This window comes from Haloarcula salinisoli, assembly GCF_019599405.1.
Taxonomy (GTDB): domain Archaea; phylum Halobacteriota; class Halobacteria; order Halobacteriales; family Haloarculaceae; genus Haloarcula; species Haloarcula salinisoli.
Map to the genome: position 1 here is coordinate 881,750 of NZ_RKLQ01000001.1, position 54,258 is coordinate 936,007.

At 66.2% G+C, this 54,258-nt stretch carries 61 protein-coding genes and 2 tRNA genes (2 of these 63 only partly in view); 22 read left to right on the plus strand and 41 right to left on the minus strand.

From position 1 onward, the window contains the following. A protein-coding gene (locus tag EGD98_RS04580; RefSeq protein WP_220587172.1) for an acyl-CoA dehydrogenase family protein crosses the window boundary here: on the plus strand, window positions 1-980 show its 3' portion. Its footprint begins 160 nt before the window's first position; the window shows 980 of its 1,140 coding nt (coding positions 161-1,140); its start codon lies beyond the left edge, outside the window; it ends in the stop codon at window positions 978-980. Here the strand turns inward: EGD98_RS04580 and EGD98_RS04585 are convergent, their stop codons facing one another. The 4 genes from EGD98_RS04585 to EGD98_RS04600 form a co-directional block, all read right to left on the minus strand. Further along, complete coding sequence (locus tag EGD98_RS04585) at window positions 981-1,391, minus strand: universal stress protein (protein ID WP_220587173.1); 411 nt, start codon at window positions 1,389-1,391, stop codon at window positions 981-983. It lies immediately after the preceding gene. Between the two features lie 42 nt (window positions 1,392-1,433). After that, window positions 1,434-1,640: a helix-turn-helix transcriptional regulator gene (locus EGD98_RS04590; RefSeq protein ID WP_220587174.1), complete on the minus strand. Its 207-nt coding sequence runs from the start codon at window positions 1,638-1,640 to the stop codon at window positions 1,434-1,436. Continuing rightward, the gene (locus tag EGD98_RS04595) at window positions 1,637-2,065 is read right to left on the minus strand and encodes a DUF2178 domain-containing protein (protein ID WP_236039226.1); all 429 of its coding nucleotides are present in this window, start codon (window positions 2,063-2,065) and stop codon (window positions 1,637-1,639) included. The genes EGD98_RS04590 and EGD98_RS04595 overlap by 4 nt, the downstream gene beginning before the upstream one ends. A 106-nt stretch (window positions 2,066-2,171) precedes the next feature. Next, complete coding sequence (locus EGD98_RS04600; RefSeq protein ID WP_220587175.1) at window positions 2,172-3,638, minus strand: RtcB family protein; 1,467 nt, start codon at window positions 3,636-3,638, stop codon at window positions 2,172-2,174. A gap of 164 nt (window positions 3,639-3,802) precedes the next feature. On the opposite strand from EGD98_RS04600, the gene EGD98_RS04605 reads away from it, so the two are divergent. Genes EGD98_RS04605 through EGD98_RS04620 form a run of 4 tightly spaced genes read left to right on the plus strand, consistent with a single transcriptional unit; the run spans window position 3,803 to window position 5,813 of the window. Then, a complete protein-coding gene (locus EGD98_RS04605) occupies window positions 3,803-4,324 on the plus strand; it encodes a DoxX family protein (protein WP_220587176.1) in 522 nt (173 codons plus the stop codon). A gap of 5 nt (window positions 4,325-4,329) precedes the next feature. Beyond that, a complete protein-coding gene (locus EGD98_RS04610; protein WP_220587177.1) occupies window positions 4,330-4,617 on the plus strand; it encodes a hypothetical protein in 288 nt (95 codons plus the stop codon). A 37-nt stretch (window positions 4,618-4,654) separates the two neighbouring features. Beyond that, entirely contained in the window at window positions 4,655-5,140 is a 486-nt protein-coding gene (locus EGD98_RS04615; protein WP_220587178.1) for a redoxin domain-containing protein, read from the plus strand. A gap of 25 nt (window positions 5,141-5,165) precedes the next feature. Next, a complete protein-coding gene (locus tag EGD98_RS04620; RefSeq protein WP_220587179.1) occupies window positions 5,166-5,813 on the plus strand; it encodes a class I SAM-dependent methyltransferase in 648 nt (215 codons plus the stop codon). Between the two features lie 70 nt (window positions 5,814-5,883). Here EGD98_RS04620 and EGD98_RS04625 read toward each other — a convergent pair whose 3' ends face one another. Then, window positions 5,884-8,175 carry a M36 family metallopeptidase gene (locus EGD98_RS04625; RefSeq protein WP_220587180.1) on the minus strand — a complete coding sequence of 764 codons (2,292 nt, stop codon included), beginning with the start codon at window positions 8,173-8,175 and terminating at the stop codon, window positions 5,884-5,886. 43 nt (window positions 8,176-8,218) lie between these two features. Continuing rightward, window positions 8,219-9,478, minus strand: coding sequence for an extracellular catalytic domain type 1 short-chain-length polyhydroxyalkanoate depolymerase (locus tag EGD98_RS04630; protein WP_220587181.1), 1,260 nt, complete (start codon window positions 9,476-9,478; stop codon window positions 8,219-8,221). Between the two features lie 385 nt (window positions 9,479-9,863). Between EGD98_RS04630 and EGD98_RS04635 the strand changes: the two genes are divergently transcribed. Further along, window positions 9,864-9,934 (plus strand) — tRNA-Gly (locus tag EGD98_RS04635). Window positions 9,935-10,200: 266 nt separating this feature from the next. On the opposite strand, the gene EGD98_RS04640 is transcribed toward EGD98_RS04635, so the two are convergent. From EGD98_RS04640 to EGD98_RS04650, 3 genes are read right to left on the minus strand one after another with little or no spacing between them, the layout of a single operon-like run. Beyond that, window positions 10,201-10,560, minus strand: a complete 360-nt coding sequence (locus EGD98_RS04640) for a hypothetical protein (protein WP_220587182.1) — start codon at window positions 10,558-10,560, stop codon at window positions 10,201-10,203. Window positions 10,561-10,617: 57 nt separating this feature from the next. Next, window positions 10,618-11,430 carry an HD domain-containing protein gene (locus EGD98_RS04645; protein WP_220587183.1) on the minus strand — a complete coding sequence of 271 codons (813 nt, stop codon included), beginning with the start codon at window positions 11,428-11,430 and terminating at the stop codon, window positions 10,618-10,620. 39 nt (window positions 11,431-11,469) lie between these two features. Then, the gene (locus EGD98_RS04650) at window positions 11,470-11,943 is read right to left on the minus strand and encodes a redoxin domain-containing protein (protein WP_220587184.1); all 474 of its coding nucleotides are present in this window, start codon (window positions 11,941-11,943) and stop codon (window positions 11,470-11,472) included. 91 nt (window positions 11,944-12,034) lie between these two features. On the opposite strand from EGD98_RS04650, the gene EGD98_RS04655 reads away from it, so the two are divergent. From EGD98_RS04655 to EGD98_RS04665, 3 genes are all read left to right on the plus strand, one after another. Further along, on the plus strand, window positions 12,035-12,271 hold the full coding sequence (locus EGD98_RS04655) for a hypothetical protein (RefSeq protein ID WP_220587185.1): 237 nt from the start codon (window positions 12,035-12,037) through the stop codon (window positions 12,269-12,271). Between the two features lie 160 nt (window positions 12,272-12,431). Further along, complete coding sequence (tatA, locus tag EGD98_RS04660; protein WP_220587186.1) at window positions 12,432-12,740, plus strand: twin-arginine translocase TatA/TatE family subunit; 309 nt, start codon at window positions 12,432-12,434, stop codon at window positions 12,738-12,740. 30 nt (window positions 12,741-12,770) lie between these two features. Further along, window positions 12,771-12,844: transfer RNA gene (locus EGD98_RS04665), tRNA-Arg, on the plus strand. Between the two features lie 185 nt (window positions 12,845-13,029). Here the strand turns inward: EGD98_RS04665 and EGD98_RS04670 are convergent. Further along, window positions 13,030-13,497, minus strand: coding sequence for a halocyanin domain-containing protein (locus tag EGD98_RS04670; protein WP_220587187.1), 468 nt, complete (start codon window positions 13,495-13,497; stop codon window positions 13,030-13,032). A gap of 128 nt (window positions 13,498-13,625) precedes the next feature. On the opposite strand from EGD98_RS04670, the gene EGD98_RS04675 reads away from it, so the two are divergent. After that, window positions 13,626-15,152 (plus strand): cryptochrome/photolyase family protein, encoded by a 1,527-nt coding sequence (locus EGD98_RS04675; protein ID WP_220587188.1) that lies wholly within the window; start codon window positions 13,626-13,628, stop codon window positions 15,150-15,152. A gap of 1 nt (window position 15,153) precedes the next feature. Here EGD98_RS04675 and EGD98_RS04680 read toward each other — a convergent pair whose 3' ends face one another. The 5 genes from EGD98_RS04680 to EGD98_RS04700 form a co-directional block, all read right to left on the minus strand. Then, a complete protein-coding gene (locus tag EGD98_RS04680; protein ID WP_220587189.1) occupies window positions 15,154-16,884 on the minus strand; it encodes an ABC1 kinase family protein in 1,731 nt (576 codons plus the stop codon). A 43-nt stretch (window positions 16,885-16,927) separates the two neighbouring features. Further along, window positions 16,928-19,546, minus strand: a complete 2,619-nt coding sequence (locus EGD98_RS04685; protein WP_220587190.1) for a heavy metal translocating P-type ATPase — start codon at window positions 19,544-19,546, stop codon at window positions 16,928-16,930. Window positions 19,547-19,663: 117 nt separating this feature from the next. After that, the gene (locus EGD98_RS04690) at window positions 19,664-20,371 is read right to left on the minus strand and encodes a TMEM165/GDT1 family protein (RefSeq protein ID WP_220587191.1); all 708 of its coding nucleotides are present in this window, start codon (window positions 20,369-20,371) and stop codon (window positions 19,664-19,666) included. Further along, complete coding sequence (locus EGD98_RS04695; RefSeq protein WP_220587192.1) at window positions 20,368-21,057, minus strand: metal-dependent transcriptional regulator; 690 nt, start codon at window positions 21,055-21,057, stop codon at window positions 20,368-20,370. The genes EGD98_RS04690 and EGD98_RS04695 overlap by 4 nt, the downstream gene beginning before the upstream one ends. Before the next feature lie 100 nt (window positions 21,058-21,157). Next, entirely contained in the window at window positions 21,158-21,310 is a 153-nt protein-coding gene (locus EGD98_RS04700; RefSeq protein ID WP_220587193.1) for a hypothetical protein, read from the minus strand. Window positions 21,311-21,395: 85 nt separating this feature from the next. On the opposite strand from EGD98_RS04700, the gene EGD98_RS04705 reads away from it, so the two are divergent. After that, the gene (locus EGD98_RS04705) at window positions 21,396-21,881 is read left to right on the plus strand and encodes a metal-dependent hydrolase (RefSeq protein ID WP_220587194.1); all 486 of its coding nucleotides are present in this window, start codon (window positions 21,396-21,398) and stop codon (window positions 21,879-21,881) included. Here EGD98_RS04705 and EGD98_RS04710 read toward each other — a convergent pair. From EGD98_RS04710 to EGD98_RS04750, 9 genes are all read right to left on the minus strand, one after another. Further along, window positions 21,874-22,122 (minus strand): MTH865 family protein, encoded by a 249-nt coding sequence (locus EGD98_RS04710; protein WP_220587195.1) that lies wholly within the window; start codon window positions 22,120-22,122, stop codon window positions 21,874-21,876. The genes EGD98_RS04705 and EGD98_RS04710 overlap by 8 nt on opposite strands. A gap of 101 nt (window positions 22,123-22,223) precedes the next feature. Continuing rightward, window positions 22,224-23,006 carry an HAD-IIA family hydrolase gene (locus tag EGD98_RS04715; RefSeq protein WP_220587196.1) on the minus strand — a complete coding sequence of 261 codons (783 nt, stop codon included), beginning with the start codon at window positions 23,004-23,006 and terminating at the stop codon, window positions 22,224-22,226. A 34-nt stretch (window positions 23,007-23,040) separates the two neighbouring features. Then, a complete protein-coding gene (locus EGD98_RS04720) occupies window positions 23,041-24,405 on the minus strand; it encodes an ATP-binding response regulator (protein WP_220587197.1) in 1,365 nt (454 codons plus the stop codon). A gap of 73 nt (window positions 24,406-24,478) precedes the next feature. Further along, window positions 24,479-25,873, minus strand: a complete 1,395-nt coding sequence (locus tag EGD98_RS04725) for a hypothetical protein (RefSeq protein ID WP_328762031.1) — start codon at window positions 25,871-25,873, stop codon at window positions 24,479-24,481. A 42-nt stretch (window positions 25,874-25,915) separates the two neighbouring features. After that, entirely contained in the window at window positions 25,916-26,701 is a 786-nt protein-coding gene (locus EGD98_RS04730) for an ABC transporter ATP-binding protein (RefSeq protein ID WP_220587198.1), read from the minus strand. A 65-nt stretch (window positions 26,702-26,766) separates the two neighbouring features. Beyond that, window positions 26,767-27,363, minus strand: a complete 597-nt coding sequence (locus tag EGD98_RS04735) for a DUF998 domain-containing protein (protein WP_220587199.1) — start codon at window positions 27,361-27,363, stop codon at window positions 26,767-26,769. A 57-nt stretch (window positions 27,364-27,420) separates the two neighbouring features. Further along, on the minus strand, window positions 27,421-28,110 hold the full coding sequence (locus EGD98_RS04740) for a DUF2071 domain-containing protein (RefSeq protein ID WP_220587200.1): 690 nt from the start codon (window positions 28,108-28,110) through the stop codon (window positions 27,421-27,423). Window positions 28,111-28,239: 129 nt separating this feature from the next. Next, window positions 28,240-28,557: an RPA12/RPB9/RPC11 RNA polymerase family protein gene (locus EGD98_RS04745; RefSeq protein WP_220587201.1), complete on the minus strand. Its 318-nt coding sequence runs from the start codon at window positions 28,555-28,557 to the stop codon at window positions 28,240-28,242. 71 nt (window positions 28,558-28,628) lie between these two features. Further along, window positions 28,629-29,315: a YqjF family protein gene (locus EGD98_RS04750; RefSeq protein WP_220587202.1), complete on the minus strand. Its 687-nt coding sequence runs from the start codon at window positions 29,313-29,315 to the stop codon at window positions 28,629-28,631. 93 nt (window positions 29,316-29,408) lie between these two features. Here EGD98_RS04750 and EGD98_RS04755 point away from each other — a divergent pair, with 93 nt between their 5' ends. Genes EGD98_RS04755 through EGD98_RS04765 form a run of 3 tightly spaced genes read left to right on the plus strand, consistent with a single transcriptional unit; the run spans window position 29,409 to window position 30,495 of the window. Continuing rightward, entirely contained in the window at window positions 29,409-29,909 is a 501-nt protein-coding gene (locus tag EGD98_RS04755; RefSeq protein ID WP_220587203.1) for a macro domain-containing protein, read from the plus strand. Further along, entirely contained in the window at window positions 29,906-30,184 is a 279-nt protein-coding gene (locus EGD98_RS04760) for a DUF2225 domain-containing protein (RefSeq protein WP_236039227.1), read from the plus strand. The genes EGD98_RS04755 and EGD98_RS04760 overlap by 4 nt, the downstream gene beginning before the upstream one ends. Next, the gene (locus tag EGD98_RS04765; protein ID WP_220587204.1) at window positions 30,181-30,495 is read left to right on the plus strand and encodes a hypothetical protein; all 315 of its coding nucleotides are present in this window, start codon (window positions 30,181-30,183) and stop codon (window positions 30,493-30,495) included. The genes EGD98_RS04760 and EGD98_RS04765 overlap by 4 nt, the downstream gene beginning before the upstream one ends. On the opposite strand, the gene EGD98_RS04770 is transcribed toward EGD98_RS04765, so the two are convergent. The 5 genes from EGD98_RS04770 to EGD98_RS04790 form a co-directional block, all read right to left on the minus strand. Then, on the minus strand, window positions 30,496-30,921 hold the full coding sequence (locus EGD98_RS04770) for a DUF7522 family protein (RefSeq protein WP_220587205.1): 426 nt from the start codon (window positions 30,919-30,921) through the stop codon (window positions 30,496-30,498). Window positions 30,922-31,026: 105 nt separating this feature from the next. Then, window positions 31,027-31,596 (minus strand): DUF8121 family protein, encoded by a 570-nt coding sequence (locus EGD98_RS20740; protein ID WP_236039228.1) that lies wholly within the window; start codon window positions 31,594-31,596, stop codon window positions 31,027-31,029. Between the two features lie 64 nt (window positions 31,597-31,660). Further along, on the minus strand, window positions 31,661-32,749 hold the full coding sequence (locus tag EGD98_RS04780; protein WP_220587206.1) for an ABC transporter permease: 1,089 nt from the start codon (window positions 32,747-32,749) through the stop codon (window positions 31,661-31,663). Further along, a complete protein-coding gene (locus EGD98_RS04785; RefSeq protein WP_220587207.1) occupies window positions 32,742-34,664 on the minus strand; it encodes an ABC transporter permease family protein in 1,923 nt (640 codons plus the stop codon). The genes EGD98_RS04780 and EGD98_RS04785 overlap by 8 nt, the downstream gene beginning before the upstream one ends. Continuing rightward, a complete protein-coding gene (locus EGD98_RS04790; RefSeq protein ID WP_220587208.1) occupies window positions 34,665-35,567 on the minus strand; it encodes an ABC transporter ATP-binding protein in 903 nt (300 codons plus the stop codon). It abuts the gene before it with no gap. A 60-nt stretch (window positions 35,568-35,627) separates the two neighbouring features. Here EGD98_RS04790 and EGD98_RS04795 point away from each other — a divergent pair, with 60 nt between their 5' ends. Continuing rightward, window positions 35,628-36,101, plus strand: a complete 474-nt coding sequence (locus EGD98_RS04795) for an SRPBCC family protein (protein ID WP_220587209.1) — start codon at window positions 35,628-35,630, stop codon at window positions 36,099-36,101. Window positions 36,102-36,164: 63 nt separating this feature from the next. Here the strand turns inward: EGD98_RS04795 and EGD98_RS04800 are convergent, their stop codons facing one another. The 6 genes from EGD98_RS04800 to EGD98_RS04825 form a co-directional block, all read right to left on the minus strand. Then, complete coding sequence (locus tag EGD98_RS04800; protein ID WP_220587210.1) at window positions 36,165-36,401, minus strand: transcriptional regulator; 237 nt, start codon at window positions 36,399-36,401, stop codon at window positions 36,165-36,167. Window positions 36,402-36,628: 227 nt separating this feature from the next. After that, window positions 36,629-37,621 carry a sensor histidine kinase gene (locus EGD98_RS04805; RefSeq protein ID WP_220587211.1) on the minus strand — a complete coding sequence of 331 codons (993 nt, stop codon included), beginning with the start codon at window positions 37,619-37,621 and terminating at the stop codon, window positions 36,629-36,631. Between the two features lie 390 nt (window positions 37,622-38,011). Beyond that, window positions 38,012-38,884 (minus strand): succinate--CoA ligase subunit alpha, encoded by an 873-nt coding sequence (gene sucD / locus EGD98_RS04810; RefSeq protein WP_220587212.1) that lies wholly within the window; start codon window positions 38,882-38,884, stop codon window positions 38,012-38,014. After that, window positions 38,881-40,029, minus strand: coding sequence for an ADP-forming succinate--CoA ligase subunit beta (gene sucC, locus EGD98_RS04815; protein ID WP_220587213.1), 1,149 nt, complete (start codon window positions 40,027-40,029; stop codon window positions 38,881-38,883). The genes sucD and sucC overlap by 4 nt, the downstream gene beginning before the upstream one ends. Window positions 40,030-40,177: 148 nt before the next feature. Then, window positions 40,178-40,459 (minus strand): hypothetical protein, encoded by a 282-nt coding sequence (locus EGD98_RS04820; RefSeq protein ID WP_220587214.1) that lies wholly within the window; start codon window positions 40,457-40,459, stop codon window positions 40,178-40,180. 52 nt (window positions 40,460-40,511) lie between these two features. Continuing rightward, window positions 40,512-40,679 carry a hypothetical protein gene (locus tag EGD98_RS04825; protein WP_220587215.1) on the minus strand — a complete coding sequence of 56 codons (168 nt, stop codon included), beginning with the start codon at window positions 40,677-40,679 and terminating at the stop codon, window positions 40,512-40,514. Between the two features lie 129 nt (window positions 40,680-40,808). Here EGD98_RS04825 and EGD98_RS04830 point away from each other — a divergent pair, with 129 nt between their 5' ends. After that, on the plus strand, window positions 40,809-41,579 hold the full coding sequence (locus tag EGD98_RS04830; RefSeq protein WP_220587216.1) for an NAD-dependent protein deacylase: 771 nt from the start codon (window positions 40,809-40,811) through the stop codon (window positions 41,577-41,579). On the opposite strand, the gene EGD98_RS04835 is transcribed toward EGD98_RS04830, so the two are convergent. Beyond that, the gene (locus EGD98_RS04835; RefSeq protein ID WP_220587217.1) at window positions 41,576-42,007 is read right to left on the minus strand and encodes a DUF5793 family protein; all 432 of its coding nucleotides are present in this window, start codon (window positions 42,005-42,007) and stop codon (window positions 41,576-41,578) included. The two genes, EGD98_RS04830 and EGD98_RS04835, sit on opposite strands and share 4 nt — an antisense overlap. Before the next feature lie 138 nt (window positions 42,008-42,145). On the opposite strand from EGD98_RS04835, the gene EGD98_RS04840 reads away from it, so the two are divergent. From EGD98_RS04840 to EGD98_RS04850, 3 genes are all read left to right on the plus strand, one after another. Next, entirely contained in the window at window positions 42,146-42,691 is a 546-nt protein-coding gene (locus tag EGD98_RS04840; RefSeq protein ID WP_236039229.1) for a DUF7549 family protein, read from the plus strand. A gap of 109 nt (window positions 42,692-42,800) precedes the next feature. Continuing rightward, complete coding sequence (locus tag EGD98_RS04845; protein ID WP_220587218.1) at window positions 42,801-44,423, plus strand: type II/IV secretion system ATPase subunit; 1,623 nt, start codon at window positions 42,801-42,803, stop codon at window positions 44,421-44,423. Window position 44,424: 1 nt separating this feature from the next. Further along, window positions 44,425-46,878, plus strand: a complete 2,454-nt coding sequence (locus EGD98_RS04850; RefSeq protein WP_220587219.1) for a type II secretion system F family protein — start codon at window positions 44,425-44,427, stop codon at window positions 46,876-46,878. Between the two features lie 39 nt (window positions 46,879-46,917). On the opposite strand, the gene EGD98_RS04855 is transcribed toward EGD98_RS04850, so the two are convergent. Further along, window positions 46,918-47,673, minus strand: a complete 756-nt coding sequence (locus EGD98_RS04855; protein ID WP_220587220.1) for an alpha/beta fold hydrolase — start codon at window positions 47,671-47,673, stop codon at window positions 46,918-46,920. Window positions 47,674-47,732: 59 nt separating this feature from the next. After that, window positions 47,733-48,431 (minus strand): helix-turn-helix domain-containing protein, encoded by a 699-nt coding sequence (locus tag EGD98_RS04860; protein WP_220587221.1) that lies wholly within the window; start codon window positions 48,429-48,431, stop codon window positions 47,733-47,735. A 134-nt stretch (window positions 48,432-48,565) separates the two neighbouring features. Here EGD98_RS04860 and EGD98_RS04865 point away from each other — a divergent pair, with 134 nt between their 5' ends. Beyond that, window positions 48,566-49,312, plus strand: a complete 747-nt coding sequence (locus tag EGD98_RS04865) for an MBL fold metallo-hydrolase (protein ID WP_220587222.1) — start codon at window positions 48,566-48,568, stop codon at window positions 49,310-49,312. A 241-nt stretch (window positions 49,313-49,553) separates the two neighbouring features. Next, complete coding sequence (locus tag EGD98_RS04870; RefSeq protein ID WP_220587223.1) at window positions 49,554-49,913, plus strand: DUF7344 domain-containing protein; 360 nt, start codon at window positions 49,554-49,556, stop codon at window positions 49,911-49,913. A 40-nt stretch (window positions 49,914-49,953) separates the two neighbouring features. Here EGD98_RS04870 and EGD98_RS04875 read toward each other — a convergent pair whose 3' ends face one another. The 3 genes from EGD98_RS04875 to EGD98_RS04885 all read right to left on the minus strand — a co-directional run bounded on the left by EGD98_RS04875 (window position 49,954) and on the right by EGD98_RS04885 (window position 53,698). Continuing rightward, complete coding sequence (locus tag EGD98_RS04875) at window positions 49,954-50,115, minus strand: hypothetical protein (protein ID WP_220587224.1); 162 nt, start codon at window positions 50,113-50,115, stop codon at window positions 49,954-49,956. 62 nt (window positions 50,116-50,177) lie between these two features. Further along, a complete protein-coding gene (locus EGD98_RS04880) occupies window positions 50,178-51,281 on the minus strand; it encodes a DNA topoisomerase IV subunit A (protein WP_220587225.1) in 1,104 nt (367 codons plus the stop codon). Window positions 51,282-51,283: 2 nt separating this feature from the next. Next, window positions 51,284-53,698, minus strand: coding sequence for a DNA topoisomerase VI subunit B (locus EGD98_RS04885; RefSeq protein ID WP_220587226.1), 2,415 nt, complete (start codon window positions 53,696-53,698; stop codon window positions 51,284-51,286). A gap of 242 nt (window positions 53,699-53,940) precedes the next feature. Between EGD98_RS04885 and gyrB the strand changes: the two genes are divergently transcribed. Then, window positions 53,941-54,258 carry the beginning of a DNA topoisomerase (ATP-hydrolyzing) subunit B gene (gene gyrB / locus EGD98_RS04890; RefSeq protein ID WP_220587227.1) on the plus strand. 1,611 nt of this gene lie beyond the right edge of the window, so 318 of the gene's 1,929 nt are visible here — the first part of the coding sequence; its start codon is at window positions 53,941-53,943; its stop codon lies beyond the right edge, outside the window.

The following is a 54,258-nucleotide window of genomic DNA, read 5'->3' on the forward strand; positions in this document are numbered from 1 at the left end:
CCGTCGACGAGCGCTGGGGCGGGCTGGGCGGCGATACGCTCATGTACGCCGTCGTCTGTGAAGAACTGGGTCGGGTCTCCGGAGCAGTCGGACTCTCCTACGCAGCGCACACCTCGCTGGGAAGCAAGCCAATCGAAACGTTCGGCACGGACGCCCAACGAGAGCGCTGGCTGGAACCACTTGTGACCGGCGAGCACCTGGGCGCGTGGGCGCTAACAGAACCCGGTAGCGGGAGCGACGCCAGCGACATGGACACGACCGCCACTCGCGACGGCGACGAGTACGTCATCGACGGCATCAAGCAGTTCATCACGAACGCGTCGGTCGCCGGGAGCGTGCTCGTGAAGGCCGTCACCGACCCCGATGCCGGCTACGACGGCATCTCGACGTTCATCGTCTCGCCCGAGGACGACGGCTGGACGGTGACGACAGAGTGGGATAAGATGGGGCTGAACGCCTCACCGACGTGTGAACTGCAGTTCGACGAGTGCCGGGTGCCGGCCGACCGGTTGCTGGGCGAGGAAGGCGACGGCTGGACACAGACGAAACAGACACTCGACGGCGGGCGCATCTCCATCGCGGCGCTGTCGGTGGGACTGGCACAGGGAGCCTTCGAGGCGGCGAAGTCATACGCCACCGAGCGCGAGCAGTTCGACCGGCCCATCTCGAAAATTGATGCAGTCCGGGACAAGCTAGTCGAGATGGACCGCAAGATAGAGCGCTCACGCTTGCTGACCCAGAAGGCGGCGACGATGTACGACGACGGCGCCGACGTGACGCGAATCGCTTCCCTCGCCAAGCTCGACGCAAGCGAGACGGCCCGCGAGGTCGGCGAGGCGGCCGTGCAGGTCCTCGGTGGCTATGGCTACCTCACCGACTACGCCCCACAGCGGTTCTACCGCGACGCGAAGCTGATGGAAATCGGCGAGGGGACCAGCGAGATTCAGCGGCTGGTACTGGGCCGGGAACTGGGGCTGTAGCTACTCCTCGAGCCGTGGGACGACGGTGACCGGCACCGTCGTCTCGTTGAGCACGGCGACGGCGGCGTCACCGCTCCTGATGCGGCCGCGCAGCCCCTTCGGCTCGTGGCCCATCACGATGTGGGTGATGTCTACGTCTTCGGCGATTTCGAGCAGCTCGTGTGCGATGCGAGCGCCGGGTCGCCGGCTGTGACGGCCTACGTACTCCAGTGCGACCCGCGCCTCGACGGGCTCGTCGGCGAGTCGGTCTTTCAGCGCGTCACGCATCTTTTCGGCCGTCCGGTCCGCGTCGGCGTCGTCGACCAGATGGACGACGTACAGGCGCGTGGAAAGCGCCGCGCCCAGCCGTACGGCCGTCTCGATGACGCGCTCCGAGGTCTCGTCGTCGGCGACTGCGACCAGGATGGTCATACACTGCCTACGTGCCGGCAACAAATATCGTTTATCTAACAACTACGCGGAGCCGTCGATGGCCGGGTCGAACAGCTCCTCGACCGTGCAGTCGAACTGCGCCGCGAGTTTGAAGGCGAGTTCCAGCGAGGGGTCGTAGCGCTCGCGCTCGATGGCGTTGATGGTCTGGCGGCTGACGCCGACGGCCTCGGCGAGCTCGCCCTGGCTCAGCCCGTCACGGCTGCGGTACGTGTCGAGTTCGTTTTTCATAGACGGGAGCGGTGATAGAGGTAGGAGACGCCGAAGGCGACGACGAATCCGACGAGGCCATAGAATGCCCCCTGGAGCATCGCCTGAACCATCGGGGCGAACGTGTAGTCGGTGAGCCAGGTCAGCAGGCGGGCGGCTGAGAAACCCACCACGGCCACGGCACCGATTATCTGGAACGCCGTCAGACTCGCCCGCCGCTCGAGTTCCCAGTCACGCTCGTCGACCAGCTGGATATCTGTCCCTTTCCAGATGGCGAAAAATGCCAGTATACCGAGCCAGTAGACCGCTTCGCCGACTACCGGGTAGCCGAGGTTTCGGAGGACGAGCGCCACCGCGACGCCGACGAGTATCGACCCGAACATCAGCCGTCTGTACGTCTGCCGCCTGGAGAGCCAGTCAGTCGTGGAAGTGTCAGTGGTTGTCATGGTCTGTCAGCGGGTGTAAAGTGCACTTTACAGTAAAGCGTACTTTACACACCCACTTAGTTCTGGTGGACGACACGAACGCCACGAGAAAACCGTCTAGAACTGCTCAGTCTGTCGATTTCAGATTGTGGACCGGGTCGAGCCACTCGATACGTTCGGCCGTGGGTTCGAGCGCCGCGGCGATGCGGTCGGCGTCCTTGTAGGCCATCGGGGCCTCGTCGCGGACACCCTCGACGACGGATTCGGAGTAGACGCCGGCCATCGCCGCGGCGAAGTGGTCCATCTCTACCACGTCGTGGGCCCGCCGACGGCTCATTACCCGCCCCGCGCCGTGGGGCGCGGTCTGGTGCCACTCGTCGTTGCCCTTCCCCCGAGCGATGACCGACCCTTCGGCCATGTTGAACGGGACGATAAGCTGCTGGCCCTCGCGGGCCGGCGTGGCGCCCTTCCGGATGGTCATATCCCTGAAGTCGATGTAGTTGTGCACACTCTGCCAGCGTTCGCCCGGCTCGACGCCCAGCGCCTCACAGATGGCCTCGCTCATCAGCTCGCGGTTCCAGCGAGCGTACTGCTGGGCGAACAGCATATCCACATAGTAGCCGTGGGCCTCTCGCCCCTCCAGCCAGTCGAGGTCGGTGTTCCGGTCGTCCTCCCCGAGGTCGTCCCGGACCGCCTCCTGGAGCTGGCCCAGCGTGTCGAAGGCGTCCTCGATGTCGCTGCCCGAAAGCTCCCGGCGCAGGCGCTCCTTGTCGATGTAGGACTCGCCCATCCCGCCGGTGACCCAGGTGTACAGGTCCCGAGACTCGACGGTGTCGGGGTCGAATTTCAGGTACTCGGTGTACTCGTCGGGAATCTCCGCCCGGATATCGCCGATGGCCCGGCGGTCCGTCGCCGTCGACTGCCAGTACTGGGCGATGGACATCCCCAGGTATCGGGAGCCGCTGTGGACGACGAGCCAGTAGTCGCCCGACTCGCGTCCCGTCGCGAACTCCACGAAGTGGTTGCCCCCGCCAAGCGTCCCCGCGCTCTTGATAACGTGGTCGACACCCTGGCGCTGGTCGGCCAGGACGCGGTCACAGAGCGCCTCGAAGTAGTCGGCGTCGTAGCCGTCGAAATCGAACTCGATGGGGTCGATGTGTTCGCCGAAGCGCTCGGCGAAGGCCTCGTCGAACTGGTCGAAGACGCGGTTCGCGCGCTCGAAGGGGAACTCAGAGACGAGATGTGGGGCGTCGCCGTAGTCGTGGACCGACCGGCCCATCGGGACGGCCTCGCGGACTCGTCGCTCCCGTTCGGCGTCTTCGAGCGGGAGTTCGTCACCGAGGTTCGTCACCGCCATCCCACAGCCCACGTCCACGCCGACGATGTTCGGGACGACGCGGTCGGCCAGTGGCATCGTGAAGCCGATGGGCGCGCCCGCGCCCCAGTGCGTGTCGGGCATGATACGAACCGGCTCGGTGAAGGCGGGGTGGTCGATGAGGGTCTGTATCTGCTCCATACAGCCCTCCTCCACCAGCGACTCCTCGTCGACCATCACGCGTGCCGTGGTGTGGGCACCCTCCAGCTCGATAGGCATCTTGTCGGAGGTAGTCCGGACGGCGGTTTGAACTTCACGGTGGGGCGCCACCGGCCAGTAGTCAGGTCGTGGTGTGAGCGGACCCGCCTCCCTTTTCTCAGCCGCTGGGAACATGTTCCCGATTATATGTAGATTCCCACCGCATATTCACCTGTGAGGCACCGATGAACTACCAAACTGCTCCCCTGACCGACACCGTCGAATTCGAACTGGACGGACCGTGGACCGCCTACTGGCTGGCGTTCCTCCGGTTCGTGACCGGCTGGTGGTTCTTCCACGCCGGCGTGACCAAACTCATCGAGGACGGGCTGGCCTTCACGTACGGGCCGATGTACATGAAGGGGATGACCGGGACGGCACTGGGCCCCATCCCGGTCTGGATGGGCGAGAACCTGGCCTGGCTCATAGAGCCCGGCGTCCCCCTCTTCGAGACGCTCATCGGGCTGGCGCTGATAGTCGGCGCCCTGACCCGGCTGGCCGCTGTGGGCGGGGTCATCTTCATGACCCTGTTCTGGCTCGGCAACGCCGAGTTCGGCAACGGCCTGGTCAACGGTGACCTGATGGGCCTGCTGCTGTTCGCGACGGTGCTGGTCGTCGGCGCCGGCCGGTACTACGGCCTCGACGGCATCCTCGAACAGACGGCGTTCGTGAAAGCGCACCCGAAACTCCGGTACATCATGGGGTGACAACAATGACTGACACTATCCAGAAGGCGGCGATGGCACTGGGCGGCGGACTGATGGTCCTGGGCACTGCTGGCCTGGGCATCGTAGAGATGCTGGCGGGCGAGCCCTACGGCGCGGCGCCACTGACGAACGAGGCCGGCGCGGTCATCGCGACCCCGGCGGTCGACCCGGTGCTCCGGACCGGGCTCGTGCTGGCTGGACTGGCCGTGCTGGGACTCTACGCGGCCTACGCGGCGGTGACGGCAGACGAAGCGGCCGAGCAGGCGACCGCCGCCGAGACGATGGCCGATTAGGCGACCACTTTTCTCACTGCCGCTGTTTCGTCCGGATATGCTCGACGCCGGCGACCCTGCACCCGATTTCGACCTGGACGGCACTGACGGCGAGCGGACTGGGGCCTACCGCCTCTCTGCGGCGGCCCAGCGGGCGCCCGTGCTCGTCGCGTTCTACACGGCGGATTTCGAGCCCCGATGCCGGGCGTTTCTCGAAGCGCTCCGGGACACGGACTGGGCCGACCTGACCGACGCCATCGCCGTCTTGGGCGTCGCGCCCGGCACGATAGACGACCATCGGCAGTTCGCCACAGACCTCGAGTTGCCGTTCCCGCTGCTGGTCGACCACCCCGGCGTCGACGGGCAGTTCGGCGTCCAGCGACCCGACGGCTCGACGCGACGGGCTGCTTTCCTCGTCGACCGGCGCTGCCGGGTGACGTTCTCGTGGGCCGACCCCGAGCCCGGCAGTGAGACTGCCGTCGCGCCCGACATCGCTCCTATCCGGTCGGCGGTCGCGGGGCTCAGAGAGAGTGGAAAGGAGTAAGCGGCCGCCGCCACCACCACCCCGCATGGAGGACCGTTCACGGGCCGGCGTCCGTCGCACCTACGAGCGCATCGGCACCCACTTCTCGAAGACCCGAGAGTACGCTTGGCCCGAGGTCGAGTCGTTCGTCGACGAGGCCGACGCCTGTGAGACAGCACTCGATATCGGCTGTGGCAACGGCCGCCACGCCGCCTTGCTCGCCGACGTGGCCGACCGCGTCGTCGGGCTGGACGCCAGCCGCTCACTGCTCGACGCTGCCACAGAACGTGTCGGGAGCCGTGTGTCGCTGCTGCTCGGCGACGCTTCTCGCCTGCCGTTGGCCGACGATTGTGTCGACCTGGCGGTCTACGTCGCCACGCTGCATCACCTCCCCTCGGCCGCCGATCGGCGCGCGAGCCTGGACGAACTCGCCCGCGTGCTCGGGCCCGAGGGCCGCGCTCTCGTCAGTGTCTGGAGCACGGCCCACGACCGCTTCGACGCGCCCGAAGACGCCGAGACGGGCTTTGACACCACCGTCGACTGGACACTGCCCGGCGGCGAGACGGTGCCGCGGTTCTACCACATCTACGCCCCGGCCGAGTTCGAGCGGGAACTGGACGACAGCGGGCTCGAAACAGTGTCGTTCGAGATATCCAGCGGGAACTGCTACGCCGTGGTCGTGGCGGAGACCTGACGCGGCGAGCAGGTGGATAGTCGTGGTGGCATCGTCGCCGCCGGTCGGGCTGTCACCACGACAGTCCGTCTCAGTCGCTCACCCCGGCCGGCGTCGGCGCCTCGAAGTCAGGTGCGTCCCCGAAGGCCCGGACTCCCCCGTCGCCGAGGACGAGCCAGTACCCCTCGCCGCTGGTGGTGGCCTCGATATCGACGACCGGACTGTCGACCTGTTCGTCGAGCGAGCCGTGGAACTGGGCGTCACCGAAGGCGTACACCGTGCCGTCGCTGTCGACCAGGTAGAAGCCGCCGCCAGACGGTGTCGGTGTCATCCCGACGACGTTCTGTGGTACGTTCGCGCCGGTCGCGACGGGCCCGCCGGTGGGCTCGTCCGTGGCCGTCTCGCTTTCGGCCGGTTCGGCCTCGGGGGTCGGCTGTCGCCCCGGCTCTACCGAGTAGTCGGCCTCGATACCTTCGAGCGACGGGCCGAGGCAGGTGGCATCGGGACCCATCCCGTAGGTAGCGAAGGACCGCCAGACGGCGACCTCGACAGCGTCGGCCCGTTTTTGGTCGTACTGCCCGCTCTGGCGCTTGTTCGCCACCTCCGAGAGGATGGCGTCCCGTGAGTCGAGCATGCTCGGGTTCGACGGGGTGAGCTTCAGCGCGTCCACGACGAGTTGCATGGCGTCCGCGACCCCGATTTCGCGGTTCAGCTTCATCAGCGCCGCACACCAGACGGTGCCGATGGCGTGTGGGCCGGTGTAGGGCTCCGTTCCAAGGTCGTCGAACCCGTCGGGGAACGACTCGTCGTAGGGGTGTCGACGGATACCGCTCGGGTCGTCGACGACCCAGTCTCCGACGACGACGCTGTCGTTTATCGAGCAGGCCACGTAGTCGCTCCACCCCTCGCCCTGGCCGCGGCTCTGGGGTTCCAGGAGGGCTCGGGAATTCATCGGCCCCCCGACCAGCCTGTTCGTGACGCCGTGAGCGTACTCGTGGTAGACGACGCTGGAATCCAGCGCAGTGTGGCGACCAGTGCGTCGGACGAGCCCGAGGTTCATCCGTGGCTGCTGTCCGTCCACCGGTGTCCCCATCGTCGCGACACCCTGGACCGCCCCCGGGACGTACCGGACGTCGACGGCGTCGGAGGGGTTGCCGCCGCGGTCGAAGTTCCGCCGCTGGAAGTTGCCGTCGTCCTCCTGGAACCCCAGCAGGTAGAACACGTCGTGCATCACGTTCGTGAAGTAGAAGGCGTTGAGCAGCCCCTGTTCCTCGCCGCGCTCGGCGACCGGGTCGAAGACGACGGTGTCGCCGTCGAACTCCCCTTCGTAGGGGCTGCCCAGCGCGCCGAAGACCCACTCCGGGTTGCGCTGGGGGCGTACGACCGCGTTGATTCCTTCGGTGGCGTCGTCATCGACCCACTCCGGGAACGTCAGCTCGTCCGACCCGTCGGTGGCGCCGACCGGGTAGGCGTCGGCCGACTGTGGGAACGGCCGCATCTCACGCTGGTCGCTGCCGTCCTCCGGACAGACGTTCCCCCGGGCCGCGGTGTGTTGCGTGAGCGGTCTGACGTACAGTACCGACCCGTCGGCGGCGTCCACCATGACGAGGTACCGCTGGAAGCCGTCGGGCATCGTGAGCTCTATGTCCCACGCGAGACGGACGTCCTCGGGCGAGAGCGGGAACCAGATCTGTCGGGCCTTGAACGGTGCCCCGAAAGGGCCGGCCGCGAGGACGGTCGGCCGCTCGTGGATGTCGGGAAAAGTCGCGAGGACCGTCGGTTCGAACCCCTCGAGATCTATCGGTACCTGCTCCAGGGGTTCGCCGAACTGGTCGGTCATCTCCTCCGTCTCTGGCTGTTGCGTGGCCGCGTACTCGGCGGCCTGCATGACCGCCTCCTCGGCCCGTATCGTCGGTTCGCTATCGTCGAGCTTCGGGAGCGGGACGCCCCGGTTCACCACCTTCTGAATCCGGCCGTCGGGGGCGAACTGCACCGTCTGGTTCGCCTCGAATATCTTGCGGCCCCTGTACGCGGGCTGGAGTTTGACCGCGACGCCGTTTGACGTGGTCCGCTGGTACCCCGAGTCGGCGAGGTACTCCACCGGCTGCTGGTCGGGCTCGTCGACGAGCCCTAGTGCCGGGCTAATCTGCTTGATGTGGGCCACGGCCCGGTCGACGTAGTCGCCGTCCGCCGAGGGGGCGTCGCTCGACGTGACCTCGGCCGCGGTTCCGCTGGTACTGTCGAACCGGTCTATCTCTATCCGGTGGTCCTCCGGGAGGCTGTCGTCGGACACCGCCGTTGCTCGCTCCTGGAGTCGCTGTTCGCGTGTCTCGGTCTCGGTTACTTCCCGTTGCTTTCGCTGGTCGAGTTCTCTGAGTATCATGGCTAAATCGTTCGGATTGCAGGGCCGCTCGACCCGTGCTGGGTCACGACTGGCCCTCGATGTGGACGGTCCGGGTATCCGTCGCGGTCGCGCCGCTGTCGTCGTGGACAGTCAGCGTGACGGTGTACTCGCCCGGTTCCCCGTAGGCGTGTGACACCGTGTGGCCGGTGGCCGTCTCGCCGTCGCCGAACTCCCACTCGTAACGGACGACGCTCCCGTCGGGGTCGTAGGACCCGCGCCCGTAGAACGGGATGGACTCGCCCACGTCAGTGACGACGCTCGTCGCGTCGGCGACCGGCCGACGGGCCGTTCCGTGACTGGCGAAGAAGGCCCAGAAGAGTTCGCTCGCGTTCGGGCCGAACGCGTCCACGAACGAGCCGCCCGGGTTCCCGCCCGACCAGGCGTGGCCCATCCCCTCGACGACGTATTCGACGACGACCGGCCGTTCGTGGCCGTCGTGGAACTCTGCGCGGGTGAACTGGCGGCTCAACGCGCCGCCCTCGGACGTCCCGCGGACGAGACGGTCCGGAACGTACTCGATGCTGTCGTCGTCGGTGCCGTTGTCCGCAAGGTCGTTCATCTGGGTCGCCTGTTCGGCGGCGTGGCTGCCGTGTTCGGGGTCCACGATTCGGTCGGCGGAGCCGTGGACGACGATGGTCGGAACGACGCGTGACAGGTCGCCCATGGCCTCGTGTGCCGCGGTCCCCTTCGCCTGCGGGTCGTACTGTGACGGGTCGTCCATCACCGCGGTCGCCTCGTCGACGGACTCCGCGGCGTCGTACCCCAGCCCCGAGTGGATACCCGCGGCCGCGAACGTGTCGGGGTAGGCCACGACCAGGTTCGACGCCATCGACGCTCCGGCCGAGAGCCCGGCGACGAAGACGCGCTCGTCGTCGATGGCGAACTCCGTCGTGAGCTGCTCGGTGAGGTCGGCGAGGATGGCGGCCTCGCCTTCGCCGCGGGACGTGTCGTCGTCCTCGAACCAGGTCCAGCACAGCTGGAAGTTCCGACGCCGCGACTGGGCCGGATAGACGACGATGAACGTCTCGCGTTCGGCTATCTCGTTCATCCGTGTTCCCCTGGCGAAGTCCGCCGGCGTCTGGAGGCAGCCGTGTAGCATCACGACGAGTGGCACCGCTTCGCTCTCGTCGTAGCCCGTCGGCACGAACGTCTTGTACTCCAGTTCCTCGCCGGCCGTCGTCCGATGGACGCTGTGTTCTTCGGGCAGGGCGCTGACGAGCGGTTCGACGGCGGGCGTACCGTCGTGCTCTCCGGGCAGTTCTGTCGTTGACTCGGTTCTCATTCGTGGTCACCTGCTGGCGTCTCGGTGGCCGCTCCGCCGTCTGCCGTAGCATTTAATGTCATAAACACAATAACTAAGTTATAGCTCTCCTAGCGGTGGGGCGGGAAAACCGCGCGTCCGTTGGCCGCTCTTACCACCGCTCCGACCGGCACCACACTCCGGACATCGGCGGTGGCTCGATGAAAGGAAAAGCCCTTATTTGCCCCGCGGGAACATCCGTGTACAGTCCCTGTCGGGCGGTAAGACGGGACAACAGACGCGGCGGTGGTGAACAAATCGACGGGTTTGTGAGTCAGGCCGCGCGAACGTAACGATGTGCGGCGGTGGTGAGCAAATCCAACGGATTTGCGAACGACGCCGCACGAGCGAACGAAGTGAGCGACGTGCGGCGGTGGTCTAGTGGTAGGACCTGAGCCTTCCAAGCTCATGGCCCGGGTTCAAATCCCGGCCGCCGCATCCTGCGACGAACGAACGTGAGGAGCGGATGCTGAATTGAGGGATTTGAAGTAGAGAAGACGAGCGAAGCGAGTCTCGCCATCGGGTTCAAATCCATTGAGACGCAGTCGGCGTCTCACGATGTTCGTAAACGCGGAGCGGTTGCTCACTTCCGGAAGACGCAGTCTGTCTTCTGTCGCTCACCTCGCTCTGCTCGGTGAACTCCCGACCGCCGCAATTTGTGCGAGCAATCCGCGCCCAGCGAACGCTGTCGGTGAGAAAGCCGGCTACCGCTCGACGGGCTCCCAGGTGTCCGAACTGATGGTCGCGTCGGGGTTGTCGACGGCTTCGACGGTGAGGGTGTCGTCGGTCTCGGTGCTGACCACCTCGACCTGGCCACCTACTGGCCCGCCTGGGAGCGCGGCCGGTGTGTCCCGCTCGGGCGAGGTGTCGTCCTCGGTGGTGTCGACGGCCGCCTCGCTCCGGGCGCTGGCCTGAGGGCTCGTCAGCGCCGAGACGCCGGGCAGTGCGAGCAGGACCGCCCTCACGCCGGACAGGAAGCGGTCGACGAGAGAAGGGTCTGTCGGGCTGTCTCCGCCAGCGTCTGGCCCGTCACCCCGCGGCTCGTCGAGGGGTATGAGACTCATGCACAAAGATTGGGTTCGCCGGTACTAAACAGTTATGTCGCTCACAGGTTGTCCGTCTCAGAGCTCGATTCGCTCGACGATTCGGTCCCCGTTCTCGTGGCTGTTGAGCGCCACGATACGGATGCTCTCTTCGAGGCCGGAGTCGGTCAGCTTCGCCTTCAAGAGGTTGTCGACCTGATAGACGCCGGCGGCGTTGTTCATCTCTATCTCGACCAGGACGGGGTAGTCGTCGCCGTTCGTGAGCGTCACGGTCTCGATGGCCTGACTGGAGACCGTGTTGATGCCACGGCCGCCCCGCTCGTAGGGGATGCGCGAGCGGCCCCGCTCCATGTCCAGGGCGTCGGCAATCCGGACCACGCCAGCCTCCAGCGTCAGGGGCTCTTCCTCGGTGTGGTGACAGAGGATAGCGTGTAACACCTCGCCTTTCATACGGACGCGCTCGCCCACGTCGTAGTACGGTTCGAGCAGTCGGTCCAGCAGGTCGGCGGCGAGGGGAATCGAGTAGTAGGGGTGTTCGTCGCGGTGGACGACGTGGCCGATGTCGTGCAGCGTCGCCGCGAGCGCGATGACGACCGCCTCGTCTGCCTCTTCGAGGCCCTGCTCGGCCGCGCCGTTGAACTCGACGCCGCCCTGCTTGAGCAGGTCGTAGAGACAGAGCGCACGGTTCCGGACGATGCTGATGTGTTTGGTCCCGTGGTCGTTGTAGCGTTTGCGAGCCACTGGGTTGACGTTCTGGGCTTCGAGATACGCCTGCACTTCCTCGTCGGCGGCCAGCATGGCGAGGACGTCGTTGACCCGTTCGTCGGGGAACGCGTGGTCGGCGTCGGGGTCGTATATGCGGCCGCCCGCCTCGTCGTCGCTCTCACTCATGGGTCTAGCAACTGCAGCCAGCGAGAAAAAGCCGGGCGTTCAGTCGTCCTGGACCGCCGCGACTACCTCGTCGTAGTCGGGTTCGACCCCGGGGTCGTCGCTGACCCACGCGTACGTGACGGTGCGGTCCTCGTCGACGACGAACACCGCTCGCTTGGCGAGGTTGTGGACACCCAGCGCAGTGAAATCCATCGCGATGTCGTAGGCGTCGACGATGTCACGGTTGCTGTCGCTGACGAGGCCGAAGCCCAGCCCCAGCTCCTCGCGGAAGGCGTTCTGGGCGAAAGGTGTGTCGATGCTGACGCCGTAGACGGTGACGCCCGCGTCGGCGAACTCCTCGAGACGCTCGTCGAACGTTTCCATCTCGTGGCTGCAGACGCTCGTGAACGCGCCCGGGAAGAAGGCGAGTACGACCGGCCCGTCCGCGACGGCGTCTGAGAGGGTAACTTCGGCTACGTCACCGTTCGCGAGCGGGGCGGTGAAATCGGGCGCTTCGTCGCCGACTGAGATCATATCGCTGGCTCGGGGTGCAAGACAGATGAGTCCCGTGGTCCAGCCCACTCTGCGGGGTTGTTTAAATACCAGCCGGCACATAGGGTGAGGTATGCCCGACACGATGGAGGTCTACACCGGTATCGAGGTGACGGTCGAACACGTCTCGACGCTGGCCAACGGCGGCGCCCGGTTCAACATCACCGCCGAGGACGGTCGCAAGTGGCAGATAGACCTCACGCGCGGCGGCGAGACCGAGGTCGTCACGACCTGGCGCGACGGCACGCTCGCCGACCTCGACGTGCCCGACTGGCTCGACGACGTCACTGCGCGGCTCGTCCAGCAGTAAGCGCTGTCGCCGTGCCAGTACCAGCAAAAGGTTGATATCGGTGTCCCTTACTGCCGACCGAAATGCCGATATTAGTGATTTCACCCCTGTTAAAAGGCCGTTCAGGAATCCGAGGACAGACAAAAAGACTATAATAGCAACCGCGTAATTTCCCATCACAATGTCAGGGACCATCGTACCACTGTTCCCAGGTGTGCCCGGTGGGGTGGAGCTGCTCGTTATCCTCCTCATCGCCGTGCTCCTGTTCGGCGCCAACAAGATTCCGAAGCTCGCTCGCTCGACCGGCGAGGCCATGGGCGAGTTCCAGAAAGGCCGCGAAGAAGTCGAGCAAGAACTCGAAGAGATGCGCGAGGGCGCGACCCCCAGCGACTCGACGACCGAGGCTGCGAGTGACTCCAAGACCGAGGCTGCGGGCGACTCCGCGACCGAGACGACTGAAGAGAAAACCACCGAATCCAGCAGCAACTAATCGGTTTTCGGACCTTTTTCATTTCCAAGAGGGCGTGTGGCCTAGTGGACGAGGGTGAGGGGTTCCTAACCCCTAGAGCGCGGGTTCGAATCCCGCCACGCCCGTTCTGCTCCGAACGAACGTGAGGAGCGAACGGGCTCGGGATTCGAATCACGCGAGACGAGCGCAGCGAGTCTCGCCTCGGGTTCGAATCCCGAGAGACGCCGCCGGCGTCTCTCGATGTTCGCAAACGCTTCGCGTTTGCTCACTCCCGCCACGCCCGCTCTCCAGCGATGCCGTTCGAGCGACGCTATTCCACGACCACGGCGCCGCGCATATTGAACCCGAGATGCGGGGCGCAGTAGTAGAGATACGTTCCGGTCGACTCGAAGGTGTGTTCGAACTCGTTGTCTGCCTCGGCGGTCGTCTCGCTCTCGAACTCGCCCTGTTCGTGGACGACGTTGTGGCCGCTCCCGTTGCCCGTCCAGACCCACGTGACGGTCGTTCCCGAGTCGATGCGGACGGCCGGCGGCGCGAATGCGTAGGCGCCGCCGTTGCCCTCGGCGCCGACGTCGACGGTGACGCTGTCGCTGCCGGTCTCGTCCTGTATCGTGCCGTCGTAGTTGTCGGTCTCGTTGAGGTACTGGTCGACGGTCTGCTGTGGGCTGCCGGTCTCGGAGGGGACGCCGCCGTCCGAGCTACTACACCCGGCCAGGAGCCCCGCTGCCGTGGCCGCCGTGATTCCGAGGAACGCCCGCCGGTCCGGATTTGCTGTCATACGCGCACTTGACGGGTGCAGTGTGAAAACGCCACTCATTCCCGACGAGCACCTCCGGATACCTACGTGGTTCGGAGGGGGGTTCATGACGGTCCCGCGGGTAGTGAAACGTATGCGAGGTGCCAGCCGTGACGGTGTGGCTCCGGGGTGACCATCTGGTCCGCCATCGGGGTCCAGTGGCCCGACGGCCCGACGAGCGTGTGCTGCTCGTCGAGGCCGAATCGTTCGCCCGCAAACTGCCCTACCATCCGCACAAGCTGACGCTGGTCTTTGGCGCGATGCGGCGGCTCCGGGACGAGCTGCGCGAGGCGGGCCGAACCGTCCACTACCGTCAAGTCGGGACGTTCGAAGACGGGCTGACCGCCCACTTCGAGACCCATCCCGACGACCGGCTGGTGACGACGGCGCCACAGGCCGACGGCGCGCGCGAACGCATCGAGTCTCTCGTCTCGGATGCCGGCGGCACCGTCGAGTTCGTCCCCGACGAACGGTTCTGCTGCTCGCCCGAGCAGTTCGACGAGTGGGCGGGCGACGGCCGGTATCGCCACGAGAATTTCTATCGGTTCATGCGCCGTGAGACCGGCTATCTCATGGACGGTGGCGACCCCGTCGGCGGCGAGTGGAACTACGACGACCAGAACCGCGAGACGCCGCCAGCGGACTGGTCACCGGCCGACCCGCCCAGCTTCGACTACGACGATATCGTCCACGAGACAGCGGCGTGGGTCGAGCAGACCTTCGCTGGCGGCTACGAGGACCCGCCCTACGGCGGCGACTGGGCCGACCCCGAACCCTTCCGCTGGCCGGTGACGCGCCGTCAGGCGGTGCGAGCCCTGGACCACTTCGTCACCCACCGGCTCGCCGACTTCGGCCCGTACCAGGACGCGATGCGGGGCGGGGAGTGGGCGATGAGCCACAGTCTGCTGTCGACGTCGCTGAATCTCGGCTTGCTCCTGCCCGACGAGGTCATCGAGCGTGCTATCGAGGCCTACGAGGACGGTTCGGTCCCGCTCAACAGCGTCGAGGGGTTCGTCAGGCAGGTGCTTGGCTGGCGGGAGTTCATGCGCCACGTCTACCGCCGGGAGATGCCCGACCTGGCGACGGCCAATCAGCTGGGGGCCGACGAGCCGTTGCCGGAGCTGTACTGGACCGGCGACACCGACATGGCCTGTCTCTCGGACGTGGTCGACGGTGTCAGAGAGCGGGGATACTCACACCACATCGAGCGGCTGATGATTCTGGCGAACTTCGGGCTCGTCTACGGTGTCGAGCCCGCACAGCTGAACCGGTGGTTCCACGCGGGCTACGTCGACGCCTTCCACTGGGTGACGACGCCCAACGTCGTCGAGATGGGGCTGTACGGCGCCGGCGTCTTCGCGACGAAACCGTACGCCGCCTCGGCCAACTACGTCGACAAGATGAGCGACTACTGTTCGGGCTGTCCCTACTACAAGACCAAGACCACCGGCGAGGGGGCCTGTCCGTTCAATGCGCTGTACTGGGACTTTCTGGACCGCAACGAAGACCAACTCAGGTCGAACCACCGTATGGGGCTGATGTACAGCCACGTGGACAACAAGGACGAGGAGGAGTGGAACGACATTCGCGAGCGGGCCGACGAGATACGGACGCTGGCCGAGCGAGGGGACCTGTGAGCTACCTCTGGTCCTCGCGGCGACGCATCTCGTGGCGCGTGAACTGCGGCGAGCCGAGACTGCTGCCACGCGACCGGCGGAACGACCACACGAGAGCGGCGAGTGAGAACCCCGTGACCCCCAGTGCCAGCGTCATCGACGGGAGCGTCGCGTCGACGTAGAAGAGAGCCGCAACTGGAATCCCGGCGGCCGCGACGAAGCCAAGCAACAGCCGCTTTGCCATCTGTCGGGCGAGGCCGTCGCCGTCTTTGAGGACAGTCGCCAGTGTCAGCTCCCCGCGCTCGGCGATATCGAGGGCCCGCTCGGCCCGTGGCGCCGTCGTCACGAGCGACCGGGCGCCCCGGGTGACGGTCTCCTGAATCTCCTCGCGAATCGCCTCGCCGGCGTCGGCCTGCCCCTGTTCCATCACGTAGTCAGTGATTATCTCGATGAAGTCGAACTCGGGGTCCAGTGTGCGACAGACCCCCTCAAGTACCGTGGTCACGCGGACCACGAGCGCCAGGTCCTGTGGCAGGCGCATCGGGAACTCGTAGAGCTGGCTCTCGAACTGGCCCACGAGCTGCTCGACGCGATACTCGCTGATGTCCTCGCCCCGGAACTGCTCGATGACGATTTCGAACGCTTCGGCCATTACGTCGCGGTTCGCCGCCGGGTCCAGTGCGCCCATCGCGACGAAGGCGTCCATCACCCGCTCGACGTCGTCGGCCGCCAGCCCGACGTAGAACTCCATCAGCTGCTCGCGGGTACGGGGGCCCAGCTGTCCGGTCATCCCGAAGTCGTAGAATACCAGCGTCCCGTCGGCCTGCACCGCCAGGTTCCCGGGGTGGGGGTCGGCGTGGAATCGGCCGTCCTCGACTATCATCTGGATGTACACCTCCTCCAGTCGCTGGACCAGCTCACCACGGTCGACGCCCAGCTCGTCGATTCGTTCGACGGCGTCTATCTTCACGCCGTCGAGATACGTCATCGTCACCACGCGGTCCGTCGAGTGGCTCGCGACGACCTCGGGGATAGCCACGTCGTCGCGGTCGGCGAAGCTCGCACCGATATCCCGCAACATCCGCGCCTCGTGGGCGTAGTCCATCTCCTCACGGATGGTGGCCGCGAACTCCTCGCTCAGGTTCTCGAGGGTGTAGGCCTGGGCCGGCTCCGCCCCTCTGGCAAGCACCGGTGTCAGCGTCTCCAGGACGCGCAGGTCGGACTCGACGCGCTCGCGGATATCTGGCCGGAGGACTTTGACCGCGACGCGCTGGCCGTCGATGCTCGCCTCGTACACCTGTCCCAGCGACGCGCCGCTGATGGGGTCGGTGTCGAACTCGTCGAAGCGCTCGTCGACGGGCGCGCCCAGTTCCGACGCTAACAGCGGTTCGATTTCCGCCCACGGTTCGGGCGGCACCTTGTCCTGTAGCTCCGAGAGTACCTCGATGTACTCCGCCGGGAGGGCGTCGGGCCGCGTCGACAGCATCTGCCCGAGCTTGATAAAGGCCGGCCCGAGCTCGACGAAGGTCGTCTTGAGTCGCCGCGCCCGCTGGACGCGCTGCTCGCTCGTAACGTCTCTCGACCGGCCGAAAAACAGGAACCGCTTGCGGTCTCTGGCCCACGCCCAGAGGAAGGGGACGAACTGCCAGGCGACCACCAGCGCACGCCACAGGGCCCGCAGCCGAACCCCGAGACCTGACGGCTGTCGGCGCTGGGACGACTGGCTCCGCTCGGCCGGCTGCGACTCACTCACTGGGCGTGGCTCGGGGCTCTGTTCGTATGAACGTACTGGATGCTCAGGGCCGCAGTCGACCCAGCAGCTCGTAGTCCTCGTCGGGCGTGTAGCGGCGGAAGGCCAGACTGTTTGCCAGGACCGACACCGACGAGGCGGCCATCGCTCCGGCGGCCAGCGCGGGCTGGAGCAGCCCCAGCGAGGCCAGCGGAATCATCACCGTGTTGTACCCCAGCGCCCAGAAGAGGTTCTGTTTTATCTTCCGGAGGCTGGCCTCGGAGATGCGGATGGTCTTCAACACGTCGGCGGGGTCGTCCCGCAGCAGCGTCACGTCGGCGGCCTCGATGGCCACGTCGGTCCCCGAACCGATAGCACACCCCACGGTGGCCGTCGCCAGCGCCGGCGCGTCGTTGACGCCGTCGCCGACCATCATCGCCCGACTCCCATCGCGCTGAATCTCCTCGACCGCGGCAGCCTTCTCCTCGGGGAGGACCTCGGCCTGGACGTTGTCGGGGTCGATACCGACCTGCTCGGCGACCGCGCGGGCGGTCCGGCCGTTGTCGCCCGTAATCATCCATACGTCGAGCCCGCGCTCGCGGAGGTCCGAGACGGCCCGGGTCGCGCTGTCCTTGACTGTGTCCGCGTCGGCGACGACGCCGACCAGTCTGTAATCGCCGTCGCCGTCGTCCGCCAGCGCAACTAACATCGCCGTCTTCCCCTCCCGCTCCAGGGCGTCCATGCGCTCCTCGGCGGGGGCGGTGTCGACGCCGTTGTCCTCGAGGAGCTTGCGGTTCCCGACCAGTACCTCGCCGTGCTCGGTCGTCGCGCGGACCCCCTGGCCGGGGACGTTCTCGAACTCCTCGGCGTCGGCGAAGTCGACGCCGCGCTCGCGGGCCCCCTCGACGATGGCTTCCGCGAGGGGGTGTTCGCTCCCGCTCTCGGCGCTGGCGGCGAGTTCGAGGACGAACGCCTCGGTGAGTTCGGGTCGTTCTTCGAGGGTCCCCCCGTCCGCGGCAGCATCGGGGCCGCTCCCGTCGGTGGCCGGCCCGACGACCTCGACGTCAGTCAGCTCCATCGCCCCCTCGGTCAGCGTCCCGGTCTTGTCGAAGACGACGGTGTCGATGTCCCGGACCGTCTCCAGTACGTCGCCGCCCTTGAAGAGGACGCCGTTGCGGGCGCCGATTGTGGTCCCGACCATCGTCGCGGCGGGCGTCGCCAGCCCAAGCGCGCAGGGACAGGCGATGAGGACGGCGGAGGCGAAGACGACGACGGCGAACTCGGTGACGCCGACGGCGGCGGGGCCGCCCGCTGCGAGCCCCCAGATGGGCAGCGCCGCGACGAAGCCCGAGAGCGCGTCGGGGAACAGTGCCCAGACGACCGCCCAGAGGACGGCGTTGGCGATGACAGCCGGGACGAAGTACGCGGAGATGCGGTCGGCGACGTTCTGGATGTCGGGCTGGCGGGACTGGGCGGCTTTGACACGCTCGACAATCTGCTGGAGCGCGGTCTCCGAGCCGACCCTCGTCGCCTCGACTTCGAGGACGCCGTTCTGGTTGACCGTCGCGCCGATGACCTCGTCGCCCTCGCTCTTCTCGACGGGGACCGACTCCCCCGTGACCATCGACTCGTCGACTGCGCTGCCGCCGTCCCGGACGATACCGTCCGTCGGAATCTTCTCGCCGGGGCGGACCTTCAGCCGGTCGCCGACGGCGACCTCGTCGAGGGGAATCTCCGCTTCGCTCCCATCTTCGCGGACGACCGTCGCGGTGTCGGCCTCCATCTCCAGCAGCTCCCGGATTGCCGCGCCGGCCTGGGACTTCGAGCGGGCTTCGAGGTAGTTGCCAAGCGTGATGAACACGAGGATGAACGCGGCCGTGTCGAAGTACAGCCCCGTGCTCGCGATGATATCGAGCAGGGCGACGACCGAGTAGCCGTAGGCCGTCGTCGAGCCCAGCGCGATGAGCACGTCCATGTTCGCCCGGCGGTTCTTCACCAGCGCTTTGTACGCGTTCTCGTAGAACGGCTTGCCCAGCGCTATCTGGACCGGCGTCGCGAGCGCGAACTGCACCCAGCCAAGCGGCACGCCCAGCAGGGTCGCCTCGAAGAGGCCCAGCGAGAGGAGGTGATTGGCCATGAACACGGCCAGCGGCAGCGAGAGCGCCGCGCCGAAGAGGGTCAGCCGGCGCTGTTTTCGGACCTCCTCGTTCCGGGCGGCGTCGCGGCGGTCCGCCGACGACTGGCCGTCGTCACTGTCGCCGCCCTCTTGACGGACCGGCGAGTAACCGGCCGCTTCGATGGCGTCGTAGAGGTCCGCGAGTGACACGACAGACGGGAGATAGGTGACCTGTGCCTCGTCGGTGGCGTAGTTGACGTCCGCGGAGACGACGCCCGCCACCTCTTCGAGGGCCTCGGTGTTGGTCTGGGCGCAGTTCGAACAGGTCATGTCCGTGATACCGATCGTCGCCGTCTCGGTGTCGACGCCGTAGCCGGCGTCGTGGACGGCGTCGACGATATCGGCCACCGACACCTGTTCGGGGTCGTAGGTGACGCTCCCCTCGTCGGTCGCGTAGTTCGCGTCGACCGACGAGACGCCGTCGAGGCCGCCGACCCGGTCCTCGATGGTCCCCGAGCAGTTCGCACAGCTCATCCCCGTCAGTTCCAGGCGTATGGTGCGGTCCGTCATCCTGGGTACTAGTAGGGCCTACCCGTTGATGCGGTTTGTCACTGGGATTGTTAGGTGATATCGGAATGAAATTTTCGAATCGAAAGTAAAGTACCGCGAGTACCTTGGGTCAGAAATTCAGAACGGCAGCGCGTTCGCCATCGCGGTGACGGCGGTCTCCCACAGCGAGAAGCCAAAGGCGACCTTCACCGCGAAGTCGGCGGCGAAAAACAGGAACAGCCCGGCGCCGACGAAGTGGGCCTTCCGGAGGTCGAACCGGTGTGAGAACTTGTGGAAGAACAGGGCGTTGGCGATGCTGACGGGGATGATGGCGAGCATCTCACCGGTCCAGATGGCGGTTCCGAACGCGGGGTACTGGGCGGCCAGCGAGATGGTGATGAGCTGGGTCTTGTCGCCGAACTCGCCGAAGGCCATCATCGCGAAGATGGGCAGGAAGCCCCCCAGCTTGTTCGGGACCTGCCGGTCGACGACGGGGACGGTCACGTCCAGTTCGCCGCCGTCGGTCAGGACGCCCGTCGCGGCCTCTTTGTCCGGTGCGTCTTTCGCTGGTGCCGTGCGCACGAGCAGGTAAGCAAAGAGGACAAAGAGCGCAGCCGTCATCGCGTCGAGGTAGATGCCCGGCAGAAGTTCCGTGACCGCGCTGCCGAGCCAGACTTCCAGCGCCGTCCAGCCGGCGAAGGCGGTCCCCGCCGCAGCGACGACCATCGCCGGGTGGAATCGCGTCGAGAGCCCCGCGATGATGAACTGGACCTTCTCGCCGGGGAGGACGGCCAGTTGTGCGCCGGCGGCGATAGCGACGACGCCGAGCCAGGTGACCTCGCTCACACCTCGCTCACCTCTTCGGCGGCCTCGTCGGGGTTGCGGACCTGAATCGCGTCGGCGATGTGGTCGGGCAGCGCCACCGTCTCACCGCTGTCCAGCCGTACCGTCACCATCCCGATAGGGGCGACCTCCTCGACGACGAGTTCGACGCCCGGCCGGATGCCAGCGCCGTCGAGGTACGTCAGCTCCTCCGGGTCGCGGTCTCGCACGCGAGCGACCAGCAGCCGGGTTCCCTCGCCATGGTCGGCCAGCGCCGAGGCCGGAATGTCGTCGATGGGGTCCAGCGTGTCGCTGGGAATCGGGTCACCGTGGGGGTCGACTTCGGGGTCGTCCAGCGCGGCGGCGACGCGGCGCTCGAACTCCTCGCTGATGTGGTGTTCCAGAATCTCGGCCTCCTCGTGGACCTCCGACCAGTCGTATCCCAGCTCCTCGGTGAGGAAGGTCTCCAGTAGCCGATGGTGGCGGATGACCTCCAGCGCGACCGTCTCGCCCTCGGGGGATAGCTGTACACCCTTGTACTTCTCGCGTTCGACGAGGTCGCGGTCGGCGAGCTTCTCGACCATGCTCGTCGCGGTCGGCGGTGTCACCTCCAGCGTCTCGGCGATAGTCGAGGTCGCCACGGGTGGCTCGCCCTCCCGTTCGAGCCGGTAGATAGCCTTCAGATAGTCCTCCATCTTCGCGCTCAACATGGGGTAATTTAGACTCGTCTAACTGAAAAGCGTAGTGCTTCAAAACAATAATTGGGGACGGTCATATCCGTCCCCAGCCGCGTGTCACGGCCTGGACCTGTCAGGACTGGTCGTCGGTGTACGTCTCCCGGCGGGCCCGGGTTACCAGATAGAGGAACAGGTAGCCGATGGCACCCAGCACGAAAAGCGTCGCCGGAATGAGAAACGGGCCAAAGGTCGCGATCAGCGTCTCGACGACCGCCGGCAGTAACATGGCCTTACTTGGCCCGCCGGCCACATAAGCCTCGCCACGGAGCCGGACCGACAGTTTAGAAGCTATCGGGGACAAACTGACTGGTATGTACAGGCTGGGCCATCAGGGGGCCGCACTCGTCGTGTACGCGCCGCTGGGACTGGTGCTGTTGCTGCTGGGTCGGCCGCCGCTCGCTGTCGTCGGTGGCGCCGTCTCGGTCGCGCTTGCCTCACTGCCCGACGTCGACCAGCGTCTGCCAGGCGTCCAACACAGGGGCGCCACGCACACCCTTGGATTTGCGGTCGCTGTCGGCATCGTTCTCGGCGCGGTCGGCTGGCTCCTGGGCCGTGGGACCGGCGTCGGAACGGCAGTCGAGTTCGCCGCTGTCGGGTTCGCGGTCGGCACGACCGCCGTCGTCTCCCACCTGCTCGCGGACGTCATCACGCCGATGGGTATCACGCCCTTCTGGCCGGTCTCTGACCGACACTACACGTTCGGGGTCTGTCGAGCGGACAACACGCTGGCGAACTACGCGCTGCTGGGGCTCGGTATCGCGCTCACGGTCGCGGTCCTCGCAATCGCCCCTAGATGAGGTCCTGCGATTCCAGCGACGCCATCACGTCGTCGACGAAGTCGTCGACGGTCTCGTAGGGGAACTCCCCGTTGAGTTTGGTGTTCAGTTCCATCGCCGTCATCGAGAAATCGCCAGATTCGAACTTCGTCGACGGGCCAGCGGGCAGGGCCGGCACGAGGTCCATCGGACTGGAGATGGGGTAGTCTGCGTCCTGGAACGCCTCGGTGAACTGCTCGCGGAGTTCGGCTTTATCGGCCATATTATCGGTTGCACAACCCAGCCAATAAAGGGTTCGACATTGGTACACTTTCCCGTTGTTGGGAGTTTATTGGAAGGTTCGCCGCGTTAGGCCCGCCGGGCCTACGGCAGAATCGTGTCTATCTCGACCAGCGAGTCCAGCACGTGGTCTGGTTTCACGTCACTGGCGGCGAGCGTCGCGTCGTCGGTGACACCCGTCATCACGAGCGCCGTTTGCATCCCCGCTCGCTCGCCCAGCAGGATGTCGGTTCCCAGACGGTCACCGACGACGAGGATGTCCTCGGGCTCGTGGCCCAGCTGGTCGAGCGCTGCATCGATAGCGACGTCCGATGGCTTGCCCAGTACCCGGTCGGGTTCACGTTCCGTGACACCAGTGATGGCCCGGAGTATCGCGCCGGAGCCGGGCACCGGGTGGCCGTTGGGTCCCGGGAAGGTCGGGTCGGGGTCCGTGCCCAGATAGACGGTGCCGGTGTCGAGCGCGCGGAGCGCGTCGGTCATGTCGTCGTAGTGGAACTCGTCGGTCCAGGAGGCAAGCAGTACGTCGGCCTCGCCCGGTTCGGCGACCACGTCGGCCCGCCCGCGGGCGATACGTTCCCGAATCGAGTCCGAGCCGACGACGAACACGTCGTCGCCGGCGTGGTGCGCGTCGACGTACTCCCGCGTGACCACGGCCGAGGAGCAGGCCTCGCCGGGGCGGGCGTCGATTCCCAGCGACTGCAGTCGCTCGACGTACTCCTGGCCGCCGTGGAGCGGGTTGTTCGAGAAGAACGATATCGAGAGTCCGCGTTCGCGCAGGCGGTCGACTGTTTCGGGTGCCCCGGGCAGGGGGTCGTCGTGGTGATACACCGTTCCGTCGAGGTCCAGCAGCACGCCCCGGACTGTCATGGGTCCCGGTATGGTGGCATAGTTGAAAAGCCCCTCATTCGCGGCTGACCACGCCAGTCACGTCGAAGCGGGCGCCGCCGTCCGCGCTGTCGGCGAGTTCGAGCCCCCACCCGTGAGCGTCGGCGATCTGGGCGACGATGGCCAGCCCGATGCCAGTTCCGTCGTCGGCCGTCGAGTGGCCCATCTCGAACACGTCGCTCTCATCGTCGATTCCCGTCCCGTCGTCGGCGACGTAGAAGCCGTCGTCGCGAGCGCCGACGGTCACTGTCACGGGGCCGTCGTTGTGCTCGACAGCGTTGCGAAAGAGGTTCGCAAAGAGGTCACGGGCCCGTGTGGGGTCGGCCTCTATCTCGCCCGTCACTGTCACCGAGAGGGTCGCGCCGTCGGTCGCGACGTCGGCCCAGGCTTCCTCTGCCAGCGACTCGATGGCGACCCACTCGGGCTCGTGGACGGCCCGCCCCTCGCGAGCCAGTGTCAGGACGTCTTCGATGATATCGCTCATCCGGTCGAGCGACCGGTCTATCTTCGCTACCATCTCGTTGTCTTCCTCGACGTCGAGCAGTTCCAGGGCGCTGGCAGCGACGTTCAGCGGGTTCCTGAGGTCGTGGCTGACGACGCTGGCGAACTCCTCTAGGCGCTCGTTCTGTCGTTCGAGCTCCCGTTCGCGCTCGACCCGTTCCGTGACGTCCCGGGAGACGAGCTGGGCCGTGGCCCGCTCGCGGTGGCTCTCGACGGGGACGAACTGGTTCTGGTAGTGGCGCCCGTCGAGGGAGTCCGTCGTCTCGACCGTCTCGCCCTCGTCGATGGCCTCGCGGAGGGCGGCGACCCGCCGGCGAGCGATTTCGGTGTCCATCACGTCGGTCAGGCGCTCACCGGCCAGCGCCGTGGGGGTCGTCCCGAGCCGGTCGGCCAGCGAGGGGTTAGCCGACAGCAGGACCCCCTTCTGGGTGATGTGGGCGATACCGTCCGGCGAGTTCGCGACCAGTGACTCGAACTTCTTGCGTGTGCGGTCCTGTTTGACGACGCTCTCGATGCGATTGGCCAGCCGGCCGTACTGCTTGTCCTCGACGACCTCGAGTTTCAGCAGATAGTCGGCCACGCCGGCCCGTATCGCCTTGCTCGCCGTCTCCTCGTCTCCCCGTCCGGTCAGGAGGATAAAGGGCAGCGAGGGGTCCTCCTCGCGCACCGTCGACAGCAGTTCCAGCCCGTCCATCTCCGGCATCTCGTAGTCGCTGACGACGCAGTCGAACTCCTCCTCGGCCAGCCGTTCGGCGGCGGTGGCGCCGCTGTGGACCGAGACCGCGTCCATGCCGTGTTCCTGGGTCAACGTCTCCGCCGTCATATCCGCGAAGAACTCGCTGTCGTCGACCACCAGCGTTCTGATAGTTCCCTCGGCCATGTGATCTACTCGTATACCCTCCACAAACACGTTTCACCACTTGTAGCTACGGCAAACTGTCGGTGTGGTGCCATCATCTCCTGAGTCGTCCCTCCCACCGCGGACCGGCACGACCCGTCAGCCACCAGCCGACGGCGCCGGCCAGGCCGGCCAGTCCCACCGCGCCGCCGACGGCGGCCAGGGGCGCGACCGAGACCACGAGCGCGGCGACCAGTAGCGGGACCGCCAGCGCGGCCAGCGCGGCCCCGAAGACGGCAAACAGCGCGGTATCGAACAGCAACTCGTTGGGCGACAGTCCCGTGAGATAGGCCGCCACGCCGAAGACGTAGACGGCCACCCCGGGAACTACGAGCGCTCCGACCGCGACCGCCGCGAGGGGATACCACAGCGTCGCCACGGCCAGATAGAGCGCCGCTGCCGACAGCGAGAGCACGAGATACGCCCGCAACGTCCCGGCGAAGACGTCGGCGTAGGCCACCGGATAGCGCAGATACGAGCGGGGCGAATCGAACTGCGTGACCCAGCTGTACGTCGTGAACGCACCCAGCCCCAGCAGCGTTCCGAACGCGACGCCGGGCTGGGGTCGGATACCGGTCGCGCCGGTAATCCGGTCCAGTAACAGCGCCGTGACGGCAAAGAGCACGCCTATCGAGAAGACGACCTTGCCGACCGAGCCCGAGGAGCGCGCGACCGACAGCAGCGACTGTCTGGTCAGCGGGTCCGAGACGCCCGTAAAGAGCCGTTCGGTCGCCCGGTGACGAGCCGAGCCGGTGTCGTCGACCGGCTCGAAGAGCGCGATGCCGACCACCGCGAGCGCGAGCGTCGGCGCCACGCCGCGAACGGCCGTGGCCACGGATGGGTCGGCGTACAGGGCGTACGGCGTGTACGCGACGGGGTCGACGCCAAGCGCGAGGACGGAAAGCGTCCCGGCGACGAGCCCGCCCACGAACGCCGGCCGGCTCCGGGTCGCCACGGCAACGAGTGTGAGCGACAGCGAGGCGCCGAAGGCGAAGGCCGCGACGACGGCGAGCCACAGCAGGGCGACGCTCGCCGGGGCGGTTCCCGACGCGATGGCCACGACACCGTAGCCCAGCACCGCCGGCGTGAGCACGAACCCGGTGTAGTAGCAGACGTCCTTCAGGAGGAAGGTCGCGAGCAGTCGCCGAAAGGACAGCGGGAGGGTGCGTGCCGAGAAGACCAGCAGCGTCATCTCGCCCAGCACGTCCCGCAGGGCGTCCCGACCGACCAGGCCGATGGTCCCGACCTGCAGCCCGAAGAAGGCCACGAGCGCGACCAGCCCGCCCGCGACGGTATCGGTTGGGGTTCCCGTCATCGGCAACAGCCACGTCCCGACCGCCGTTAGTGCGGCCACGACGAGCGGGAACGCCGCGAAGCGAGCCCCGCCGAAGAGGTGGCTGTGGAGGCGCCACTCCTCGCGGACCATCCACCGGAACAGCGTCCCGGTCACGTAGGACCCTCCCGCACCGTCATACTCGCATCACCGTCCACGTCATGGCTGTACCGCCACCCCGCTTCCGCGGCGCTCCCCGCCGACCTCGGCGATGAAGTACTCCAGCAGCTCGTCCTCGCTCATCTCGCGGGGGTCACACTCGGCGACCAGTTCGCCGTCCTCGACGATGCCGACGTGCGTACAGAGCTCGGCGGCCACGTCGACGTAATGTGTCGAGAGAAAGAGCGTGTTCCCTCGCTCGCAGTAGTCCGAAAGCACTGCCTTGACCTGCTCCTGCATGATGGGGTCTAGGTTCACGAGCGGCTCGTCGATGAACACGAGGTCGGGGTCGTGCAGGAACGCGGCGGCGAGCATCACCCGCTGGCGCTCCCCCTCCGACAGTCCCGTCGACAGGGCGTCCAGTACGCCCGCAAACTCCAGGCGCTCGGCCCACGTCTCGATGCGGTCGTCGATGGTTCGCGGGCGCTGCCCGCTCACGTCTTCCGAGGCGCTCTGTGCCTCGCTACCCAGGTCGCGTACCTCGCCGACGAAGGTGAGATACTCCCTGGGCGTCAGAAAGCTCGGGGGGTCCTCCCGCTCGGGCAGGATGCCGATAGCTCGCTTGACTGCCATCGGCTCCGTGACCGGGTCGTGGCCGACGACGGTGGCCGAACCACCGGAGGGCTCGCGCTGCCCGGTCAGCAGTTCGATGGTCGTCGTCTTCCCGGAGCCGTTGGGGCCCAACAGCCCGAAGAGGGCGCCCTCGTCCACGGAGAGAGTGAGCCCTGACAGCGCCGTCACCTCGCCGAAGCGGCGTGTCAGGTCCGTCGTCTCGATAGCTACCATGTCCCGACCTACCGTCCAGTCCCCCCTTTAGCTGTTCGGCCCGGTTGCCGCATTTGATACTGGTCTCACGCCGGGCCCCGTCGGTCCGACGCTATCAGGACCACCCACGCGGCGAAGACCCCTGCGCCGAGCAGCTCCGGGATAGCCAGTCCGGGGCGCAACACGGGGCCGCTGGCGGCCCACCACCACCAGCCGGCGACGTGGACGGCGACGAGCGAGCTCGTCACCGCGGCGCGCCGTCGCCCGCCGGCCAGCGCGGTGCCGGCGCCGTCGACCGCCATCGCGACCATCGAGGCGAGATACAGCGTTAACGCGGCCGGGAGGTGGAGCGGCCGCCCAGCTGGAAAGAGGCCGACGCCGACCATCCCGAGCAGTGCAACGCTAAAGGGGACGACGGCCGCCTGCCCGAGTCGGGTCTCGCTCCGTCGCCAGAGGACGACGGCGAAGGGGAGCCCGACCACACCCGCGAGGACCAGCCCGCCGTCGAACAGCAGCGTCGTCACCGGCGTCGCGACCGGGTCGCCCGGCTGCCCGAGGTCAGAGAGAGCGTTCCCGGTGACTGCGAAGGTGGGCGAGGCGAGGGCCGCGCCGGCGATGCCGATTGCTGCGATGCAGACAGCGGCCACGCCGGCGAGACGCCCCGCTCGCGTCAGTTCGTCCATGGGCGCCGAAAACGGCGGGCCGCCTGTTGTAACCTTCGGGGGTAACTGGCGACAGCCTCAATCCAGCCAGAGTGGTTTGAACGGCGAGACGCCGAGTTCGTTGCCGGGGCTGTAGTGGACCAGCGGGTCACCGACCGGCTCGGGCAGGGACAGTACCGACAGCAGGTCCCCCTCGACCGTCGCCTCGACTGGCCCGAGTTCCCAGGGGTCGTGGCCGACGTGACCCACGAACTTCGTCCCCAGGGGCCCGTCACCGAAGACGCGGAACCGCTCGACGAAGAACGCGGGTAGCGAGTCCGGCGGCGCCGTCGACGCGGGCTCCTCGCCCGGCGTGTACCGGACCGTCAGCGCACGCCGACCGTCGACGTCCAGCGTCCGCTCGGTCCGGCCCTCCCCGTCGGCGTCACGGCGAGTGACCTCCCCGTCGCGGTAGTTCAGCCGGAGGAGTGGACCGGCGACGCTGGCTATCGGGTCCGTGGTGAAGGCAGCGAAGAAGTACAGCCCGCGCTGGCCATCGGGGCCCGTGACGTACGTCCGGACCGTGACCGACTGAGCCGGATTCCCCAGGTCGATATCGAACGCCGAGACGCCGGCGACAGTGTGGTGGATGGCGGTTATCCAGGCGTCGTCGGCCGCTCGCTCGACGCTGAGCCAGTTCGGTATCGCCCGCTCCAGCGCGCCCGGGTCGACGGGCCAGTGAGAGAAGCAGACGTCTTCGACGCGGACGGTCAGCGGCTTCCTCGACATATCCGCTATCAGGACTCGGGCGTCTTGAGTGTAGGGCAGGGCGTGGGGGCCAGCGATGCTGATACCGGTGGGCCGTGGCTCCGGGGTACGGCGCTCTCTCCAACCTAACGGGGTTCCCGAGATGTGCCGTCAGGTCTCGCGCCACTTGTGGCCGCATTCGACGCAGGTGAACAGCCGAACCTCGTAGGAGCCACCCGGCTTTGGCATCATCTCGTAGTAGGCCTCGTCGCTGTCGCAGTCCCCGGCCGGACAGGTTTCTTCCATCGTCTCGGAGGAGTCCTGGGTCGCATCGGCCACCTCGGGTGCCCCGTCGTCTCGCTGTCCATCCTGGGTCGCCATCGCCGCCTCGGCCTGCGAGTCTCGCTGCTCTTCGTTCTCACAGGAGCGACACACCCACGTGTCGCCTTCCGTGTGCATCAGCGAACCGCAGTCGTCACAGAACTTCATATACCGTAGCAATACTCCGGTGTCGGGTAAATGTGTTAACTTCCGCTCCGCCGCGGATTGCAGGCCACTGCTCACAGCCGCCGCAACCGACCCGCAGTCACGTCGATGCCGGGGCTGTAGTACACCACCGGGTCGCCCAGCGGGTGGTCGAACCCGTTGGCTGCGAAGAGGTCGTTCGCCCGAATCTCCGCGGTTCCATCCAGCAGCGGCCACGGGTCGTGGTCGATGTCGGCGTAGTAGATGGTCCCCGCATCGTCGGCGACGTAGAACCGATACCGGGAGACCAGAAAGGATTCCAGCGACCGGGGCGTCGGCTCGTGGGTCTCCGCACCGTCAGCGGGGCCGTAGGTCGCGTCGAAGTCGGCCCGCTGCGCGCGGTCGTCGGTCCGCCGGCTCTGGAACCGGACACCGTCGCCGGTCCGGCCCAACTCCATCGACGCGCCGTAGTAGGGCAACTCGAACAGCCGTCGGGCGAGGGCGACGCTTACGCGGTCGTCGGCGTCGAGATTGTAGAAGTAGACGCCGGGTGTTTCGCCGTCAGTGACGTAGGTCCGGAGGTTCAACTCGCCGAAAGAGCGACCGATGGGACTCCCGAGGGGCCGGATGTCGGCCATCTCGAAGGGGACGACGCCGAGCCATGCCTGGCCGTCCTTGCTATCGACGGTCAGCCCGTCGGGCAGCGTCGCCGCGACGACGCTCGGCTCGGCCGGCCAGTGCAGGAAGCCCACGTCCCGCCAGGTCATCCCCAGGAGGTCCATACGCCCGCTTGGTACTCGACAGCTATCGAACTGGCGTGAGGAGCGTCACCACGTCCTAGTAAGCCTATGGGTGCGACGGTCCCATCCGCTCGTATGGAGTTCGACGTCATTCAGGGCGATATCGCGGCCCAGTCGGCCGACGCGCTGGTCAACGCGGCGAACACCAGCCTCCGGATGGGGTCCGGCGTCGCCGGGGCGCTCAAGCGGGCGGCTGGGTCCGGCATCGACGACGAGGCCGTCGCCAAGGGACCGGTCGAGCTCGGCGGCGTCGCGACGACGGACGCCTACCAGCTGGACGCCGACTACGTCGTCCACGCCGCGGCGATGCCCGCAGGCGGCCAGGCGACGGCCGAGAGCATCCGCGACGCGACTCGGAACGCGCTGGCCGAGGCCGACGCGCTCGACTGTGACTCGGTGGTCCTGCCGGCGCTGGGCTGTGGTATCGCCGGCTTCGACTTCGACGAGGGTGTGCGCATCATCTGTGAGGAGATCGCGGCCTTCGAGCCCGATTCGCTCTCGGAGGTCGAACTCATCGCGTACGACGACGACGAGTTCGAACGGATGCGACAGGTAGCCGGGGAGGTACGGGCGTGAGCGACGGGGACGGCCCACCGGACAGCACTGGCGGTTCCGACGCGACCAGCGGCCCGGCGGAGCCGGTCATCTGCCCGGTCTGTGGGACCGACTTCGAGACGGTGTCGGTCCACGACGAGGGGCTGATGGTGAACATGCGCGACAACGACCGCTACCAGCGGGTCTGTCTGGAGCCGGTCAGCGACGATGGGACGGCGCTCATCCGCTTTTTCCACCACACACACGAGCAGACCGGCACCGACCAGCCGGGCACTGCGGGAGGGCGGATTCCGTGACCACCGAGACGGCCGGTGGCGAATCCCTGCCACCCTCTCGCTGGTGGCTCCCAATCGCCGGTATCGTCGTGGTGATGCTCGTTCAGGCGGACGCGGTCCCGGTGATGCCACCGGACCCAGTCACGGCGCTGCCGCTCCTGCCGGTTGTCGTCGCGGGGTTCGTCCTTACACTCTGCTCGCCGGTCTGTGTCAATCCGGACCGGCGCTACGTGACGGCCGTCTCCGACTGGGTGCTCTCGGGCTGGTACTACTGGATAATGCTGGCGCCGCTGTATCTCCTCAGGCGCCACCAGCACGTCGGGGTGCCGTGATTAGGGCTCGTTGAGGAACCGCCTGATTGCGACGGCCGCCTCCTCGAAGGCCTCGACGTCCATGTCGTCGGTCGTCAGGAGGACGCCGTCGTCATCAGCCAGCACCCGGACGACGAACCCCTCGCCGTGGACGCGGACGGTGAAGTCGTACGCGCCGATACCGTCCTCGGCGGTCGGCGGCGAGAGCGCCGTCCGGACCGGCGCTTCCGCGAATCCGACGCGCTCGAACTCCACGAGCCGGGCCTTGGCCTCGACGGCTCGCTGTCGCGACTCGTAGAGGTCCTGCCGGACGTAGAGTACGTCCATCGCTCCGGGAGTGAAGTAGACCACGCTCCGGAGCGTGTCCCCGAGACTCGTCCGGGCGGCACTGACGACGCTGTCGGCGAACGTCGTCTCGATATCTGTCTGGAACGGGACTTCGTACATGCCACTTCTACGCTGGCAGCAGTATTAACTACGACTGACACTAAACCGTCAGAATCCGGGGCCGGCGACCTGTCCTATATGTATCGAGCCCTGCGGCCCGTCCCGTCATCCGTTTTCCGGAATCGGCAACCGGAGCTCCCCGGTGAGGCGGTAGTCGGTGGCCAGCCACCCGCCATCGGTCAGCGCTATACTGGTGTCTATCGCGAGTTCCGGCGCGGGCTCGCGGGGCCTGACGAGGAAATCGAGCGTGCTGATGGTCTCGTCGGCGAGGTCGTCCAGGTCGGTGACTTCGACCAGTACCCCTGGCTCCCGGTCTGGATACGACAGCGTAATCGACGGCGGTGGCGAGCTGTCACCCTCTACCGGGGCGATAAGGGAAATTTCGGCCGGGGAGCTGGTCTCGGGCAGCCACATCCTGAGCGTGACCGTATTCAGTCTCGTCCCGTCTCGGTGTGGAATCTCCGTCGAGAGTGCGAGCGTCTCCCGGCTCATCCGTCCGGAGACACCGAACGAACAGAGGCTCTCACCGTCGAGGAGCCACTCTAGCTCCCGTTCGCCGGGTTCCGAGTACGTCGACGGGTCCGACAGCTCTGTCGGCCCACCGAACCCACCGCACCCGGCGACGCCGGTACAGCCCGCACCCGCGAGAACGCCGAGCCACTCGCGTCTGTCCATACGGGCCAGACAGCCGTCGGCCCGAAAACACTCACGGCCGGTCGCCGTGACGGACCAGCGACAGTCAGAACGCGCTGGCGTCGACGCTGCCGACGTACTTCCTGGCCGCCGCGTAGGCCAGGATAGCCACTGCGAGGGTCCCGAAGACCGTCGCGTAGGTCGACAACGTCGGGCTGTCGACGGCGAGCTTTGCGACCGTCGTCGCCGGGTGTTCGGGCAACACCACCGCCGCACCGAACGCCACGAGCGTCAGCACGGAGTACAGCAGCTGTGCAGGCCGTCGTTTCCCGGTTGCGACCCCCAGCACGACGCCGATGGTGACGACCAGCGCAGCGACCGCCGTGACAAAGAGCAGTATGACCGAGACGTTCGCCACGCGGATACCGTTGACCGACAGCAACAGTATCCACAGCAGCGACTGGGCGGGCGCCAGCAGCGCCATCCCCAGGGCCTTCCCGTCGACGATGTCGAGCAAGGAGACGGGCGCGACGCGCAACAGTTCCAGGGTCCCGCGTTCCATCTCCTCGGTGATGGTGTCGACGGCCACCGACCCGCTGATGAACGCCGGCAGGAAGAGCAGTAGCGGAATCAACACCGTGTAGGTGAAGCCGAAGTACGGGCTGGCAGGGACCTGGGGCGGCAGGGGCACCGGGTCCTCGTCCAGCGAGCCGGCCCGATCGAACCGCTCCTGGCGCTCCAGGGTCTCCAGCACCCGGCGGACGTTGACGACGATGAGCGTCGAGCGAATCGACCCCTCGGGGATGCGAGCCGTGACGGATATCTTCTTTCCGGGCCCGGCACTCGACTCGACGTAACTGGCGTTCAGCAGGGCGTCGACGCGGCGCTCCTCGAAGGCCCGCTGGGCGTCCCGGCTGTTGTTGTACGCCTGTATCTCCACGCTGTCGTGTTCGGCGGCCGCTTCCTCTAGTTCGTCCTGGGCATCGCCGGTGACGGCCATCTCGACCTCGCCGGTCGAGACGGAGCCGGGGTCGTACAGCGACGTGAGTCCGACCACCAGGAACGACGAGAAGCCGGCCACGAACAGCTGGATGAGCAGGGCCAGCACGATGGTCTTCTCGCGAGAGAGCGAGCGGACGTCCCGGCGGGCGACTACGATTCGCGGGTCCCGATACCAGGGGCGGTCGTCAGGCAAGGCTACTCACCACCGTGAGGTTGTAGGCGAAGTGAACGACGACGGCCACTCCGACGCCGGCGACGTAGGCCCAGCGGCCTCGACTGGCGCCGAGCGAGGAGATGGCCGCGGTCACCGCGTGCAGGGCGAGCGGGGCGAAGAGGAACAGTAGCGCCACGGCCCAGAGCGGGACGCCGGCGGGCGGTGTCGCACCCTGGACGGCGGCGTCGCCGATGGGTAGACTCTCCAGGTCCGACAGGCGGACGATGAGCAGTCCCTTCTCGGCGATGAAAAATCCAAGGCCCGAGAGTGCGCCAAGTCCGAGCGCCGACCGGAGCGTCCGCTCGTAGCGAGCGTGGGCGTAGCCGGCATAAAGGTGGAGGCTCTTGCCCAGCTCTTCGACGAGGGCGACGACGCCCAGTACGAGCACGATGCCAAGCGACTGGTTCGTCCCGAAGACGTTCAGCGACACCGAATCGAGGACGAACAGGAACGCGATGGCGCCCAGTTCGGCGACGATGACGAAGGGGATGAGAATAGCACTCATCTTCAGCGCGCTCTTGCGGCTCTTTATCTGGCCCGCCAGGGCGTCCAGTACCTTCAGCGGAATCGAACGCTGGGTGAACATATCCTCCTCGCGGTACAGGCCCGCGCCGAGGCCAAAGAGGACGAGCGCGGTAAACAGCGGCGGGAGCGTCGAGAAGGCGAACTCACCCAGCGTTATCGACCGGCCGGTGAGGTCCATCACGACCAGGGTCAGCGGCGAGATGAGCGCGATGGGGGTCACGTCCGTGAAGATGGCCGGCACGAACGCGTAGGAGGTCAGCGTCACCGTGATAGTGACCGTGACGAAGGTCAGTTCCTTGAACGACCGCGCGAACATCGCACCACAGAACGTCGCCGCCAGGAAGAGCATGGCGATGGGCAGGACTGCGGCCACCGCGACGAGGCTTCCGCTCGGGGCGATGCCGGAAAACCGAAGCAGCGCGGTTATTGCGGTCGCGACCCCCATCGCGCCGAGGAAGTACGGCAGCGTCTTCCCGCCGATGATGTCCCCACGGGAGGCCGGTGTCACGAGCAACAGTTCGCCCCGGCGGTTCAGCCGCTCGGAGAGCATCGAGGAGCCGTAGGCCTGGATGACGAAGTTCATCGGGACGATGTAGAGGAAGGCGAGCACGAGCGACTCGAATGGGAAGGGGGGTGAGATATCCCCGGGGGTTCTGCTGTCGACGTCCCCGGTGAGCTGGGCGCCGATGCCACCCAGGTTCGCGCCGCCGCCACCTGCCGCCGCGTCGCCGCTGCCGTCGCTCCCGTCGCCGCCGGCTCCGCCGTCACCGCCGGAGCCGTCGTCGGTCGCCGTCCCCTCTGACCCGGCTGTAGTCCCTCCGTCGGTCCCGTTATCCCCGGACGACGAGCCTTCGTTGCCGCTCCCATCGCCGGATGTTCCGTCATCACCGTTGGTGCGAGTGTCCAGCGCGCTCGTGCCGTTCTGTTCCTGATAGACCAGCGTCACAGAGACCGGGAACGCCGCGGTCTGGTTGTCGGCGCGGGTCATCGTCCGGTCGTTGTACGCCTCCGTACTGCTCCGGAGCGCCTCCAGTGCGGCCGCCTGTTTCTCCGTCTGTGGGCGGGTGAGTCGGTTCGACCCGTAGAAGGTGAGGTCCTGGTCACGTCGCTCGAACGCTTCCTGGTCGGGTTCCTGCACCCTGAAGCTCGGGTCCTCACTGGCGACGTCGTAGTAGGGGTTCGACTCCTCGACGCCGACGCGGTAGATGTCCGCGTTCAGTCCGGGACCGCTCCCGCTGGCCGCGACAGCCGCGACCGACCCCATCGCGAGGATAGCCAGGACCATCACCACGATGGTCTTCCTGTCGACACCGCCGGCGTTTTTCGTCACCTCCCACTTCGCGACCCGCAGCAGCTTCGCGGGTCGCATCTACTCGCCGTCCTCCCCGACGTACCGGGTCCCCCGGGTGCCGGCCTCGGCGACGTTGAGGAACACCTCTTCGAGGCTGGACTCCTCTGTCCTGATATCGACCACCTGCCCGCCGGCCTCCTCCGCGGCGGTTCGGGTTTCTTCGACGGCGTCCATGCTCTCGACTTCCGTCCGGAAGTTGCCGTTCTCACGAACTGCGTCAGGCACCTCGACGGTGGTGTAGACGTGATAGCGCGTCTCGCCGTACTCCGCCTGAAGTTCGTCCAGGTCCCCTCTGGCGACGATTTGCCCCTCGTTCATGATGGCGACCCGGTCGCAGATAGACTCGACGTGAAAGAGGTTGTGCGCCGAGAAGACGATGGTCTTGCCGTCTTCTGCTAGCTGCTCGGTGAACTCGATGACGTAGTTCGTCGTCAGCGGGTCCAGCCCCGAGGCGGGCTCGTCGTAGATGAGCACGTCGGGGTCGTTGATGAGCGACCGGGCGATGGCCACCTTGCGTTTCATCCCCTTGGACATATCGCCCAGCTTGCGCTCCTTGTGTTCGAGCTGCAGTTCGTCCAGAGTCTCGTGCATCCGTTCCTCGGCCACGTCGCCGGGGACGTCGTAGAGGTCCGCAAAGAACTGCAGATAGGAGATGGGCGTCATCTCCTCGTACAGTGGCGACTCCTCCGGGAGAAAGCCGAGTTGCTGGCGCATCTCCGTCGTCTCGGTGTCCATGCCGGCAATTTCGGCGGTACCGCCCGTCGGTTCGAGCAGGCCGGCGAGCATCTTCAGGGTTGTCGTCTTCCCGGCTCCGTTGGGACCGATGACCCCGAACACCTCACCCCGGTCCACCGAGAACGTGCTCCCCTCGACGGCGACGAAATCGCCGTACTCCTTCCGAAGGTCACGGGCGTCTATCATCTGGCAAGCGGTTATGCCCGGACTAACCTATACTTTGGTACCGTTCTATCCCTTCTGATAATGCCACTCGCAGTTGGCGAGACCGACTACGCCATCGAACAGACGCCGGATGGCCGTCGACTCCTCGTCAGACGGGCCGTCGAAGCCCCGGTCGACGTCGTCTGGGACGTGCTAACCGACACGGAGCGATGGCCCGACTGGGGCCCCTCGATAACCGCCGTCGAACTTACAGCCCGACGTGGTTCGTCTCACTCCGTTCGACGAACTGCCGTCGAGTCACCGGACCGCTACATTTCCGCCGGGAGTCGCGGTCGAGTCCGGGCGCTCGGCGCCGTCTGGCTGCCCTTCGAGATAACGTCCTGCAAGAACTACCGGTGGACGTGGAGAGTCGCCCGCGTCCCGGCCACCGGCCACTTCGTCGAGACCCACCCTGCGGGAAGTGTCGTCGGCTTCGAACTCCCACCGCTCGCCGCCGGTTACGTACCCGTCTGTCGGCGCGCGTGTGCCCGTATCGCAGCACTCGCTGAGTCGTGACTCGACAGCAGGATTCGACTGCAGAGAACGCCGGACTGGACAGTAGAAAGCCGGTGTGGAGAACTACTGTTTCGCGACTCGCGCGTCAGATACCTGATGAATGTCGTCGTCGATACCGCTGCCGTCACAGTCCTCGTTCGGACAGCGATAGTGCCACCCGTCCTCCGTCGCCGCTCGCTCGGTGAACCGACCGCCACACTCGTCGCAGTACAGCTGCCCGGCCGAGCAGGTGTCCAGATGGAGTTCGAGTTCGAGTTCGGTCCCGAATGTCCGCTTGCAGTTCCGGCAGGTGTGGGGCATATCCGAATGTTCATATTCCGCCCTTATAGCTACACCGGAACGTTCACAACGCGCGAAGGGAGCGGCAGAAAAGCCCTGTTCTGGGCGGTTTTCCGACAATACCGACAAGTTCGGCCCGCCGCTATCGTCCCCGTGTCACACGGTTCGGTGACCCTACTTCTCGGGGTATCGTGTTGTCTGTCCCACTGGGCGTCGACTATACTGATAAGTGGTAACTTGTGCCGTGATTATCTGGCCCGGACCTCGAACCTGGCGCCGCCGGCCTCGCTCTCGCCCGCGACGATATCCCACCCGTGCGACGTGGCGATGCTCTCGGCGACGAACAGGCCGTACCCTTCCCCATCGCGGGCTGTGCCGTACCCCTGCTCGAAGACGCGTTGCCGGTCCTCGGCGGGGATGCCGGGGCCGTCGTCGGCGACGTAGAATCCCGACTCGGCGTCACCCACGGTGACTGTGGCGTCGTCGCCGTGGACGACGGCGTTCTCGAAGAGCCGTTCGAGGATGAGTCGGAGACAGTCGGGGTCCGCCTGCACTGTCGCCGTGGTCTCGACCCTGAGCCGCTCGGCCGAGCCGCCGCTGTCCCGCCACACCCGCTCGGCCATCTCGGCGAGGTCGACGGGTTCGGTGCCCTCGATAGGGCCGGCCACGCTTGCGACCGTCGAGAGCTCCGACAGCAGCGACTGGACCCGCCCGACGGAGCGGTCGATAGCGTCGGTGTGTGTGTCCTCGACGTCGAGCAGTTCGAGCCGACCGGTGACGACGTTCAGCGGGTTCTTCGCGTCGTGGGCGAGCGCCCCGACGATGGTCTTCCAGCGCTCGGCCTGGACGATGCCGTCCAGCGCCGGCGTCCTGACGTGGGCCTCGATACGAGCGGCCAGTTCCTCGACCCGGTCTGCCGACCACCCCGTGAGATATTCCGTGACACCGGCCGAGAGAGCGGTCTGGACGCGGTCGCCGTCGACGTCTTCGCTGACCAGCACGACCGGGAGCGTCCAGTCGTTTCGACGGACACGCCGAAACGTCTCCACGCCGTCTGCCCCCGGCGGGTCGTCGACGACGACGAGCGCGTCCGCATCGTTCAGTTCGGCCTCCAGCCCGTCCGCGCCAGCGGTCACGACGGTGAGACGACTCCGTTCGGCCAGTCCCGTCGGTAATCCACCGATTCCCCCCGACTCAGCACCTGTGACAACGACCGTCCGTTCGGCTGCCCGCTCACTCATTCAGTATGAATTTGAAAACCTAGGTAAAGAAGCCGTCGGCCGTCTAGGGGTGTTTCGGCGGCTCTGGTTGTCGACCGGCTGAACCCGGTCGACGTGTGCCGCAGACTTCTTTTCGTACTCCGGCGGCTCTTTATACCAATACGTCTGCGGCTCTGCTTGGCGACGCGAAAATACGCGTCGCCGTTCGCCGCAGACCTATAACAATCCGTCTGCGGCTCTGCTTGGCGACGCGAAAATACGCGTCGCCGTTCGCCGCAGACCTATAACAATCCGTCTGCGGCTCTGCTTGGCGACGCGAAAATACGCGTCGCCGTTCGCCGCAGACCTATAGCAATCCGTCTGCGGCTCTGCTTGGCGGCCGGCTAAACCCGGCCGCCGTTCGCCGCAGACCTATAGCAGGTCTTCCACGTGTTCTGCTACTTCGTTCGGCGTGTCGCCGACGGCGACACCGTTGTTCTCCAGCGCGGAGATCTTGGACTCGGCGGTGCCGGTCCCGGAGCCGGAGACGATGGCGCCGGCGTGGCCCATTCGTTTGCCAGGCGGCGCGGTGCGGCCGGCGATGAAGCCGACCACGGGCGTGTCCATGTGCTCGCCGATGTAGCGGGCTGCTTCCTCCTCGTCCTCGCCGCCGATTTCGCCACACATGGCGACGACGTGGGTGTCGGGGTCTGCCTCGAACAGTTCGAGGGCGTCGATGAAGTCCGTCCCGATGATGGGGTCGCCGCCGATACCGATAGCGGTCGACTGGCCCAGCCCGCGCTCGGTGAGGTTGTCGACGACCTGGTACGTAAGCGTGCCAGAGCGTGACACAAGGCCCACGTTACCCGACGAGAAGATGTTGCCTGGCAGGATGCCGAGCTTGGCGACGCCGGGCGTGATGAGGCCAGGGCAGTTCGGCCCGACGAGGTGCGTGTCGGTCTCCTGTAGCTTACGGTAGACCCGAGCCATGTCCTGGGTCGGGATACCCTCGGTGATGGCGACGACGAGGTCCAGCCCGTCGGCGTCGAGTGCCTCGAAGCAGGCGTCACCGGCGAAGGCCGGTGGGACGAACACGACGGAGGCGTTGGCGTCCTCCTCGCGGGCGGCCTGGTGGACGGTGTCGTACACCGGGACCCCGGCCACCTCCTGGCCGCCGCGGCCGGGCACCGCGCCGGCGACGACGTTGGTGCCGTATTCGAGCATCTGCTCGGTGTGGAACTTCCCTTCGCCGCCCGTGATACCCTGTACAACGACGCGTGTGTCTTCGTCGACTAGTACGCTCATTCTTCTTCCTCCTCCGCGTAGCTGACCGCCCGCTGGACGGCGTCCTCCAGCGTGTGTTCGACCGTGACGAGGTCCTCGTTGAGAATCTCCATGCCCTCTTTGGCGTTAGTCCCAGCCAGTCGGACGGTGACTGGCTTGGGAATCTCGTCGAACTGCTCTAGAGCCTGGTTGATACCGTTTGCCACCTCGTCACCGCGGGTGATACCGCCGAAGATGTTGAAGACGACCGAATCGACGTTGTCGTCCGAGAACACCATATCCAGCGCGTTGGCGATGCGGTCGGCCTTCGCGCCGCCGCCGACGTCGAGGAAGTTGGCGGGCTCGCCGCCGTAGTAGTCCACGAGGTCCAGTGTCGTCATCACGAGGCCCGCGCCGTTGCCGATGATGCCGACGTTGCCCTCGAGTCGGACGTAGTCGAAGCCGTACTCGTCGGCCTTCTGTTCGAGTTCGTCGCCGTCGGCGGCTTCCTCGCCCATCTCCTGCAGCTCGGGCTGGCGGAAGAGGGCGTCCCCGTCGATGTTCATGACGGCGTCGGCCGCGACAACGTCACCGTCGCTGGTAATCATCAGCGGGTTGACCTCGACGTCCGCGCCGTCGCGGTCGTCCCAGAGCTGGTAGAGCGTCGTCAGGACGCGCGCGACGTCGTTGGCGACCTCTCGGTCGACACCGGCGTCGTAGACTGCCTTGCGCGCCTGGAACGGGTGCATCCCGAAGGCTGGGTCGATATGTTCGCGAGCGATAGCCTCTGGCGTCTCCTCGGCGACCGACTCGATGTCGACGCCGCCTTTCGTCGAGACCATGGCGACGGGACGGCCCTCACCGCGGTCCATCGTCACGCCGACGTAGAGTTCGTTGACGAAGTCGACGGCTTCCTCGACGAGTACCTTCGAGACGTGGAACCCCTTGAGGTCCATGCCGAGGATAGCGTCGGCGGCCTCGCGGGCCTCCGCTTTGTCCTCGACGAGCTTGATGCCGCCGGCCTTCCCGCGACCGCCGACGTGTACCTGTGCCTTGATAGCGACCGGATAGCCGATGCCTTCGGCCGCGTCGACGGCCTCGTCGACTGTCTCGGCCAACGTGGACGCGGGTGTGGGAACGCCCGCGTCGGCGAAGACCTGTTTCGCCTGGTATTCATGCAATCGCATGTCATGCGGAAGGGCGGGGCGGGGCGGTTTAAATCCGTCTTTCGCGGACGGTCCCGCCGGGTGTCTCGGTGGCAGATTCGTACAGAAATGCCCCGTAGAATCGAACGTTCCGGTAGCTATCTGGCCCGCTGTCGGTACTGCCGTGGAGTTATGTCGACGTCCCGCGCCGACTTTCCTGCCAGCGCGCCCTGGCTCGCAGGACGCCCGCACCGGCGAGCAACACGGCCTGATGGAGGGCCGTCCCGAGGGCGAGGGCCCCGGTGACGCTTACGCCGACGACCCAGACCGGCGCGCCCTGGACCAGCAAGACGACGAGCACCATCGCGGCAGCCATCGCACCGTTTCGCACCGCACAGCGCCACTCCGCGGCGAGCAACGCGGAGAGACTGGCCTCCAGTGTCTCCTCGTCCGCGAGACGGTCGAAGCACATACTCGTAATTTGGGCCGAAGCGGCCTAAATCCTCGCAAGAAACCCTGTCTTTTCAGGGCAGGAAATCGGCCTGACAGGCGGGGCAGGTGAGCATCCCACAGCGGTCGGTGCAGTGTCGTTCGTTCTCGCACAGTTCGCACTCGGTTATCTCGCCGTACCGCGGTCCGTCGCTCGTTGAGCCGTTCGTCAACGCCGATATGTCGCGACTGGCGGGATTCATCTGGGAGTCGTAATGTAGATTATCCAACCTTATAACCCCAATTTTCCCACGGTCCAGCGAGCGTAGATTACGGTGACAGTGGCGCTGCCGTGCGACGCTGTTTTGGCCATCGGGCTCGCTCGTGGACCTATGAACGAGGACGCGCTCGATTCGCTCGCGGCCGCGGTCCGAACCGCCGACACCACCGTGGCGCTGTCGGGGGCGGGCGTCTCGACGGCTTCCGGCATCCCCTCGTTCCGGGGGGAAGACGGCATCTGGAACGACTGGGACCCGAAGACGTTCCATCGCCGGCGCCTCGATGCCGACCCGGCCGGGTTCTGGGCCGACCGGGTCGAGCTTCGAGCGGAGCTGGTCGGTGGCGACCCCGAGCCCAACGCCGCTCACGACGCGCTCGCGGCGATGGAAGGCGACGGCCACCTCGAAGCGGTACTCACACAGAACGTCGACGGGCTCCACACGGCCGCTGGGAGCGCCCGCGTCGTCGAACTCCACGGGACGAATCGACGGGTGCGCTGTGAGGACTGCGGGGCGACCGAACCGGCCGAGCCGGTGTTCGACCGGGCGGCCGACGCGGCGAGTGCGGGCACAGACGGTGGCTCGCTCCCGCCCCGCTGTGACTGTGGCGGTATCTACCGGCCAGACGTGGTGCTGTTTGGCGAGTCACTCGCCGACGCGGTGCTGGCGGAGGCCCAGCGGCTGGCCCGCGAGAGCGACGTGTTCCTGGCCGTGGGGTCGTCGCTGTCGGTCCGGCCCGCCGCGCTGTTGCCCAGGATCGCCCGGGAGGCGGGCGCGACGCTGGCTATCGTTAACTTCGAGGCGACGCCCCACGACGAGACGTCGGAGTATCTGTTTCGCGAGGACGTGACGACCGTGCTCCCGGCACTCTGGGACCGGCTCTAGAGTTCGACGCTGCCCGGAATGAGGCTGCGGCTGCGCAGGAGGTTCCCGCCCTCGTCGTACACCAGCAGTGTCGACTTCTCGTACACGAGCGACTTCCCGTTGCTGTCGGTCAGTCGAACCTCGTACTCACCGTCTCCGTCGTGTCGCTGGGCCGCCGAGACGAGTGTATCCACCGCTTCGACCGGCGCGGCCACCTCGAAGATGAACTCCCCGGTCAGTCGGTCGGTCAGCGAGAGGACACCGTCCTCGGAGTCGGCCTGGTGACGGACGGCCACGTCCAGCTCGCTGGAGTCGAGCGTCGCCTCCGCCGTCTCGGTGAGACGGTCCCGAAGCCCGCCAGACGGGCCCGTGTACTCTATCGCTATCGTGGGGATACCGTCGTCGCCCGGTTCCGGCCGGAAGTCGATGGTGAAGTAGTCGCGCCTCATTCGGATACGGTAGTTTGGATGGCCGTCCCAAAGAACGTATCGGCGCGCTATCCCGTGACTGATACTCCCAGCTGTCCCAAACTGAGATACTCGCCACCCCGGTGGGGCGGATATTTTCTCGAACGTACAGCTGGCAGTATGACCGGTAGATTTTACCGGGTCGACGGTGGCCCTGCAAACAGCATGGCGTGGGTCAAATCCGAATACGCCGGTGAACTGGCAGTACTGTCGACGTGGCTCGTGGCCGTCGCGCCCTGGTCGGTCTCTATCTTCCGGGAGGGTCCGCTGACGGCCGTCGTGTTTCGGTTTCTCCCCTTCCGAATCCAGTATCTGTACGGCGTCTCCATCTCGAACGAACTGAACTTCGTCTGGGCCTGGCGGGCGATGCAGTTCCCGGACAACACCGGCCGTGCGGCCGTCCTCTGGACGCTCGCACTGGCTGTGGTGGCCGTCGCCGTCTGCGCCAGCGCCTACTACTACCATCGCGAGGCGGAGTTCACCGACCGGTTGCCGCTCCACCCGGTCCGGTTCTTCGGTGGCCTGCTCGGCGTCGGCGGCCTGCTTGTGCTGGTCGCGACGGTCTTGCTGAACCTGGCGGGCGGATTCTTCGGGACGACGATTCCCGTCGGCGCGCTGGTCGCGCCAGTGCTCGCCGCCGTCCTGCTTACCGTCGACCTGACATAGTGTCGGCCGACCAGTTCTCAGGTCTGAACACAGTTGCCGAGTCGGCGAGCGAATTTAAGTAGCTGGCAACCAAACCCAGTCTACATCCACGGTACCTATCTCTTGACCGATGTCTAACCCCGAAACACCCGAGGCCGGTGACAGCGTCCAGAACCCACTGGGCCAGATACAGGCGTGGCTCTCACGGACCGCCACCATCCTGTCGGGGACGGCGGTGCCCGAATCGAACTACGACCCGGCCCGCCACGGGACGCTGGCGCGCTTTACCGGTCTGGAGGGGTGGGAGGAACTCGAACGCTACTGGCTCAACGCGCCCTTCGCCTTCGTCTCTATCAACCGAGACCCCGAGACCGACGAAAAGCGCTACCAGGTCGTCGAGCCCTCGCTGACCGACTTCGAGTCCGAGCTCCTGGACCGACTGTACGAGGACATCCGGGGGCCGCTCATCTACCGCGAATCGGTCGATACGGACCCCGAGCAAGCGCTCCGCGAGGAGCTGTACGACCGGCTGGAGGAGTACGGCGTCGTCATCGAGGCCGAAACGTTCTACCGGCTCTTTTACTACCTCTATCGGTCGTTCCAGGGCTATGGCCGCATCGACCCGCTGATGCACGACCCGGCCATCGAGGACATCTCCTGTGACGGCTCGGACCTCCCCATCTTCGTCTACCACGACGAGTACACCGACATCGAGACGAACATCGCCTTCGAGGAGCAGGAGCTGAACAACTTCGTCATCCAGCTCGCCCAGCGGTCGGGCCGGCACGTCTCGATTTCGGACCCCGTCGTCTCGACGACGCTGCCGGACGGCTCCCGCATCGAACTGGCACTGGGCGAGGAGGTCACCCCGCGCGGGTCGGCATTCACTATCCGGAAGTACGCCGACGAACCGTTCACGCCTATCGACCTGCTGAACTTCGGCACCTTCTCCCTGGAGATGCTCGCCTATCTGTGGCTGGCCATCGAGTCCAACAAGTCGCTCATCTTCGCCGGTGGGACGGCGGCGGGCAAGACCACCTCGATGAACGCGCTGGCGATGTTCATCCCGCCCCGCTCGAAGGTGCTGACCATCGAGGACACCCGCGAGCTCTCGCTGTATCACGACAACTGGCTCTCCTCGGTCACCCGGGAACGGCTGGACGACTCCGACATCACGATGTATGACTTGCTCCGGTCCGCGCTGCGTCACCGCCCGGAGTACATCATCGTCGGCGAGGTCCGTGGCGAGGAGGCTATTACGCTGTTCCAGGCGATGAACACCGGTCACACGACTTTCTCGACGATGCACGCCGACTCCGTCCAGACGGTCATCAACCGGCTGGAGAACGAGCCCATCAACGTCCCCCGGCCGATGGTCCAGAGCCTCGATATCCTCTGTGTCCAGGTGCTGGCCCGCTCGGGCGAGGAGCGGGTCCGTCGGGCGAAGACGCTCGCGGAGATTGAGGGTATCGACCAGCGGACCGGTGAACTGGACTACTCGACGACCTACGCCTGGGAAGCCACGCGAGACACCTTCCAGGAGCGCAACAGCGAGCTCGTCGACGAGATACGCGAGGAACGGGGGTGGAGCCAGTCCGAGCTGCTCACCGAGATAAACGACCGCAAGCGCTTCCTCACCTTCCTCCAGGACCGGGGCGTCACCGACTACCGGCGCTTCACCGCGATGGTCAACAAGTACTACGCGGACAAAGCCCGAGTGATGGAGCGAATCGGCTCCACAGAGTCAGCGTAAGATGGCGCTGAACCCGCTGGGACTGGCACCGCTTCTGGTCGTCGTGGGGATTCTCGGCCTCGTCTTGCTCTCCTCGGCCAGCGAGGCCGTCGAACGACGGCTGACGCGTATCGCCCGACGGCTCTTCGGTCGGTACGTCAGTGACTCGCCGGAGCGCGAGCGCCAGCTCGAAGCCGCCTACGTCGGCCAGTCCTACCGGACCTACGCCACGCGGACCTACTTTTACACCGGGCTGGCAGCTATCGGGGGCGCCGTCGCCGGCGCCTACGCCGTCGGCGGGTTCCTCCTGCTCGTCCCCACCATCATCGACCTCATGATGGGGCTCCCGCGGACGATGGTCAACGCGCTCGGCATCCGGGGGTTCGAACTCGTCCTTTCGGAGACCCAGACACTGGTCATCCTCGTCGCGAGCGGCGTCGTCTTCGGGGCCGTCACGGCGCTTTTGACCTACGTGATGCGCTGGGAGATGCCGAAAAACAGGGCCGACGTGCGCCAGCGCAACATCGACGCGGGGATGGCCCGGACCATCGCGTTCATGTACGCCCTCTCCCGGGGAGGGATGTCTTTCCCGGAGGTGATGGCGGTCCTGGCGAAAAACGAGGAGATATACGGCGAGAACGCCCGGGAGTTCGGCGTCGCCGTCCGCGAGATGGACCTGTTCGGCCAGGACATGATATCGGCCATCAAACGGATGAACCGGCGGACGCCCAGCGAGCGGTTCAAGACCTTCTCGGAGAACCTCTCGTCGGTCCTCCAGAGCGGCCAGTCGCTCTCGTCGTTCCTGCACAACCAGTACGAGCGCCACCAGGAGGAGGCCGAAGAGCGTCAGGCGGACCTGCTGGAGTCGCTGGCCACCGTCGCCGAGGCGTACGTCACCATCTTCGTCGCCGGCGTCCTCTTCCTCATCACTATCCTGATGGTGTTCGGGCTGACGACGACGGACACCCTTCCGTTCCTCCAGTTGCTTGGCTATCTCGCGATTCCGCTCGCGAACATCGGGTTCATGGTGTACCTCAACCAGAAGCTCTCCGCGCTGGGTATCGGTGAGACCGGCACGACGAGGGCACTGGAACGTGTTACGACTGCTACGCTCGGGCGCCCGTCGGACGCCAGTGACGCGACTGGGCTGACGGACGGCGGCACCGTGCGCGAGGGGGACCCCAACTGGGCACGGTTGCGATTCCACGATCGTATCGGGTCCCTGAAATCGGCCCTGCGCTCGCCCGCTCGCACCCTCGTCTGGAACCCGACCCACGTGCTCTATATCGCGGTCCCCGTCGCACTCTTGCTGTTTGCTGTCCGTCTCCCGTCGGCGTTCCAGACCAGTTCTGTCAACGTCCGGATTCTGGACGACCTGCTGGTGCAGTCGCTACTCCTGGTGCTTGGCTCCTTTGCCGTCGTCCGGACCATCTACGCCCGGCGGGTCAGCCGCATCGAGGCGGCGACCCCAGAGCTTCTGGAACGGCTCGCCAGCCTCAACGAGGCCGGGATGACACTCGTCGAGAGCCTCCGGCGGGTCCGGGGGAGCGACGTGGGCGTTCTCACCCCCGAGGTCGAACGCATCTGGGCCGACATCAGCATGGGCGCAAACGTCGACGACGCGCTCGTCCGATTCGGCCGCCGTATCCGGACTACCGCCATCTCCCGTGTCGTGACGCTGCTGACGAACGCGATGCACGCCTCGGGCCAGCTGGGGTCAGTGTTGCGCATCGCGGCCACGCAGGCACGGGCCGACCACCGCCTGCGCAACCGCCGGCGCCAGCAGATGCTGACGTATCTCGTGGTCATCTACATCGCTTTCTTCGTCTTCCTGGTCATCATCGTCGCCGTCCAGGAGGTGCTCGTGCCGGCGCTCCCGTCGTCGGTGCCCACGCCCGAGAACGCGAACCGTCTGGCCGTCAACACCGACCAGTTCGCCCGCCTCGGCCAGGTGGACAAGGCCGCCTACACGCTCGTGTTCTTCCATATCGCGCTCATCCAGGCCCTCCTGACCGGGTTCATCGGTGGCCAGCTCGGCGAGGGGAGCCTCAAAGACGGGGCCAAACACGCCGCCGTCCTGCTGGGCATCGCCTACGTCGCCTTTGTCCTGCTCTCCTCACCGGTGGCCTCGATGACCGTCGAGAACCCCAGCGTCGAGGGCGGACAGCTCACCGTCGACTCGGCGTCGGTGTCCACTGGCGGGTTCATCGTCGTCCACGCCCAGGACGCCAACGGCACCGTCCTGGGCACCTCGGGGTATCTCGAACCCGGCTCGCACGAGGACGTGGTGATCACGCTCGACCAACAGCCGCCCGACCGGCAGCCGCTGGTGCTGGTCGCCCATCGGGACACCAACGAGAACCAGCGGCTGGACTACGACTTCGAGAACCCGGGTGAGACCGACGGGCCGTATCCCGCGGCCGGGCAGAGCGAATTCGTCTCCATAACCGTGGAATTGCCCGAAGAGAGAAGGTAGTGTCGGGCGTCAGCGGGGAGAGAGCGGACCGAGGAGCGATTACTGCCCGAGGTCGGAGAGGACCGCGGCGACCGAGTCCGGAGCCGACTGAATCCCCACGTGGCCGGCGTCGACCTCGACGAGGCGGCTCTCCGGGAGGCGAGTTTCGAGCTCTTGGGCAGCCCCACGGAGATGGGGGGCGCTTTGCTCGCCTGTCAGCAGTGCCACCGGGGAGTCGATGTCTGGTGCCTCCGGCAGTTCGTAGGCGTCGAGTGCGGCCTGCTCACGGAGGACCGTGTCGGCGAGCGCGAAGTCGATGCCGTCCGGCCAGACCGGGAGCCGTTCGGGGTCGGGGATACCGACCTCCTCCCGGTAGAACAGTTTCATCGCGCCCACCCGGTCACCGGCCACACAGTGCTCTCGTAACCGTCCCGTCAGGTCATCGGTGTCACGGTCACCGACTGGTACAGGCGGTTCGTACAGCACCAGTCGGTCGATATCCGTCTCCCGGGCCGTCTCCAGAGCGACGACGGCACCGTAGGAGTGACCGAAGACGGACACGTCGCCGTCGATGTCGTCGAGGACCGCACGCAGGTCGGCTACTTCGCGAGCCAGACTGTACGCCGCGGCGTCGCCGCTGTCGCCCCGGCCCCGTCGGTCGGGGACGACGAATCTGAACTCGGGACCGAGCGCGCGGCGAAGCGGCTCCCAGGCGTGGCGTGTCGCCGACCCGCCGTGGAGGAGGACGAGCGGGTGGCCGTCGCCGTGGTCTTCGTATGCGATACTGGTACCGTCTGTCGATGTCACTGTCTGCATTCCGGACCTACTGGTCCGTGACCGCGAGGAAAGGCCCTGACTCGCAATACTCCGGCCGTTTAAGTACTCTCCCCAGCGGGCAGCGGCGACCACGTCCGCGCGACCGTCTCCTCGATGAGCTCCGTCTGGGCACGCCGGAGGCGTTCGGACAGCGCCGACGGAGACAGCGACAGTTCCGCGGCGACCGCCGCGAGCGACGCCGCACGGGGAATGTCGAAGTAGCCCATCGCGTAGGCCGTCCGAAGCGCCTCGCGCTGGCGGTCGGTCAGCCCCTCGCCCGGTGGCTCCGGGTCGCCGTCCTCGGTGAGTCGGCGGAGCGTAAACCGGTCTTCCTGCTGCCAGAACGCCCTGAACTGGTCGAAGGCCGCCCGGTCGGCGAACCAGCCGGTCTGTCGCCAGCCGTCGGCGGTCACCTCGATTCGCTCGACGATAGCGTCGGCCGTCGCGAGCTGTTCCAGTCCGTCGAGGTCCTCGAGGTGGGCGCCCAGCTGTTCCTCGAAACTCAGTGCCGGACGGAGCTGGTAGTGGCGGGTGTCGCCAGCCCGGCCGACGAGCGTCCAGTGGTCGACGTCGTGAGCGCTATCGAAGGCCGACTCGACCGACCCGTCGGGGTCGCCGGTGACGGTGACCAGAAACCGTGGTCGGTTCCCGTGGTTGTACTGCAGTTCCAGTACGAGCGTCGCCGTCGGTCTCGCGGCTGCGACGCCGACCAGCGGGAGCGCTTCGCAGGCGATATCGAACTCGGCGACGAGACCCATAGGGGCGACTCAGTGCTGACACTGATATATCGGTCGAACTCCGGTAGCGACGCTGGTGCCGGCCCCGCGACACCGACGGCCCGTCGGGTCGTGGGGACCGACAGTCGTAACTCGGCGCTGGCACAACGGTGGGTATGACCATCCGTCACGACGGCATCACCGCGGAGTGGCTCGGCTACGCGACGCTTCGCCTGGCGAGCGACGACACCGTCGTCTATCTCGACCCCGGCCGCTACGGCGTGCTCACCGGCGAGTGGGAGCCGGACACTCCTGGCGTCGGGCATCCGCCGGCACGGGACTACGCGCCCCGGGACGGTGACATCGTCTGTGTGACCCACGTCCACCACTACGACCCGGACGGCATCCGCCGTGTGGCCAGCGAGGACGCCACGGTCGTCGCGTTCGACGGCATCAACGTCCACGCGACCGACCGCGACCTCGACCGGTTCGCGGACCTCGACTACGACGTCCGAACGGTGTCGATGGAAGCGGAGCTCCTCGTCGACGGCGTCCCCATCTGGACGATGCCGGCGTACAACCGCGAGGACGGCCCGAACGTTCGCGCCGACGGCAGCCCCATCCACCCGAAGGGTATCGGCTGTGGCTTCCTCCTCGCGCTCGACGACACACGGGTGTTCTGGCCCGGTGACACCGACGTCCTCGATGGCCACGCGGAACTGGACGTCTCGCTGTTCTGTCCCTCCATCGCGAGCAGCTTCACGATGGACCGTCACGACGCCGCCGACCTCGCCGAGGCGATGGACCCCGACCTCGTCCTCCCGATTCACTACAACACGTTCGAGGCGCTCGAAGCCGATTCGGGAGCGTTCGCCGAGGACGTCGCGAAACGCGGCGTCCCGGTCGTGCTGGACGAACAGTAGCCGGCCCTGTCGAGATAGTAGTGTTCGAGTACCGCCACCCCCGGGACAGCGCTGTCTCTGTCGCGCCCGGAACCCGACGACAGCTTGTACTCTGCCATATTTATTAACATGTAGGGAATTTAGACTACATATGCAACTCTGATTCGGAAAATAACTGAAAACTCGAATATATTCCCAATACCCAACTTATTGAACATTCTTGGCAGCAAAACTATTATGTCTGCTGTCCGAAATTAGCCCAATGCCCGTCGCCGACGAACTTACTCTCTCCGAGCTACTCGAACTGCTCAGCCACCGTCGTCGCCGCTTCGTTCTCGGTACCCTCGACGAGACAGATGGCGACGTGCCGATGGACTCGCTGGCAAAGCGTCTCGCAGCATGGGAGGAGAGTGATTCACCGGCGGACGCAACTCCACCCGCTGTCGAGGACGTGAAACTGTCGCTCTACCACACGCATCTCCCGAAACTCGAAACGGCCGGCCTCGTCACGTTCGACTCGAGACACGTCCGTTACGACGTGGGCGAGCCGACGCCGACCGACCTGTCACTGGACGGGCTCCTCCAGGAAGAACGAGAGCTGATGCTCGCAAACTGCTGCTGAACGGGTCTGTCGTCCCTTTCCTGGACAACGGACAGCAGACTCACGACACCTCTGTGAGCGACTCGAACTCGCTCCAGCACTCACAGTCTAAGTCGTCGATAGAAGAGACCTCGTCGGGAAACGAGGAGATGGGCATCCCGTCGTCGAACTCCCCGCAGTCCTCCCGGTGCAGGGAGAAGTCGTCGCTCGACATGACTGGCATACGCCCAGCTACGGAGTGGCAGCGTAAAACACGTTTGGAGCCGCCGAAATTGGCCGTCAGACCTATTGGATGACGCCCATCTCAGTGAGACGTTCCGGGAGGTACGTATCAGTCACGAAGTCGAGCCCACGGGAGGCCAGCGCCTGCTGTTCGGCTTTCTTCCCGATGTCGAGCTGGAGCTCGATCTGCTCTTTCCAGAACTCCGTCTGGAAGCGTGGGTCCTCGAGCTCCGATTCCAGCGCGTTGATGTCCGAATCGGACAGTGGGTCCGTCGGGAGGTCGTACTCCACGATGTCGGCCGGTCGGATACCGATGAACTGCGCCTCGGGCGTCGCCAGGTGCTCCGAGAGATGCGCCGACTTGATAGAGCCGTAGGCGACCGAGCCGTAGATACGGTACGACCAGGGGTCCCCGTCAGTAAAGACCGTCACCGGGAGTTCCAATTCGTCGTGGAGCCGTTTGGTGATGCGGCGGGTCGCCCGCGCCGGCTGGCCCTTGAGGTGGACGACGATGACGTTGTACTCCTCGTCGAAGCCGTTCTCGACGAGCCGGTCGCGCATCCCACCGGTCTCCACGCAGAGGACGAAGTCGGCGTCGTTCTCCAGGAACTCGATGGTGTCTGGGTTGTTCGGAATCTGGTAGCCGCCTTCGCCCACGTCCTTCTGGCAGTGTATCTCCCGCTCACCGCGGCGGGTCTGCTCGCGGAGCTTCAGCGGGCCCATGATGGTCGCGCCGGACTCCTCGGGGCGCATGTGGAAGTCCTCGCGGGTCACGTCGGAGACGATTTCTAAGTCCTCGATGAGGTCGTTTGACTCGTCCTGGCTGTTGAACTGTGCCTCCTCTAGGTCCCACGACTCCGAGAGGTAGTACAGTTCACGCAGGGTCGACGAACGGTCCTCTTCCAGTTGCTGGGCGAGGAAATCGATGGCGTACGTGGCTTTGAGCAGCTTCTCGGCGCCGGAGACGGTCTTGGCCGACCGGGTCGACTTGCGGTCCCCGTACACCCAGACGTTCATGTCCTCGTCGTACTCGATGTTCGATTTGGTCCGCGTCGGGATGGACATCGTCGGCACGTCCCCTTCGGCAAACTGGTCGTAGAACTCCTCGGCGAGGTCGATGAGCTTCTCGCGGGCAACCTCTTCCTGTGTCTTGGTCTCTGAACTCATTGTCAGGCGTCCACCGTCAGTTTCTCGTCCTCGATGCCGTCGACCGAGACGGTAAAGTCGGCCGATTCGTCCACGCTATACTCCAGTACCGCTTTCTCGCCGGCCGCCACCGTCGGCGACCACTTAACGAACCACTCGCCGTCCATCTCGACGACCTGTGCGCCGTTGGTGTCTTCGGGCTCGACGGTGACGATGTCGGTCACGTCGAGTTCGGCGTTGGTGTCGTCGTTGTTCTCGACCACCAGCCGCACCGTTCCGTCCTCGACAACCCGTTCGACGAGGACGTTGTTCATGATGCGGGCCAGCGAGTCGTCGATGTTCAGCTCCTCGCTTTCCGTGACCTCGGTGAGCTTCTCGGCCATCTCCGGGAGGATGGTCGCCAGCTTGTCCTGTTTCTCCCGGCGCTGTTGCATCGACTGGCGCTTGTTCAGGTAGCTCTTGAGTTCGCGGGCTGCCTCCCGGATGGCGAGCTCTATCTCGTCTTCCATCTCGGGGACGTTCGCGATGGCGTCCTTGGATTCGCTGGTGAAGGGGACGTTCGTCGACGCGACGTGGACCATGATGACCGCTGGCCCGTTCGGGATGCCGGAGCCGCCGGGCTGGTCCAGGTTGTAGTTGCGCCAGTTGATGTTCTTGACCACGTCCGTCGTGGCACACGCCCCGCGCTGGTAGACCAGCGGGACGCGGTTTGCGAAGCGCCGTACCTCCACGGACCCCTCGGCGGGGAGGTCCCCGCCGTAGGCGATGCCGGCCTCGACGATGAACGGGTCGCCGCCGTGGACCGCCGCGTCCCGAGTGGAGGCGGCGTAGAAGTCGGCGTCGTACTCCTTGCGGAGGCCGGACTCGACCAGCTCGTCCGTGATGGGGGCCAGACAGTCCGTCGGCGGCGCGATGATGTCGGTCTCGCGCATCGCCGTCAGGAGCTGACTGGCCGTGTCGCGGTCGCCCGCCACGTCGGTGACCTTGGGCGGGTCGTCCGGCACGCGACCGGCGACGTCCCACAGCTCGTCGGTGATGTTCTCCCGGGCCGTCTCGCCGAAGGTCACGTCGTCGTGCTCTTCGGTCATGTCCGCGGCACGGTCGACGTACTCGCGGAACTCGTCGCGGGTCAGGCGGTGGCGACCTTCGTCGTTGTCCTCGGCCGTCGAGGGGTCAGCGAACTTCTCGGCCAGCCGCGAGGCGAGTCCCTCGACGGCGGCGTCGTCCTTTCGTACTGTGGTCGCAGCGTCGACCAGTTCGTAGAGATCGCTCGACTGCTCGGCGGTGACGGCAGTCCAGGCGGCTTCGACGGCGTTCGCTCGGACTGCGGAGCCGAACGTCTTGTCGTGGTCGGCTTCGGCCTCGTCGGCTGCCTCGTCGACGATTGCGACGATGTCGTGGTGGGCGACACGGCCGCGGTCTTCGATAGCGTCGGTGACCGCGTCGGCAAAGGCCGCGGTGGCGGTCGCGCCCTTGTTCGCGACGGCGTCCTCGACGGCCGCCGCGATATCGGCGTCCTCGTGGCTCGCGGGCGGTGACCAGGCCATCCCGCGACCGAAGTGGCGGTCGTTGAAGTTCGCGATGACGCTGTCGGCCGTCTTCTGGCCGACACGGGTGAACTCGCCCTGCATGAACCCCGAAATCGAGTACGAATCGGTGGCCTCCAGCATCTTCAGGAGCGTCCCGAGTTCGACGCCGTGAGGGTGGGGCCGAATCTCCTCGGTCTCGGCCGGAAGCGATGCGCCCTCGACGCGCTCGAACTTCAGCGATTCGTCGAGACCCGGTTCCATGAACTCGATTCGGGCGTGTGGGTTGACGACCGCGGTGTCCTGGATGTAGTCCTGCAGACTCGACCGGGCCCGCATGTTGGCCTCCATCTCCAGTTCGATGCGGGTGCCGTGGGGCCGTTCCCAGGAGGTGGTCTCGTCGACGCTTATCTCGGGTTCGTTCGTGTCGGTGTCGACGATGAGTTCGAAGTACTGGGCGTCGGCCTGCCCCTTGGGGCGGGACGTAATCTTGGCGGGCTTGCCGGAGGTGAGCTGCGAGTAGAGGACCGCCGCGGAGATACCGATACCCTGCTGGCCGCGGTTCTGCTCGCGGGCGTGGAACCGGGAGCCATAGAGGAGCTTCCCGAAAATCTTCGGGAGTTGCTCCTTGGTGATGCCGGGGCCGTTGTCCTCGACGATGAGGCGGTAGTAGTCGCCGGCCTCCTGTATCTCGACGTAGATATCGGGCAGGATACCCGCCTCCTCGCAGGCGTCTAAGGCGTTGTCGACTGCCTCCTTGACGGCGGTGACCAGCGCCCTCGCACCCGAGTCGAAGCCGAGCATGTGCTTGTTCTTCTCGAAGAACTCGGCGATGGAGATGGCCCGCTGGGACTGGGCCAGCTCCTCGGCGATGCCCTCCCCGTCGCCGAGTTGCGACTGAAACGATGTCATTTCGTAGGGTAGGTACCGCCGTCGGGGTTAAAAGGTAATCGCCACCACGGTGAAACTGAACGGGGAGCGTGAACGACGACCGGCTCCCGCCGTTCCGGTCTTCGTTCGTTACGGCCCAGGCCCTCAGAAATAAGACGGTAATCGGGGACTTCTATTCGACTGACGGGGCGTTATTTTTCCAACTTGCGCACGCGCGTGCGGGACCTTTATCACCCCGCATCTACTATGAGGAATCAGTTCCTATGTCAGGAGAGTCTGAAGAGTACGGCGCAAAGTCGATCCAGACCCTGGAAGGGTTAGAAGCCGTCCGGAAACGGCCGGCGATGTACATCGGATCGACCGACGCTCGGGGTCTCCACCATCTCGTCTACGAAGTGGTCGACAACGCTATCGACGAGGCCCTCGCCGGGTACTGTGACACTATCGACGTGACTATCCACGACGACGGGAGCGTCTCCGTCAGCGACGACGGCCGGGGCATCCCCGTGGACGAACACGAAGAGCACGGCCGCCCGGCCGTCGAGGTCGTGATGACCATCCTCCACGCCGGGGGGAAGTTC

Bases quoted from the DNA above. Each gene is read 5' to 3' on its own strand.
- EGD98_RS04585 (WP_220587173.1), bottom strand. From the start codon at position 1,391: ATGACCATCCTGGTCGCAGTCGCCGACGACGAGACCTCGGAGCGCGTC.
- EGD98_RS04590 (WP_220587174.1), bottom strand. From the start codon at position 1,640: ATGAAAAACGAACTCGACACGTACCGCAGCCGTGACGGGCTGAGCCAG.
- EGD98_RS04595 (WP_236039226.1), bottom strand. From the start codon at position 2,065: ATGACAACCACTGACACTTCCACGACTGACTGGCTCTCCAGGCGGCAG.
- EGD98_RS04600 (WP_220587175.1), bottom strand. From the start codon at position 3,638: ATGCCTATCGAGCTGGAGGGTGCCCACACCACGGCACGCGTGATGGTC.
- EGD98_RS04605 (WP_220587176.1), top strand. From the start codon at position 3,803: ATGAACTACCAAACTGCTCCCCTGACCGACACCGTCGAATTCGAACTG.
- EGD98_RS04610 (WP_220587177.1), top strand. From the start codon at position 4,330: ATGACTGACACTATCCAGAAGGCGGCGATGGCACTGGGCGGCGGACTG.
- EGD98_RS04615 (WP_220587178.1), top strand. From the start codon at position 4,655: ATGCTCGACGCCGGCGACCCTGCACCCGATTTCGACCTGGACGGCACT.
- EGD98_RS04620 (WP_220587179.1), top strand. From the start codon at position 5,166: ATGGAGGACCGTTCACGGGCCGGCGTCCGTCGCACCTACGAGCGCATC.
- EGD98_RS04625 (WP_220587180.1), bottom strand. From the start codon at position 8,175: ATGATACTCAGAGAACTCGACCAGCGAAAGCAACGGGAAGTAACCGAG.
- EGD98_RS04630 (WP_220587181.1), bottom strand. From the start codon at position 9,478: ATGAGAACCGAGTCAACGACAGAACTGCCCGGAGAGCACGACGGTACG.
- EGD98_RS04640 (WP_220587182.1), bottom strand. From the start codon at position 10,560: ATGAGTCTCATACCCCTCGACGAGCCGCGGGGTGACGGGCCAGACGCT.
- EGD98_RS04645 (WP_220587183.1), bottom strand. From the start codon at position 11,430: ATGAGTGAGAGCGACGACGAGGCGGGCGGCCGCATATACGACCCCGAC.
- EGD98_RS04650 (WP_220587184.1), bottom strand. From the start codon at position 11,943: ATGATCTCAGTCGGCGACGAAGCGCCCGATTTCACCGCCCCGCTCGCG.
- EGD98_RS04655 (WP_220587185.1), top strand. From the start codon at position 12,035: ATGCCCGACACGATGGAGGTCTACACCGGTATCGAGGTGACGGTCGAA.
- tatA (WP_220587186.1), top strand. From the start codon at position 12,432: ATGTCAGGGACCATCGTACCACTGTTCCCAGGTGTGCCCGGTGGGGTG.
- EGD98_RS04670 (WP_220587187.1), bottom strand. From the start codon at position 13,497: ATGACAGCAAATCCGGACCGGCGGGCGTTCCTCGGAATCACGGCGGCC.
- EGD98_RS04685 (WP_220587190.1), bottom strand. From the start codon at position 19,546: ATGACGGACCGCACCATACGCCTGGAACTGACGGGGATGAGCTGTGCG.
- EGD98_RS04695 (WP_220587192.1), bottom strand. From the start codon at position 21,057: ATGTTGAGCGCGAAGATGGAGGACTATCTGAAGGCTATCTACCGGCTC.
- EGD98_RS04700 (WP_220587193.1), bottom strand. From the start codon at position 21,310: ATGTTACTGCCGGCGGTCGTCGAGACGCTGATCGCGACCTTTGGCCCG.
- EGD98_RS04705 (WP_220587194.1), top strand. From the start codon at position 21,396: ATGTACAGGCTGGGCCATCAGGGGGCCGCACTCGTCGTGTACGCGCCG.
- EGD98_RS04710 (WP_220587195.1), bottom strand. From the start codon at position 22,122: ATGGCCGATAAAGCCGAACTCCGCGAGCAGTTCACCGAGGCGTTCCAG.
- EGD98_RS04715 (WP_220587196.1), bottom strand. From the start codon at position 23,006: ATGACAGTCCGGGGCGTGCTGCTGGACCTCGACGGAACGGTGTATCAC.
- EGD98_RS04720 (WP_220587197.1), bottom strand. From the start codon at position 24,405: ATGGCCGAGGGAACTATCAGAACGCTGGTGGTCGACGACAGCGAGTTC.
- EGD98_RS04730 (WP_220587198.1), bottom strand. From the start codon at position 26,701: ATGGTAGCTATCGAGACGACGGACCTGACACGCCGCTTCGGCGAGGTG.
- EGD98_RS04735 (WP_220587199.1), bottom strand. From the start codon at position 27,363: ATGGACGAACTGACGCGAGCGGGGCGTCTCGCCGGCGTGGCCGCTGTC.
- EGD98_RS04740 (WP_220587200.1), bottom strand. From the start codon at position 28,110: ATGTCGAGGAAGCCGCTGACCGTCCGCGTCGAAGACGTCTGCTTCTCT.
- EGD98_RS04745 (WP_220587201.1), bottom strand. From the start codon at position 28,557: ATGAAGTTCTGTGACGACTGCGGTTCGCTGATGCACACGGAAGGCGAC.
- EGD98_RS04750 (WP_220587202.1), bottom strand. From the start codon at position 29,315: ATGGACCTCCTGGGGATGACCTGGCGGGACGTGGGCTTCCTGCACTGG.
- EGD98_RS04755 (WP_220587203.1), top strand. From the start codon at position 29,409: ATGGAGTTCGACGTCATTCAGGGCGATATCGCGGCCCAGTCGGCCGAC.
- EGD98_RS04770 (WP_220587205.1), bottom strand. From the start codon at position 30,921: ATGTACGAAGTCCCGTTCCAGACAGATATCGAGACGACGTTCGCCGAC.
- EGD98_RS20740 (WP_236039228.1), bottom strand. From the start codon at position 31,596: ATGGACAGACGCGAGTGGCTCGGCGTTCTCGCGGGTGCGGGCTGTACC.
- EGD98_RS04785 (WP_220587207.1), bottom strand. From the start codon at position 34,664: ATGCGACCCGCGAAGCTGCTGCGGGTCGCGAAGTGGGAGGTGACGAAA.
- EGD98_RS04790 (WP_220587208.1), bottom strand. From the start codon at position 35,567: ATGATAGACGCCCGTGACCTTCGGAAGGAGTACGGCGATTTCGTCGCC.
- EGD98_RS04795 (WP_220587209.1), top strand. From the start codon at position 35,628: ATGCCACTCGCAGTTGGCGAGACCGACTACGCCATCGAACAGACGCCG.
- EGD98_RS04800 (WP_220587210.1), bottom strand. From the start codon at position 36,401: ATGCCCCACACCTGCCGGAACTGCAAGCGGACATTCGGGACCGAACTC.
- EGD98_RS04805 (WP_220587211.1), bottom strand. From the start codon at position 37,621: ATGAGTGAGCGGGCAGCCGAACGGACGGTCGTTGTCACAGGTGCTGAG.
- sucD (WP_220587212.1), bottom strand. From the start codon at position 38,884: ATGAGCGTACTAGTCGACGAAGACACACGCGTCGTTGTACAGGGTATC.
- sucC (WP_220587213.1), bottom strand. From the start codon at position 40,029: ATGCGATTGCATGAATACCAGGCGAAACAGGTCTTCGCCGACGCGGGC.
- EGD98_RS04820 (WP_220587214.1), bottom strand. From the start codon at position 40,459: ATGTGCTTCGACCGTCTCGCGGACGAGGAGACACTGGAGGCCAGTCTC.
- EGD98_RS04825 (WP_220587215.1), bottom strand. From the start codon at position 40,679: ATGAATCCCGCCAGTCGCGACATATCGGCGTTGACGAACGGCTCAACG.
- EGD98_RS04830 (WP_220587216.1), top strand. From the start codon at position 40,809: ATGAACGAGGACGCGCTCGATTCGCTCGCGGCCGCGGTCCGAACCGCC.
- EGD98_RS04835 (WP_220587217.1), bottom strand. From the start codon at position 42,007: ATGAGGCGCGACTACTTCACCATCGACTTCCGGCCGGAACCGGGCGAC.
- EGD98_RS04840 (WP_236039229.1), top strand. From the start codon at position 42,146: ATGACCGGTAGATTTTACCGGGTCGACGGTGGCCCTGCAAACAGCATG.
- EGD98_RS04845 (WP_220587218.1), top strand. From the start codon at position 42,801: ATGTCTAACCCCGAAACACCCGAGGCCGGTGACAGCGTCCAGAACCCA.
- EGD98_RS04850 (WP_220587219.1), top strand. From the start codon at position 44,425: ATGGCGCTGAACCCGCTGGGACTGGCACCGCTTCTGGTCGTCGTGGGG.
- EGD98_RS04855 (WP_220587220.1), bottom strand. From the start codon at position 47,673: ATGCAGACAGTGACATCGACAGACGGTACCAGTATCGCATACGAAGAC.
- EGD98_RS04860 (WP_220587221.1), bottom strand. From the start codon at position 48,431: ATGGGTCTCGTCGCCGAGTTCGATATCGCCTGCGAAGCGCTCCCGCTG.
- EGD98_RS04865 (WP_220587222.1), top strand. From the start codon at position 48,566: ATGACCATCCGTCACGACGGCATCACCGCGGAGTGGCTCGGCTACGCG.
- EGD98_RS04870 (WP_220587223.1), top strand. From the start codon at position 49,554: ATGCCCGTCGCCGACGAACTTACTCTCTCCGAGCTACTCGAACTGCTC.
- EGD98_RS04875 (WP_220587224.1), bottom strand. From the start codon at position 50,115: ATGCCAGTCATGTCGAGCGACGACTTCTCCCTGCACCGGGAGGACTGC.
- EGD98_RS04880 (WP_220587225.1), bottom strand. From the start codon at position 51,281: ATGAGTTCAGAGACCAAGACACAGGAAGAGGTTGCCCGCGAGAAGCTC.
- EGD98_RS04885 (WP_220587226.1), bottom strand. From the start codon at position 53,698: ATGACATCGTTTCAGTCGCAACTCGGCGACGGGGAGGGCATCGCCGAG.